Below are 45,074 nucleotides of genomic sequence, written 5' to 3'. Positions count from 1 at the left end.
CCTTTAGGGGCTTCGTTGGTAAAGTGCCCTTATAGGGCGAAATCAAAACCGCCCGTTCTACGGGCGGATACTTACTTATTTTTGCACGTGAAATCAACGATAGTGATAATCCTGAACAGACACGTGCGCAAAAGATCGAAGAGTATCGCGAAAAATTTGCCAATCCATATGTAGCAGCAAGCCAAGGGATGGTGGACGACGTCATCGATCCTCGAGAAACAAGAATTAAAATCATCCAAGCCTTAGAAATGCTACGAAACAAAAAAGAAACTCGCCCTAATAAGAAGCATGGGAATATTCCGTTATAATTCAACAATTTGATTTTTGGAGATAATATGATAGGCTAAAATTATTAACTTATTCATTAACCTATTCATCTTGGAGGTACATAGTATGATTAATCAGGACAGACTTGTTAATGAGTTTTTAGAGCTCGTACAAGTAGACTCAGAAACAAAATTCGAAACAGAAATTGCGAAGGTTCTAAAAGATAAATTCACTGCGTTAGGTGTACACGTTGTAGAGGATGATACCACTAGCCAAACAGGACATGGTGCAGGGAATTTAATATGTACTCTTGAAGCCACAAAAAATGATGTGGATCCGATTTACTTTACTTCTCATATGGATACAGTTGTCCCTGGTAAAGGAATTAAACCTTCTATCAAGGATGGTTATATTGTTTCTGACGGAACAACGATTTTAGGCGCAGATGATAAAGCAGGTCTTGCTGCTATGTTTGAAGCAATCCGTGTTCTAAAAGAAAATCAAATTCCGCACGGTACAATCGAATTTATTATTACTGTAGGTGAGGAATCTGGTCTTGTCGGCGCTAAAGCATTAGACCGCTCGATGATTACTGCCAAATACGGATATGCACTTGATAGTGACGGAAAAGTTGGAGATATTGTTGTTGCTGCACCTACACAAGCTAAGGTAAGAGCAACAATCATCGGAAAAACAGCTCATGCAGGTGTCGCACCTGAAAAAGGTGTTTCTGCAATTACAATGGCAGCAAAAGCCATTGCCAAAATGCCTCTAGGACGAATCGATGAAGAAACGACTGCTAATATTGGGCGTTTTGAAGGGGGCACACAAACAAATATTGTTTGTGACCATGTTGAAATTTTAGCTGAGGCACGTTCTTTAGTGACAGAAAAGATGGAAGCACAAGTTCAGAAAATGAAAGCAGCTTTTGAATCTGTTGCAGCCGATATGGGTGGTAGAGCTGAGGTTGAAATTACGGTTATGTATCCAGGATTCAAATTTGCAGATGGGGACCATGTTGTCGAGGTTGCAAAACGAGCTGTAGCAAAAATTGGTCGTCAAAGCGCGCTCCAAAAAAGCGGTGGAGGCAGTGATGCCAATGTTATCGCAGGACATGGCATCCCTACTGTTAATCTTGCTGTAGGATATGAAGAAATTCACACAACAAATGAAAAAATGCCAGTAGAAGAACTAGTCAAAACTGCAGAACTTATCGTTGCGATTGTTGAAGAAGTTGCAAAATAACGTACTAAAAAAGTGGAATTCTCTCTTGGTTGAGGAGTTTCACTTTTTTATTTCCTTTCGATAATAGGTAAAGTATGATAGATATAGAACATAGATTGTTGTTAACATATTCAGCCAGGGTACAACCCTCCGGCTGACTAAAGTCAAAGCCTCCGGCGGATGCCACGATTTTTTCAGAGGAAGCTTTTCGATCTGAAAGAGCAAAGACTAAGAACGTCACATCCTGTGGCAACGTCTTTATGACCCACTTCCTGTGGGCCCGATAAATCGGACGCAAATAGGCCAAGGCGCATTAGGTAGAGGTGAGTGTTTGATGGTAGATCAAAAAGTCGTTGTATTTTCATCAGGGAATGAGGAATTTGGCATTCCTGTTTTAAAAGTCATTTCGATAGAAAGAGCTCAAAAGTTAAACGCTATTCCGCAAATGCCAACATTTTTGCTAGGTATGTTAACGATTCGGGATCAACTCATTCCGATTGTTGATGCAGGAATTATTTTATTTAATATACCAACAACCCATACAGATAAAACGAAGATTATCGTTACCCAAACAGATTCATTATCAGTAGGATTGCTTGTTGACGATGCGATAGAAATAATGAATATCCCCAAAACTGAATTGAAACAAATAAGTTTAACCTACCAGCTTTCCCCGTACATAACAGGAGTTGCGTCCCTTGAGAATCGATTGATTACTTTACTCGATGCGGATAATCTGTTTGATAGTCTTGAAGGATTTGATATGATTGAGGATCACATTCAAAGTCACCAATAGAATAGGTGGCTTTTTCTATGATAAACTATATTTATGGATTATTAGTAGGAAGTGCAAATCATGAAAGAAATGTATCCGAAAAATGGGAAGGTTATTTTACATGTGGACATGAATAGCTTCTATGCATCAGTCGAGGTTGCCTATGATCCTTCTTTACAGGGGAAGCCTTTAGCGATTGCAGGGAATGTCGAAGAGCGTAAAGGCATTATTGTCACCTGTAGCTATGAGGCTCGTGCTTTTGGAGTGAAAACAACGATGCCACTATGGGAGGCAAAACGAAAATGTCCAAACCTTATCGTTCGTAAACCAAACTTTGAACGCTACCGTAGAGCTTCATTGGCCATGTTCGATATCCTGCGCACATACACGGATTTAGTTGAACCAGTTTCAATTGACGAAGGCTATATGGATATAACGGGCTGTTATGAAAAGGGTTCGCCGATTGAAATTGCGTCTTCCATTCAAGAAACTTTACAAAAAACGCTTCTACTTCCTTGTAGCATTGGAATTGCACCAAATAAATTTCTAGCGAAAATGGCATCCGATATGAAAAAACCATTAGGAATCACTGTATTGCGGAAGCGGGATGTTCCAATTATTCTCTGGCCCATGCCAGTTGGAGAAATGCATGGAGTTGGTTCGAAAACTGCAGAAAAATTAGCGTCAATCAATATTCATACAATTGGAGACCTTGCTAAGGGCAATGATATTCAATTAAAGCAGTTATTAGGAATTAATGGGGAGCGGATTAAGCAAAGAGCAAACGGAATTGATAACCGACTTGTTGACCCTGATGCAATCTCAGAGTTCAAAAGCATCGGTAATTCGACAACATTACCATATGATTCAACAGATGAGGAAGAGCTTCTCGGTGTTATCAAAAGACTATCGAATTCTGTTGGAGCACGTATTAGAAGGAAGGATATGCTATCCAATAATGTCCAGTTAATGATTCGATATTCTGATCGAAAAACGGTAACAAGAAGTAGGAAACTAGATAATCCAATTGATCAGGATGAAGAGATTTATAAAGCAGCCAAGCGCTTGTGGACAAAACATTGGAACGGGGAACCCATTCGATTATTAGGTGTCACAGCCCAGGAACTTGTTGAGAAACAAGTGGCATTTAAACAACTTGATCTTTTTTCTTATGAGAAGGAAGCGAAAAAAGAACCCTTACTGAAAGTGATTGATGAATTAAAAGGGAAATACGGGAATGAGATTTTATCAAAAGGGGTTAAACTGCCTAAAGATAAGAAACCACGAGATAATGAACATGGAACGAGTTTTGAGAAAGACTTCTTGAGTGATTAAATAGTAGAGACCCGACTCATAGAGTCGGGTCTCTTTTTTCATTTTAGTCTTCAACTGGCCACCAGTGGAATCCATCTTCTGCCAATAGTTCATCAGACGCCTTAGGACCATTAGAACCAGATGGATAATTTGGGAATTCAGTTGCAATTTGGTTTTCCCAAACCTTTGAAATTGAGTCGACGTAGCGCCATGAAAGGGCCACTTCATCCCAGTGAGCAAAGTTTGTTGTATCACCCATCATACAGTCATAAATTAGCTTTTCATAAGCTTCAGGTGTGTTTATACCATCAATGCAGTTATTGCAATAATCAAGCTTAACAGGTAATGTCATTGTGTTTTGACCTGGTCTTTTTGCATTTAAATAAAGTGTAATACCTTCATCAGGCTGGATATTAATGACAAGCAGGTTAGGATTTTGTTGCTCATTTTCCTCTTTATAATATAAATCCATCGGAATGTCTTTGAATTGAACTACAATTTTTGTTGATTTTTTCTTCATTCTCTTACCGGTACGGATATAGAAAGGAACGCCTGCCCATCTAAAATTGTCGATTAGAAGTTTACCGGCAACAAATGTAGCAGTATTTGATGCTGGGTCTACTTTTTCCTCTTCTCGGTAACCAGGAACCTGTTTGCCATTTAACGTACCAGCATCGTATTGCCCTCTAACGAAGTATTTTTTTACATCCTCTTCTTCTAATGGGCGAAGGGCACGCAATACTTTTATTTTTTCACTACGAATCTCATCGGTATTTAATTTAATTGGCGGTTCCATCGCTAATAATGCAACCATTTGAAGCATATGGTTTTGTACCATATCTCGGAGAGCGCCTGATTTTTCATAATAGCCGCCGCGATCTTCTACTCCAAGTACTTCACTTGATGTGACTTGGATATTTGATATGTATCGATTATTCCAAAGTGGTTCGAAAATTGCATTTGCAAAGCGGATGACTTCAATATTTTGGACCATTTCTTTTCCTAAATAATGGTCGATTCGGTAAATTTCATCCTCTGAGAAAGCATGACGAAGCTTCTCATTCAATTGCTTTGCAGATGGCAGGTTATGTCCAAAAGGTTTTTCAATTACAAGTCTTGTATAACCTTCTGTATCCGTTAATTCTTCAGCTTTAATGTTGACTGCGATTGTCCCAAAAAACTCTGGAGCCATTGCTAAATAAAAGATCCTATTACCTTCTGTTTTGTAAGTTGAATCTAGTTTTTCAGCTAGGTTCTTTAATTCCTTATAAGAAGCACGATCATTCACATTAAACGGAAGGTAGTAAAAGTGTTTTGAGAACTTCTCGATATCCTCACGATTTTCCTCAAATCTTCCCGATACAGAATTTCTTACGTTTTGTTGGAATTCTTCATTCTCTAATGGGCGTCTTGCTACCCCGATAACCGCGAAATTGTCAGAGAGTTTTCCTTTCGTATAAAGGTTATATATAGAAGGGTAAAGCTTTCGATTTGCCAAATCACCTGTTGCTCCAAAAATAACCACGATTGATTTTGGTGCTGTATTTGTCATATAAATCCCCCACTTCTTAAAGCTTTAGTGATATTTATTTAATGTATACTTTTTTGTTTAGTAAATCAACTAATTCGTATGAATTTTTCAAACTCCTTTTAAAAGTATGCCTTAACCAGGGCTGGATATTCGAAAACGATTGTAAGTAGTCGTTGAAGTGGCTTATCTAGAGAACGAATGGGAGAATATGATATAGTAGTTAATGGAATATAAACGAAGACTATCATAAAAATTTTAAAATTATTTGGAGGATTTCTGAGTGGAAGTCGTATTTTTAGGAACAGGTGCAGGGGTACCCGCAAAAGAGCGGAATGTCACTTCAATTGCTTTACAATTGCTGGATGAACGTAGGGCCACCTGGTTGTTTGATTGTGGGGAAGCAACACAGCATCAAATCCTACATACATCTATAAAACCAGGGAAAATAGAAAAAATTTTTATCACTCATTTGCATGGTGACCATATTTTTGGTTTGCCGGGGTTATTAGGAAGTCGCTCCTTTCAAGGAGGAGAGTCCTTATTAACTATTTATGGCCCTAAGGGAATAAACGAATTTATTGAAACTTCTATAAAGGTAAGTACCACACATATTCGATATCCACTTGAAATCGTTGAAATTGAAGAAGGCGTAGTCTTTGAGGACGAACAATTTTGTGTTACTGCAAAAACATTAGAGCATGGGATTCAATCTTATGGGTATCGAATTGTAGAAAAAGACCTCCCAGGAACATTGCTTGTGGATAAGCTATCAAAAGAAGGAATTAAACCTGGGCCTATTTATCAAAAAATTAAAGAAGGACAAACAGTTATCCTAGAGGATGGACGTCAGATTAATGGAGAGGAATATATTGGTCCACCTAAGAAGGGACGTATAGTGACTATTTTAGGTGATACCCGTTATGTTAAGGAAAGTATTGAACTTGCAAAGGGTGCAGATATACTTATTCATGAAGCAACATTTAGTTCAAATGAAGCTGATTTAGCTCATGATTATTTTCACTCTACCACAACTCAGGCGGCGGATGTTGCCAAACAAGCGGAGGTCAAACAATTAATACTTACACATATAAGCTCTAGATATCAAGGTGATGATTGTCAGAAGCTTCTTGAGGAAGCTCAGCAAGTGTTTGAGCCGACTTATATGGCAGCAGATTTCTTAAGATACGATGTAAAATCAAACCAAACAAAAAATAAGGACAACTAGATTGGAGGTATATAACCATGAATACCGTTATTGAAACAATTATGAATCACCGTTCGATTCGTAAATTTGAAGAAAAAGTATTATCAGATGAACAAATTCGTACGATTGTTGAATGTGCCCAAGCAGCTTCAACATCTAGTTTTATCCAAGCCTATTCCATAATTGGCGTGAAAGATCCAGATAAAAAGAAGAAGCTCGCGGAAATCGTTGGTAACCAGGCTTATGTTGCCGAGAATGGTCATTTCTTTGTGTTTTGTGGAGATCTACATCGTCACCAGGTTATAAGCCAAATGGAGGAAAAGGACTTATCGACTTCATTGGAGAGTACAGAGAAATTTATGGTCGCTACAATAGATGCTGCATTGGCTGCTCAAAATGCAGTACTTGCAGCAGAATCAATGGGATTGGGTGCTTGCTATATTGGTGGACTGCGTAACAATCTAGACGAGGTTTGCAAACTCCTACATATCCCTAAATTTGTGATACCTCTTTTCGGAATTGCGGTGGGCTATCCAGCCCAAATGCCTGATAAAAAACCACGTCTTCCTTTCGAGCATATTTATCATGAAGGTGAATATAACCAGGATGAAGACTTATTTAAACAAGAGCTGCGTACCTACAACCAAACTATCTCAGCCTATTATCAAGCACGTACAAATGGGAAACGCTCAGATACATGGACAGGGCAGATGGCAAACATGCTTGAAAATCCAAAGCGGATGTATATGAAGGATTTTGTTAAAGGACAAGGCCTAAATCAAAAGTAAACCTAGGATAGAAAGGAGTCGGAATCCATGGATATCAAAATCAATCAAAAATTGATAAAGGAAATGTGTGGAACCGTCTCCTTTAAAAGAGGGGACGCTTTTTATCGAACAAACAAGGTTCTATTAACTGAATATGGATCAAATAAATGCAAGGCCATTGTTAAAGGAGCAGAGGACTTTCACGTAACAATTGAAAAAAATAGACAAGGAAAAGTAGTGACTACATGCAGTTGTCCATCCCTTGCTAATTTCGACAAGGAATGTCAGCATATTGCTGCCGTTTTGATTGCGATAAATGAACAGCAAAATCAAGAACCATTAGCTTTCGGTGAAATTCAAACTTCTACTAACGAAAAATTGACTAATGATTTCATGACATTATTTACAAATCGGCCGTTACGATCTAGTGGCCATCAGCTTCACTTTGAAAAAAGAGAAGTACTCAACGTTAGATTCATATGTAAGCCCGTTAAGGTTTCGAATGAGCAAGTCTTAATTGGATTGGAAATAGGAATTGAACAGGTAGGGGTACATGATATTCGTATTTTTCTTGAGAATATCAAACAAGGAAAGACTAGTTTGATATCTGAACAATTTTCATATGATCCAAATCTCCATTGTTTTTTATATGAAGTAGATACTCTACTTCACCAATTGATTAAAGTTACTGAGGATGAAAAAGTTTATTTTGAAGTAAACTCGTTAGATGATCTGGAAACTCGTGAAATATTGTTAATTCCGCCATCTTCCTGGAAAGTTCTCGTACCTTTATTATCTAAGTGCCCGTCTGTTTATATGGAAAACAAAGATAATACATATGAAGGCCTTCAAATCGAAGAGGGACCACCACCACTGCATTTTTCATTTGAAGAAGGGCAAGAAAGTGACTATCAATTAACCATCCAAGGATTTAACAGAATGATTATTTTAAAATCCTATCATATAGTGTTAAGTGAAGGACGGCTCTATCAAATTTCTGAACAAGATTGTGAGCGCTTATTTGATTTAAAGAACATGCTCGTAAATCCAGGTGCTAATCATATTCCAATTCCAAAGGAACAAACTCAATTTTTTCTAAAAACAATCGTACCCAGCTTGAAAAAAATTGGTGTCGTTCATATGTCTCAAGCCATTTCCAAAGAATTTTTGAAAACTCCACTTGTTGCTAAGCTTTACTTGGATCGACTTCGAAACAAACTGCTGGCAGGGCTTGAGTTTCACTATGAAAATACCATCATCCAACCTCTTGAGAATCGTGATATCCCAACAGGACCTATGGTAATTAGGGATATAGAAAAAGAGGATGAGATTTTAAGAATTATGGATGATAGCGGTCTTTCGAAGACGGAGGGTGGGTATTACATGCATAATGAGGAACTTGAATATGAGTTTTTGTATCATATCGTTCCAAAGTTGCAACCTCACTGTCAGATTTTTGCTACGACAGCTATTCGAAATCGCATTTTACCTAAAACTGAACATCCGAAAATAAGGGTGAAAATAAAAAAAGAACGTACAAATTGGCTTGAGTTTAAATTTGAGATGAAGGGCATTGCAGACCAAGAAATTCGTGAAATTTTAGGTGCCCTTGAGGAAAAACGTAAATATTACCGCTTGAAAAATGGTTCATTGCTCTCACTTGAAACGAGGGAGATGGAGGAAATTCAGCGATTTTTAAAGGCTGTTCCAATTCAGGACGATGATTTTGAAGCAACTTTAAACATGCCAATGATGGAAGCCTTACCTCTTTTGGATTCGTTCGATGACGATGAAATCTATACAGCAGAGGAATCATTCCGCCATTTTCTTGATTCCATTCGAAATCCTAGTCATTTGAGTATAGAAGTCCCTCATCATTTAGATACCATTTTACGAGATTATCAAAAGCAAGGCTTTAAATGGTTGAAAACTCTCGCAAGTTATGGATTTGGTGGTGTACTTGCGGATGATATGGGACTGGGTAAAACAGTACAGAGTATTGCTTTTATTGTTTCTGAGCTTCAAAAGATTCGGGAAAATAAGAAGCCCGTTCTCATTGTCTGCCCATCATCGTTAACATACAATTGGCTCCATGAAATCTTGAAATTTGCTCCTGAACTTCAAGCAATTGTAATTGATGGCAAAAAGGATGAGCGAAGAGCTCTACAAAAAGAATGTGAGGACATGGATGTTCTTATCACATCCTATCCGTTATTGAGACGTGATATTAAATGGTATGAGTCTATTAACTTCCATACCGTTTTCTTCGATGAGGCTCAAGCCTTTAAAAATCCAGTTACCCAAACTGCAAGAGCTGTTAAAAAACTAAAAGCAGATCATCGTTTTGGATTAACTGGAACACCGGTTGAAAATTCAATTGAAGAGCTTTGGTCCATTTACTATGTTGTTTTTCCACAGCTTTTTAAGGGGTTAAAGGAATATAGTCATCTATCAAGGAAAGATATCGCAAGAAAGGTTCGCCCATTTTTACTTCGTCGTGTGAAAGAAGACGTCCTTGCAGAGCTACCGGAGAAAATTGAAATCCTTGAATCATCTGAACTTTTACCAGAACAAAAGAAGCTTTACGCTGCCTATTTAGCGAAGCTTCGTCATGATACATTAAAGCATCTTGATAAAGATACTATACGAAAGAATCGGATACGAATCCTTGCTGGAATCACCAGACTAAGACAGATTTGTTGTCATCCTGCTTTATTTGTGGATGGTTATAAGGGGAGTTCTGCAAAATTTGAGCAACTTTTACAAATTATCGAGGAATCCAAACTTTCTGGAAGGAGAGTTTTGATTTTCTCACAATTTACGAAAATGCTTGGACTGATTGGTAGGGAATTATCTAGTAGGGGGTATACTTATTTCTATCTTGATGGACAAACACCTACAGAGGAACGAGTGGAATTATGTCAACGTTTTAATGTTGGAGAACGAGAACTCTTTTTAATTTCTTTAAAAGCAGGAGGAACGGGTCTGAATCTGACAGGAGCGGATACCGTCATTTTATATGACCTTTGGTGGAATCCAGCTGTCGAGGAACAGGCTGCTGACCGTGCCCACCGAATCGGTCAGAAAAAGGTAGTCCAAGTAATTAAGCTTTTTGCACGCGGCACAATCGAAGAAAAGATGAATGAATTACAGGAGAAAAAGCGTGACCTTATTACGGATCTTATTGATTCTGAGGAAAAAACGGCATTGACAGAAGAAGATATCCGGGAACTTCTCATGATATAACAAATCGACAAGGCAAAGGCACTTGTCGATTTTTTTGTTAATTATTATTACCATCCGCGTTCGTATTGTTTTGGACTATCAATTGAAACACCAAGCTCTTTTGCAGCCGTTCTTGGCCAATAAGGGTCGCGTAATAATTCTCGAGCAATAAATATTAAATTAGCCCGATTATTTTTTAATATCTCTTCAGCTTGAACAGCTTTGGTGATCAAACCAACTGCGCCAGTAGGGATATTGGCTTCATTGCGAATTTTATCTGCATAACCAACCTGGTAGCCTGGATATGCATCAATTTTTGCTGGAACAACAGCACCAGAGCTGACATCGATTAGATCCACACCTTGGTCTTTCATGCGTTTTGCATATTGTACATAATCGGTAGGAGTCAAACCACCTTCCGCATAATCATTTGCTGATACACGAACAAATAGTGGACCATCCCATACCTCTTGAACAGCTTCGATTACCTCTTCTAGGAAGCGATAGCGATTTTCGGGACTCCCGCCATATTCATCTTCACGTTTATTTGAAAGTGGAGATAAAAATTCATTTATCAAATAGCCGTGTGCCCCATGGATCTCAATAATATCAAAGCCAGCTTCTTTTGCGCGTCTTGCTCCATCCTTGAATGCAGCGATTGTTTCTTTTATTTCATTTATCGATAATTCCTTTGGTGTTTTGTAGCTTTCATTAAATCTAATGGCAGAAGGAGCAACAATATCTCCTGTTACTGTTGCTTTTCGTCCGGCATGGGCAATTTGAATGGATGTTTTTGAGCCATATGCTTTAATCATTTCAACTAGCTTTTTTAATCCTGGCACATGATCGTCGCTCCAAATACCTAAATCCTGTGGCGAGATTCTTCCTTGCGGGGTTACTGCGGTTGCCTCTACCATGATGAGCCCTACCTGACCAACAGCACGGCTAACATAATGGGTATAATGCCAATCCTGAAGCATCCCATCCTCATTGTGACTGGAATACATACACATCGGTGACATAACAATTCTATTTTTTAAGGTAACATTTTTAATTGTATAGGGTGAGAATAATCCTGATTCCATGTGATTTAAGCCTCCTATGTATTTCGTAATACTAAATATTATATCATTTTAGTTATGCATATTAAAAAAATAAGCATCGACTTTATCTCGTCGATGCCTTTCTTTATTTAACAGGGGCTTCAGCTAATTTCTTTCCTGTTTCTTTACTTATGAGTGCCACTTTCGTTGGCATGTATTTTTGATTTTGCTTATTAAATATATATCTTGTTTCGAGATAAGCGATTATGTCATAGTGGGCAATTCCGGAAACAGCCTGGATGGCAACAATTTCTTGCGGCTTCATTTTGGTTAATTTATCGAAACGATATCCCGAAGCTGGATCTACCCATGTCTCCATTTCTTGAAGTCGATCACGCAGTTCTTTTTTATCAGGAAAATCACGGTAGCGCTCTTCTGATAATGGAATGATTGCTTCCAGGCTATTTTGCTTATCTATAAATTCAATCTGATAATCGCCAGTGTATTTCATTGAATAACGCTTTTTTGCTTCATCAAACCATCCTGAAGAATTAGGGTCAGTATAGATTTCCTCCACTTTTTCACCTGTATAGCTTAGGACAGTTAGACCAGTGATACCGCCACTTCCGATTGAACGAAAATAGAGGAGAATATCCTGTTTCCCGTTTTGAATGACATCTGCAAACTGCATTTCAGCCAGCTGATATAAATCCTGTTTATTATGATAGGTTCCTAATTGGTCCCCATTGATTTTTAAAGACCATTCGTTCGCAAGGTTATATTGATTTTTTCGTGCGTAAAGCTCAATGATGTCCTTCTTACCATCACCGTCTAAATCAACATACTCTTTTTGAATAATTGTAAAAGGGCCATATTCAACATCGTTTTGCCCGGCAAGAGTTACACTGTGAAAGCCACTAAGAAGGCCTAAAAAAAGTAAAAAACGTATCAGTTTCACAAAATCACCTCTTTGGTAGGATAACCAAAAATTGAGAGGGATATAGGTGAAATGCCTTATTTTGTGTAAAAGTTTTCAGTGTAATAGGGGTGAGACTCCGTATTAAAGGCGACTCCCACACCTAAATATTTATATTCCTTTTTTAAAATATTTTCTCGATGTCCCATTGAGTTCATTAAACCTTCATGGGCAAAAATACTGCTAAATTGTCCATAAGCGAGATTTTCACCAGCAATGGTAAATAAAATTTCATCCTCAATCATTCGATCAAACGGAGACTGTCCTTGTAAATTAGTATGGCTAAAATAATCATTTTTCGCCATATCTAAGCTATGCTTTCGAGCCGTTTCCTTCACATGATCATCCCAAGATAGAACGCCTAGTCCATGATTTACTCTAGATGCATTTGTTAGGTCAAATAATTGATATTCGAACCCTTCTTTCAACTGATCACTTGCATCTGTGTAAAAATCGGCTCTTTTTTGCTCTAGAGCTTTTGAAACAATTTGAATCGAGGTCACCGTGTTATTCTGATGTTTATCATAAAAAAGGGTGACATAGGTGTTATCTATGTGGAAGACATCATAGTCCCGGTCCTGTTGAAATTCATAGTACACAAATCCTTTTTGAATTCGCGTCATTGGTTCCCCCAGTAGATTAAGTGCTTCCTGTTTTTGTGTTCCATACTTGATTCCTTTTGTCGATGAGATGAGGTCCTGATTTGTGTATAAACCTACAACTTTATTCTCCGAGTCAAAAGCCACCAACATAAAATTTTGATAGTTTTCATGATACGTATACCAGTTCGTTCCATATTCATTTAAAGACACTCGTTTTGGATCCCCAAGTTTTGCTTCTACTTTCTGTTTGCTTTCCCCAAGCTCGATATTGTGAATTGAAAAGGCCTGTTTACTTGGTGTATCTAATTCTGGTTTCTTCACTTTATTTTTGTCGATAATCGAATTTTCTGGTGCCTTTTCTTCAAAGGTTTGCCATAATGTTTCGATATATTGTATGCCTTCGTTCAGTTTGTTCTTTATATTTGCAAGTTCTTCAGATTCAGATACTCTGTCGATTTCAGTTGTAATAGTATTTAAAACTGATTGATTATCAGTTTTTGCAGCTAGTTTATCTAATACTGTCCAACCGGCGTATAGGAAAAATAAAAAAGATATAAATAGAAGAATTCTCCTCATAAGTCAACCTCCATCCCTAAGATTCATTTTATCCAATTTTTTTCGAAACGATAAGGGATTTAAGATGAAAAAGGAAAAAGGGGACTATTGCCCCTTAAGTTGTAGTATTATTTTTTCCAATCCATGTAAAATAAAGCAAAATGGAAATTAACACAGATAGTGCAGAGGCGATGTAAATGGATTGGTATCCTAATAAATAGGCGATTTGACCAAAAGCAATCGCACCAATCCCCACTCCTAAATCAAAAGAAGAAAAAAAGGTTGCGTTTGCCATCCCTTTTCGATTGTCAGGAGCCGTTTGTACAGCCCATGCTTGTAAGGCAGGCTGCAATGCACCGAAACCTAAACCGTACATAAAAGCCGCTATGTAAAGGACAAGACTACTAGGTAACCAGGCTAATAGTAACATAGCTAATACAATTGAAAAAGCACCTGGTACAAACACGGCACGATGTCCCTTCTGATCATAAAGGCGGCCAGCAAAGGTTCGGGAAATCATTAGAGCAACTGCAAATAAAAGAAAATACCATTCAATCCCGGATATTCCCTTTTGTACAGTATATAAAGGTAAAAAGGCTGCAATTCCTCCAAATGAAACAGTTATAAAGAATAATAGAATCGAAGGAGGGAGCGCAGTTTCTTCATAGAAGTCCCATTTTTTAGGTTTTTCTTTTACTGGTTCAGTTTTTTTATAGTGGATTCTAGATGATAGGATGAGTGCGACTAAACCTAAAATGGCGCAAATGGAAAAGAGTTTTGTATAGGATATTGTACCAGCAAGTGTAAGGCCTAACGAAGGACCAAAAGCTAGTGCGATATTTCCGAATAGACCAAAATAGCCCATTCCTTCACCACGTCTTTTGGCAGGAATTAAGTCTGTTGCGATGGTTCCCGAAGCGGTTGTTGAAAAGCCCCAGCCAATCCCTTGAACCATTCGAAATAAAAATAATAAGAGTAAGCTTGAAATGATTCCATAGGTGCCAACAGATAGGACGAAAATGGCAAGACCAAGTAAGTATACGAAGCGTCGTCCTCTTATTTCTAGTTGATGGCCAGCAAAGGGTCTGATTAACAGTGCGGAAAAGGTAAAAATTCCAACGACTAATCCAATGAGCTGTTCATTACCTCCAAGATGTTCTACAAATAGTGGGATTGTCGGCAAAGTCATCTGAAAGCCGAGAAAAATAAAGAAGTTTGATATGCAGATTAGGGTAAAATCGCGGGTCCAAATTTTTTCTGTAGTCGTACTTAGTTGTGGTGGTGTCTCTTTTATAAGTGGTGCACTCATAGAATCTCCCCATCATGATTTATTTCGGTACTCTAAATAAAGTATATCAAAAATGTCAGTAAAATCCTACCAAAAGTAAATGACTTTTTCTTTGCTGGTAAGATCCTACTGACGTTGAAACATACATCTAGTTCTTTTCCGAAACAGATTGGAGCATAGCCTCACCAAGTTCTGCAGAGCGAGCGGTAGCACGCTTTATGCAAGAAACCATTGCTTGTTGGTAGTTAAATTGCTCCAATACTTTTATACCGGCTTCGGTTGTGCCGCCTGGACTTGTTACTTCTTTTCGTAAGAGGGCAGGTGGCTTTGGTGAACTTTTTAGCATTTCTGCTGCACCAATAATCGTTTGAAGGATTAATTCCTTAGCAATTGCTTTTTCAAGACCGATATCATCAGCTGCTTTTTCCATTGCTTCCACTAAATAATATACATATGCAGGACCACTTCCAGAAAGCCCCGTGACTGCATGAAGATCTTTTTCTGCGACCGTTGTAACAATCCCAATTGTTTCAAATAATTGTCGTGCAATGAGTAAATGGTCTTCGTTTGCGTACATTCCCACAGATAAGGCAGTAGCTGATTTTCCAATAGTTGCAGATGTATTTGGCATAGCGCGGACTACGGCAACTTCTTTGTTTAATAAGTCGGTGATGGTTGTAGTCGATACTCCCGCTAAGACAGAGATGATGAGTTGGTTCTCATTGACGTGATCCTTAATTGCTAAAACAGCTTCCGCAACGTCCTTAGGCTTTATCGCTAGGAGGATGACTCCAGCATTTTCAATTGTTTCTTGTTTGTTTTGACTTATGGTTACACCATATTCTTTGTTTAGATCTTCTAATCGTGCATAATTGGAGCGATTTATTACAGAAATTTGATTGGGTAAGAAGAGCTCCTTTTGTAGCATTCCAGAAATCATTGCCTCAGCCATTGATCCGGCTCCAACAAACACGATATTTTGTCTCATTTCCATAACTATCCCTCCGTAATTAATAACGTGCATTGAAAAATAAAAGCTATTTTTCTGCTTATAGATCTAGGGTGATTTCCGCTCCTGGTACTAGCTTGGCTCGCTATTCCCGCAGGACGTTGAATTGCTTCCTCGAAACTACATCGCACGAAGAAAATGCAAGCATTTTCGAGGATCTCGTACCATCCATCCACTGAAGTCACTGGATGTATAATAATATTCTGATCTAAGAGCAATAAAAAAGTTTACGAATAAAGCCAAATAAAAAGACCTACTCCATCCTTGTCAAAGGACGGAATAGGTCTGCTATCCGCGGTACCACCTTACTTAACATCTTGAAAAACTAATTTTTTCGATGTTCCACTCGAACCCGTATCGTGGGGGAGACGGTTAGGTTTTCCTAACAGCTCATAGGTAGGTTCAATCAAGAAGTGGGCTATGAGATCTTTCAGCCGGTGGATCTCATTCTCTTATTGCCATTACATGATTTACTAGTCCTAATCATTGCTTTACGAAATTTATATTAATGGTCATTATGAACTGATTTTATCTGGATGTCAATACCTTCTTTTTGTAAAACGAGCCTAATTTCGGTTACATAATAGAGAAGTTATTCGAATATAATGACAAAATCAGATGAAAAAGGTAAACTAAAACTGGATAAATGTAACGATTTTATTGATATAGCACAAAGGAGATTTCTTATCTATGAATAAACTTAAAACGACCAAGGATGTTTTTAAAATAACCCTGCCAACACCTTTTGCTGTCGGAGATGTAAATGTGTATGTTGTGAAGGGAGAAGCTTTAACATTAATAGATGCTGGTGCAAAAACGGAGGAAGCGTGGCAATCTTTTATTGAGCAGTTTGCTCAGTTAGGCTATACACCATCAGATATTGACCAAATTGTGATTACTCATCATCACCCGGACCATGTAGGGCTTCTCGATTATTTTAATAAAGATATCCCGATTATTGGTCACCCCAAAAGTCAGCCATGGATTAGTCAGGATAAGCAATTCTTTGTAGAGAATGAACCGTTTTATAAAGAGTTATTCCTTCAATTAGGTCTTGATCCCGCATTTATCAACTTAATCGATATGGATGAAGAACTTGCATATTCTTGTTGTAGATCTCTTACAAAAACGATAGAAGAAGGAGATCTCATCGAAGGTATGACAGGCTTTAAAGTGTTAGAAACGCCAGGACACGCACAAAGCCATATTGTTTTGTACCGCGAAGAGGATGGAATGCTTATTGCAGGAGATACTCTCTTAGCTAAAATCTCACCAAATCCCTTGCTTGAACCACCACAATTTGGTGAAACAGCTAGACCGAGACCATTAATCCAGTACAATAATTCTTTACGGAAACTTCTATCACTTGACATGTCTAAGGTTGTAACGGGGCATGGAGCTGATATTATGAATCCTCATGAGCTTATTCAAAAGAGATTTGTCTCACAAAAAGAACGTGCATATCACGTTCTACAAATGATTAAGGAAAAGCCAATGACTGCCTTTGAGGTGTGTACTAAGTTATTCCCAAAAGTATATTTAAAGCAACCTCTCTTTACGGTATCTGAAACAGTTGGACAGCTTGACTACCTTGAAGAAATTGGTGAAATTACGATAGAAGTCGTGAACGGACAACATATATATCACGCCAATTAACTTTATTCAATAGGATTCCTCAACATGTGGTTAGTTAAATACTTGTATTAGTATATTATATAAGTAGGTAGTTCTTAATCCTGATTGAATAAAGTTAAGCCTCCAGCGGGTGTCCCGATTTTTTAAATGAAATTATACAATCCGTAAGATCAAAGACTATGAACGCCACATCCTGTGGCAACGTCTTTATGACCCACTTCCTGTGGGCCTAAAAATGTGGCGCAAATACGCCGAGGCACATTTGATTAATTTTGAGGTGAAAAAGGCAGAATGAATTCTAGACTTAAAGGAAAGAAAATTGTGATTACTGGGGCTTCGAGCGGGATTGGCGAAAAAATTGCCTACCTTGTTGCAGAGCAAGGCGCATATCCAATCCTTTTAGCCCGGAGCTATGATCAGTTAGAAAAAATAGCTCAAAACATTAAAGAAAAATACCATATCGACTGCTTATTTTATAAGCTAGATGTTCGTGATACAGAAAATGTAAAAGATGTCTTTGAGGACATATTACGCAATGTAGATACGATTGATGTGCTTGTTAATAATGCTGGCTTTGGTGTGTTTGCCAATGTTGTGGATGCACAAATAGAGCAGATGAAAGCAATGTTTGAGGTTAATGTATTTGGACTCATTTCATGTACAAAGATGGTTTTACCCACAATGATCCAGCAAAGCTCAGGCCATATTATTAATATCGCATCACAGGCCGGGAAAATTGCGACACCAAAATCAAGTGTTTATTCGGCTACAAAACATGCGGTACTTGGGTTTACGAATAGCCTTCGGATGGAGCTTTCAAGTACAAATATCCATGTAACAGCTGTAAATCCAGGTCCGATTCGGACGCGTTTTTTTGACATTGCCGATGAGTCTGGTACATATGCGAAAAGTGTAAATCGGTTTATGCTTGATCCCGATTTCGTCGCTTCTAAAATTGTAAATGCCATGCTGACTCCCAAACGGGAAATTAATCTGCCAGGCTGGATGAATGCGGGAAGTGTATTTTATACCTTGTTTCCTCGACTCGTTGAAAAAGTAGGCGGCAAAGCGTTTTTTAAAAAATAAGTATCATTCATACTCCTTTTATTAGGGGTATTTTTTTGCTTTCACACTTAAAAGTTAATTGAATCTTATTCCTTGACGTATAATTTAGATAATGAGTAAATTACATTAAACACATTGAGTTACTATGTTTTAATATATGTCTTGGGGGAGAGGATTACATGTCACAAAATGAACAGACATTTAGCTGTGCGATTCCTGTTGAATCGAATAATGACACATCAATAAAACCAGTAGAAATAAACGCCGATGGTTCTTTCAATCGTCAAACGAATCGCTTTATTACACCTTTTGGAAATCAGCTTGGTGAATTACCCGTCGAGTCTGGCCGCTACCGCTTACTTTGGTCAGTAGCATGTCCATGGGCACATCGTTCTGTGATTGTGCGTAAAATTCTTGGATTAGAAAACGCGATTAGCTTAGGGAAAGTAAGTCCAATGAGACCAAGAATTGAGCGTGTAGATTGGGAATTTTCCTTAGATGACAATGGAGTTGATCCTGTTCTTAGTGTTCAGTATGTGAGTGAGGTCTATAAGAATGCGGACCCTGATTATACAGGTAGACCGACTGTACCAGTCATGGTTGATCTTGAAACCAAACAGGCTGTGAATAATGATTATTTTAAGCTTACCAACTATTTTGAAACGGTTTGGTCTCCTTTCCACAAGGAAAATGCTCCAGATTTATTTCCAAGTGCATTGCGTGAAGAAATCGATGCATTGAACGATGTCATTTTTCATGATGTAAATAATGGCGTGTACAAATGTGGATTCGCCCATTCTCAGGAGGCTTATGAGCAAGCCTATGATCAATTATTTGCTAGATTAGATGAGTTAGAGGAGCGTTTGTCCAAGCATCGTTTCTTATTTGGGGATTTTATCACGGATTCGGATGTCCGTTTATACACCACTTTGGTTCGCTTTGATGCTGCTTATTATTCAGCTTTTCGTACAAACCGTAATTTAATTCGTGAGTTTCCTAATCTATGGGGCTATGCCCGCGATTTGTTCCAGACACCTGGTTTCGGTGAAACAACCGATTTTGATGCAATTAAGCGTCATTACCACCTGTCCATCACCATTGACCCTACAAAAGGAGAAGTCAATATTCTTCCTAAAGGACCAGACGAATCGGTATGGTTTTCCGAACATAACCGTGAAGAATTGAGCAATAAAAAAGAAAAGTTTTTAATAAAAAGGTAGGTGAAATGCCAAACATGAAAATTCGTGATGCTAAACAGGATGAATTAGATTTCATTCGAGAGCAACGAGTTGCTGCTTATCTTGAGCATTCAAAGGCAATTCCAGCTCCTCATTGGCAAGCTCTTAAGCAGGCAATTTCGTCTGAGGCTGACCGCCTTCACGGTTCTGAGCTTATTGTATGTGAGCTTAATGAAAAAATTGTTGGGAGTGTAGTCTTGTTTCCTGCTAAAACAGACGCATATGAAGGTCAGCTGGAGAAGTTGGATTATCCTGAAATTCGAATGCTAGCGGTAAATCCTGAGGCTCGCGGAAAGGGTGTAGCTTCAGCTTTGATTAATGAATGTATAAATCGTTCCAAAGCAAAAAAACACCAGCATATCGGATTACATACCGGTGAATTCATGAAACATGCGATTCAGCTATATACAAAGCACGGCTTCGAGCGATTGCCACAATATGATTTCGAGCCTGCAAATGATGGGATTATCGTCAAAGCGTTTCGATTGACCCTATAAGATAAAAAACCAATTCGCTTTTCTAAGCGTGTTGGTTTTTTTATGTTCCTTCTGTATTCGATTTAAACACCGTTGGGATTCTTCTTGAAATTTCCATTGAAATCGAACGTATATTCTCCTATTATTAAGAATACAATACGAACATATATTCTTTTTGGAGATGATGTTAAATGGTGGATTACAGCCAGTTGCCCGTTCAAAAGATTTTGTGCGTGGATATAAAAAGCTTCTATGCAAGCTGTGCTGCCGTTTTATTAGGTCTTGATCCGCTCGAATGTTATTTAGCGGTTGTTGGAGATACGGAACGCCAGGGAAGTATTGTGCTTGCGGCTTCACCAAAGCTAAAGAAGGAATTTGGGATAAAAACAGGATCAAGACTTTTTGAAATCCCTAAGGATCCACGAATTAAAATTGTAAATCCAAAAATGGCCATGTATTTACGAATTTCAACGGAAATTACGAGACTTTTTAACCGGTATGTACCTAAAAATGCAATCCATGTGTATAGCGTAGATGAAAGTTTTATCAAGGTTGATGGGACTGAAAAATTATGGGGAGACGCAACAACGATTGCGCGTAAAATCAAGCAGGAAATCGAGGCCGAATATGGGCTTGCTTGTGCCATTGGTATTGGCCCCAACATGCTGATGTCGAAGCTCTGCCTAGATTTAGAGGCGAAGAAGAAGGGGATTGCAGAATGGACCTATGATGATATCCCAGAAAAGCTATGGACAGTCTCGCCGCTAAGAGAAATGTGGGGGATTGGGAGTAGAGTTGAGCGAACTTTGAATGGGATGGGGATTACGACGGTTGGGCAGCTTGCCCATTATCCGCTTGAACTACTTGAGAAAAAATTCGGAGTCATGGGAAATCAGCTCTATTACCATGCTTGGGGTGTGGATTTATCAGAAATTGGTGCACCAATTATACAGGGACAGATCAGTTTTGGGAAAAGCCAAATTCTCATGCGTGATTATCCAGATCCGGAAGAAGTCAAACATGTCATTCTTGAAATGTGCGAAGAGGTAGCGAGGCGTGCTCGAAGACATAAAAAAGCAGGAAGAACGATTAGCCTCGGTATTCATTATAGCCGTGATGAGTTTGGCGGAGGATTTTATCGTTCCAAAACCATTGATACTCCGACAAATATCACAATGGAGATGTACCGCGTATGTCTTGAGTTATTTGAGAAATTTTATGCACAGAAGACAGTCCGTAAAATTTCAATTGCACTTTCTAATATTGAAGATGACACACAAATGCAATTGGATTTGTTTTATCTCAACCGAGTTAAGCAGCATAAGCTTGGCTATGTGATGGATGGTATTCGTGGGAAATACGGTTCCGATGCAATCCTGCGTGCAGTATCCTACACAAATGCCGGAACATCAAGACACCGCAGTAAGCTTGTCGGTGGACATAAGGCGGAATAGAAACCAAAAGCGCAAGCACCGGAAAGAGGAACATCGACTAAAAACCGTCATGTCCTGTGGCAAACGTTGATGTCAGCACATCCTCGAAAATACTGAGTATTTTCTTCGTGCGATGATTATGCTACCGAAGCCTTCCTTGTCCTGTGCAAGTCCGACAAGCGCTCCGAACCCCGACGAGGAGGCTCAAAAATAAGCAAAGCTTATTTTTTGCGAGGGTTATGCTCACGTAGCATTCCTTAGGTTGCTGCCGCAGGAGGGCTTGAAGCGACCTCGAGGGGCTAGGTGCTGGAGCTAGACGTAAGAAAGAAGGTGATTAGCAATGATACGGGATCGTGGATCTATAAAATGGACAGCAATGATGCTGCCGGAGCATGTAAAAATACTTAGAGATTGGACGGAAGAAGACACGTATGAGCAAAAGCCAGAACTTGATGAACAGCAAATTGAAGAGATGAATGGCATTCTTTGTGAGGCAATGGAGGAGGGGAGAGAACTAGTGATTACGCATTATGAAGCGAAACACCACAAACTCCTTCTCGGTACTATCCATCATTATGATGCTCTACAAAATAAACTGCATGTCGTCGATAAATTTGGGGAAGTTCACTATATCCCAGCAAACATGTTAGTCGATTTGCGTTTTTCCGGTTAATTTTATAGGCTCTTTTCTATAAGATTGTTGCTTTTTGATATAAAATTGTAAACTTAGTTGATTGGAGCGTAAGGTGGCGACTCCAGCGGGAAAAGCGTGAGACTTGAGACCCCGCAGGAGCAGCAGCGACGAGGAGGCTCAAGCTACGCCCGCGGAAAGCGTCCACCTGAAGCGGAAGTCAACGTTATAAAAAACAACAAAGTTTGCGAAAACAGCCATTTTATAAAAAAGGCGTGATTTAAAAATCACGCTTTCTTCAGCAAAAGATAAATAAAATAAGGTGCTCCTATAAGAGCAGTCATCATTCCAGCAGCAATACCTTCTGGTTTCACAATATAGCGCACGATTGTATCAGCAAATAATAAAGCCACCCACCAATTTTGCAGCAGGGGAGTATGACGGTAAAGTAAACTTGATTGCTGGTCCATTTCAAGATACAACAAACGCTGTAAACAAAGCAAAAAAATTATTGAACCAAACGCGAATGAAGCAGCAATGGTTTCATCCCATAATGAAATGTTTAATCATAGGAATCGGGAACTAATAAGTAAATCATATGTTCTTCACTAGATTGAAGGAATTTATTGAGAAGGAGTAGAAGAATAATAGGATACAAGAATGGAGGGTGAGACAGGGGTATGTTTGAATACAAAATTGACGAGGAATTATCTTTAAAATTGACAGAGTTAAGTGATGCTGAGCGAATTTTTGAATTAACAGATCAGTCCAGAGCCTACCTACGAGAATGGCTGCCATGGCTTGAGATGACAACGAAGGTAGAGGACACAAAAGCATATATCGAATCATGTAGGAAAAGCTATGCAGAAAATAAAGGACTACATACCGTTATCGTTTATAAAAATGAAATCGTTGGGGTAGCAAGCTTCAACGAAATCGACTGGACCAATAAAATAGCCGCTATCGGCTACTGGCTTGGTCAGCAATACCAAGGAAATGGAATAATGACAAGGGTAGCAAAAGCATTGACAGGTTACGCACTGGACCACTTAAAACTAAATCGAGTTGAGATCCGTGCAGCGGTTGAAAATCATAAAAGTAGGTCGATTCCGGAAAGACTAGGCTTTGTGAATGAAGGCAAAATAAGACAAAGTGAGTGGCTTTATGACCACTATGTAGACCATGTTGTATATGGCATGATTGCAAAAGACTGGAATTCAGAAAAATAGATAGGAGCCTCTGAGGCTCCTTTTACATATCCTTCCCCATATGAAAAAATCGGTACGTCATTATAAGTCCAATGAAGAACAAACAAATAGCAAAATAAGCAGGAAGCAGATGGATAAAGGTTGTATATCCAATCGCAAAATGTATCCAAATCCCCGCGAAAAAGGCAGGAAGTCCACCAATGAGTAAGGTCCACCAAACCCATTTATTCCCTTGCTGAAATCCCCAAAGGGAAATCGTTAGGACTAACAATCCAACACTGAGGAGTGCACTCCCAAACCCCGCACGATCATGAGCAATTACTGATATCAATTTATCATTAAACAAATCAAGCATCTCGGGGGGCATACAAAGATATAAAATGTCAGTTGCTACAAACACCTGAGTTATTCCAATAATAGAGATCACGATACCGCCTAACACGAATGAAAAACCAAGAATGACAAAGGCAAATTGTCCTATTATACCATGTTTCCAAACGCGGTGATTACGGGTGTTAAGCGATGTTGGGGTCCCTTTAAGGGATCTTGTTTTCATAAAACCTATTAGATAAATGGGAAGTAAAATAAGCCAAAATATCAAATGTAACCAATCAAAATAGCCATATCCGATAAAAAGGAAAATGCCTAAAAACCCCAGAATGGCTGCTAAATCGATGGCCTGCTTCGCCCAAAGAATTTGGTTGCGTATTCCAAAACGTGCCAATGCCATATAGACGATACCACCAGAAACCATCGTCCCAGCGAGTGTCATCCGGTCATGTGCCATAAAATAAAGAATCCGATCATTAAACAAGAGGATCTCTTCCCTTGGCATCCCAAGAAACAGCTCGTCATAAGGGAGAATAATGGTTGTCAAACTGAAAATAACAGCGATTATTCCACCAATAAGAATAGACAATCCAAATAGCCAATACCAAATCCATGCTGGGTGAACGGGAGGCTTAGGCTGAAGATTGTGTGTAAGAGCTTCATTAATTCGCTTTGTCAGGCCAGGTCCAGAGAAGACATAGCCTTCTGAAAGCAGAACTAGATCTGCACCAGCTTCGAAGAGTGCAAGTGCATCGGCAGGTTCATCGATGCCGCCAACTGTAATGACAGGTAAGGAGAAACCAAGTTGCCTTAAAAAATAAATTGAATCTAGTAATTCACTTCTATATTTTTCATACGGTATTTTCGGTGATTCATCTACTACTATTCCAGAAAAATAGGTCTGAACATGATTGAAATCCAAGTCTCTCATTTTATCAGCTGGTACAGACAGATAAACAGGGCGATCTGTTGAAAAAATAAGTTCCGGTGAAGAAGTGACAAACGCAGCAACATAGGGCTCTAATCTCATTATTAAATAGTGTAGTTCTTCACCCGTTCCATCCAATCTTGCTAAAACGGGTTGTATTGGTTTCCACTTTTTTAGCTTTTGAACTGTTTTTTCAATTCCGATAGATTCATAATTAAATGGAAAATCAATTTGTTCTTTTTGCCAATCGACGATTGGTAGAGTAGGATCCGTTGTGGGCTCTTTCGTTACTGGACCAATTTCAATCAAGCCAAATCCAAGATTTGAAAAAGCTCTAGAACCAGTTAATAGCGGGTCGAGTTTTCCAGAAAGGCCAATCGGATTTGGATAGCTCACACCTTGTATATCTTTTTTTACTAGTTCAGAAGATTCCTCTCTGCCAAGAAAATGAATGAACCGATGTCCTCCTGGAATGGAGGCAACCAGATTCATACCTCTGTGGATAAATTCACGAGATTGATAGGGAGAAATTCGAGTTAAAATAGGTTTAAATAGTGTATGATACGACCAATCAGGCATGTTTCGTCCTCCATGATAGGCTTTTACCCGTATTGTATCATAATTAGAATAGTTAAAAACGAAAAAACCGAATGCATAGTGCACTCGGTCTAATAAGGATTATTCTTTTGGTGCGCGTACGACAGATTCGAAATTCCCCTTATGCGAACCGTCACAAAAAGGTTTATTTTTAGACAAACCGCATCTGCATAATGAGAAGGTTTGTTTTGTTGGGAACTTATTTCCTTCCTTATCCACTAAATCAACGTCACCTGTGATCCTTAATGAACCATTATCATTTACCTTAATCGTAACCTTTGACATCTCTTGAATACCTCCTTAATCTAATTGTATTACTATTGATAGTAGTTCAACATTTACCAAAACTCAAATTGTTGGTGAAGTGTCGAGTTATTGTAATGATATGTAGTTGGAAACAAGATATGTTAGAATAGTCATAAATTGAAAGAAAGAGGAGAACGAAATGAATATAACATTTTCAGAACGTGCCATTGAAAAACTAAACTCCCAAATAAATAATAAAGATAAAAGGTTAAAATTAAAATATGAAACAGAAGGCTGTGGCTGTGTGATGAGCGGAGTTACCGCATTATGGCTAGTAGACACTGGGGACGAAGATGATCTAGTTCTTGAAACAAATTATCAACCATTATTCGTCGAAAAATCTAAAATGGTATTCTTAGATGAGAATATGACTATTGATTTTATTGAAGCAGCAAATTGTTTTATGTTAAAAAGTCCAAATGAGATTCTGAATCCGCGTTTACGGTTAGTAGAAATGAGTGGTGTACATGAGTTCCAAGCTTAAAACGATACGAAATATTGCAGAAGAAAAAACATGGGTCTCTTTTTTACATGATAATCACCCGTATAGTCTCTTGCACTGGTCGATTGCAGGAGTGAATCATGATCAAAAGGATGTTTGGCTGCTTCAGGATGAAGTAACCTTTGAGGTTCAGGAATTTGATACGATTGAACTCGCCTTAACCTGGATTGGTGAGAACTTGAAAGAAATAACAGATATATTAGGTTAGGGGACTGAAAACATCAGTCCCTTACATAGTTGGCAAAAAAATCATCAATTACTTTTTCATAGGCCTCTTTGTTATCAGCAAAAGAGTATGCATGCTTTCCTCTTTCGGCAATTAACATTTGCTTGGGTCCTTCTTTCATTTTATAAAGCTCCATTGTCATTTCGGGTAAAATATAATCATCTTTAGCACTGTGGATAAATAATACCGGATTTTTAATATTTTGTATTACGGACACGGGGGAAACATCTTTGATGCTATATCCATCCCGTAGCTTTAAAAATATATTGGCAAAGGGAAGAACAAGTGGAGCTGGAATTTTATAATCAACTTTTAAAAGATACTTCAATTGTGCTTCAAAGTCGGAAAACGGGCAGTCCACAATATAGAAATCTGCTCCATCCTCAATCATCCCAGCGTAAAGGAGAGTTGTCACAGCCCCCATAGATTCCCCGTGAATACCAATGGTACTATTTTCCCCATATTTTTTTTTAACCCAAGTAACTACCGATTCTAGATCGAATTTTTCATAGTGACCATAGCTCGTTGTTTTTCCACCAGTTTCTCCATGGCGTCGATGATCGTATAAAAGGACATTCCAATCACGTTCCAAGAAAAGCTTCATGTATTTTATTGAATTTAATTTGTTTTGAGTTACACCGTGAGAGATAATAATAAATCTGTTTTTTTCCGTTCCTTTAACAAACCAGCCTTTAATCGGGTATCCGAATTTTGATTGGATGGTAATGTCCTCCTTTTGAATAGACTGGATTTCATCCAAAGTTAAACGGCCTTCCCTCGTCTCACGCTCAAGAATTTCGTCATCAGTTTTCTTCTTCATAAACATCACAATGTTTGTAAAAATCATTCCAATTGTGGCCATGTAGCCGATGAGAATACCGAGTAATATAACTATTTTTTTCATTCTTTTCATGAAAAAACGCTCCTTCAAAAAATCCGATTAAAATGTAAGCTCTCTTTATTATATACTTTTTCTAATGATTCTCCATAATTTTCCTAAGTCTTAAGTCTTACATCAAGATAAATCTCCGGATCATTATGCCATTTTCCTTATGACGATATGATTAATTTATACAAAAATACTAAATTTTACCTATTAGGAAAGAGGAGATGGACTTTGAAGCTATTGAAATTTATTGTACAAAGGAAAATTCTGATTTCATTAATGATTTTTCTAGTAACTGTAGTTGGCAGCTATTCACTATTAAAAGTAGACAAAGAGCTAATGCCTCCCGTAAAGCTAGATGGAGCCTTTGTTGAAATTTACGCAGGTGAAATGGCGGCAATTGAAGTGGAAAGAACCATAACAAACCCCATTGAACAAAAGATCTTAGCAATAGAAGGAGTGGAGGGTGTCCAGTCAACAACAAATATCGGTAGGACTACTCTAAATCTAAGCTTTGAAGCAGGGCGTGGCGAAGAAATCTATAAAGAGGTAGAATCAGCCATTGCATCTGCTAGGTCAGAGTATCCCAGAATTACCGATGTTACATCGGGTCAGTATGGCGGGAGTCAAAGCTATGAATTTTTTATGGATGTTTCGGGTGGAAACATGGAAGAAATGTCTGCATTTGCAAAAGACATTTTAGCGCCTAGATTAGAAGCCTTGCCTGAGGTGAGAGACGTTTTACTTACTGGGATAGAAGAGCAAGAGGTTGCAATTAAAATGGACCGTGGAAAATTACATGAGCATCATCTTGATGTAAACCAGATAATCACGGCAGTTCAACAGTCTAACAGTGAAGCAACTTTAGGAGAATTACAAAATGACAAGGATTCACCTTCCCTAAGATGGAGTTCTAAGGTGGAAAATATTAAGGATATTGAAAATATTTCGATTCCAATCCAAAATGGTTTTATTCAGCTAAAGGATGTTGCAAACATAACAATTCAATCACTCGAAAATAATTCGTATGTATGGAAAAACGGTTCTCAAGATTTCCTTCTTGTACAAATCGGACGCGTTTCCAATGTCACACAAATCGAGATGGCCAAAGCAATACGTGCGGAAGTAAAGAAAATTCAAAACGAAAATCTTGTTAAGGATTTTGAATTAAATGAAGTTGTGGCCCAAGCGGATTATGTCAGTGATTCAATAGATGGAGTGAAGGATAATATTTTAATTGGTGGAATCATTGCCATTGTCATTTTATTACTTTTCCTACGTAATATTAGGGCAACCTTTATTATCGGTTTAACGATCCCTTCTTCTGTGCTTTTAACCTTTACAGCGATGTGGCTGTTTGATTATAGCTTTAATATGCTTACACTACTTGGACTTGGACTAGGAATAGGGATGATGGTGGATTCCTCTATTGTAATCCTAGAAGCTATTTATAAGAAGAAGGAACTTGGCTTGGGTAGGTTCGAAGCGGTTATTGAGGGGACTAGGGAGGTAGCCTCGGCGGTAATTGCATCTATGCTGACAACCATCGTGGTTTTCCTGCCAATTGGTTTAATCGGTGGGGAGATGGGGGAGTTTGTCATTATGCTGTCAGCTGTAGTGGCAATAACCTTAATAAGTTCTGTAGTGATATCATTTACATTGATTCCGTCTCTATCTGAAACATTTTTAAAGCTTAGAAGACCAACAAAATTGAAAAAAGACTCAATTATGATGAGGGGCTATCGTAACGTTGTGTCTTGGGTGATTAGAAAGAAAAGAAATAGCTTTGCAGTAATCACACTGTTTCTCTTGATGCTAATCGGTTCCCTATTTCTTGTAACGAAAATACCGATGACAATTATGCCTGATATGTTGAACCGTTATTCAGAGCTTGCTGTAGACTTGGAACCAGGTTTATCTTTGGAAGAAAAACAAAGTGTAGTTAGTGAAATAAATCAAAGACTGCAGAAAGTGGAAGACGTAGAAACGAATTATGTAATGGATAATGGATCCATGCTATACACCATTATTAATATGACAAAGGGAAACCAAATAAAGGTTGAGCAAAAGGAAGTAAATGAAAATATTCTTGAGGCGTTACGAGATATGCAGGAAGATCATCCAATTTTGGGAGTTCAAAGTGCGATGGCAGGCGGTGGAGGGTTTCCTGTTCAAATAAATATTAAAGGTGATAGTTTTGAGCAACTTCAAACAATTTCAAACAAATTCATTGATGAGCTTCAGAAAGTAGATGGGGTTTCGGCAATTACAAATTCAATTGAAAGAACCTCTGAAGAGCAAATGATAGTGGTAAAAGAAAAAGAAATTGAGAAGGCAGGCTTATTTCCTTCACAAATTAAACAATTTATTGAAGAATCCTTTATTCAAATACCGGTCGGCACGTTGCAAAACCAGGATGAAACAATGCCTTTAACTCTTAGCTGGGAAAAAACACCTGCTACAAAAGCGGATTTACTGGATATGAAAATGTCTATTAATGGGGGGGAAGAACCACTTTCTTCATATATAAAGCTTACAAGTGTTCAAACACCAAATGAGATTATTCATTCAGATGGGGAAAGACTTGTTACGATTTCAGCAGATATTAAGAACCGTGATCTCGGGGCTGTGAATCGGGATATTCAAAAAATAATTGAAAGTTTTGAAACACCTACTGGGTATACGCTTACCGCTGGTGGTGATTTAGAGCAACAGCAAGAATTAATGACGGATATGATTTTTGTATTTGCGATTTCCATCTTTCTCATTTATTTGGTGATGGCCGTTCAATTTAACCACTTTGGGCACCCATTGCTTGTCATGTCCGTTATTCCGATTACAATCATTGGTGTGATTTTAGGATTGTTTATAACAAAAATGGAATTAAACCTTATCTCAGGAATGGGGATTATTATGCTAATTGGTATTGTTTTGAATAATGCCATATTGCTCATCGATAGAACAAATCAACTGCGAAAGGAAGGCAATACGATTCAAGAAGCTCTTATAGGAGCTGGCAATGATCGGATTCGACCGATTTTTATGACAACCTTGACAACAGTTGGTGGTATGCTTCCACTTGCCCTTGAATCCGGAGCCTCTGGGAATTATCAGGCTCCAATGGCAACCGTCATAATCTCAGGACTTTCATTTGCAACTCTAATTACATTGTTTTTAATTCCTGCTGTTTACCGATTGTTTTCATTTTCAAAGTCAACGGAATCTCGTAAAGAAAGAAGTGAAGTACGATCGAAAGCTAAGGTAAAGGCAGAAATAGTACCTAAAATCTAAAAAAAACCCTGGTCAGTGCATTTAAACTAGACCAGGGGATTTTGCTATTGCTCTGAATTTTGGCGGTTTCTGGGGTGAATGGCTTTTTCCATTTCCTCAGCAGCCATTGTATTGTTTGTCGTATCAGCATTCGGTTTACCTTTTTGAGAACGACCTTTTTCTCGTTTTGCCAATCATAAACACTCCATTCCTGAAATTTCATCAATAGGTTGTGGAGTTTTCAAACAAATTATTCCTGGTTAGCAGACTGTAACCTGTAATACTTGCTTTCGATAGGACGGGTCAGATAGGGTTTAATGACATCAACAGCCTCTACAAGTTTTGAAAGTTCAAGGCCTGTTTGTATCCCCATCTCTTCAAGCATATACACAACATCTTCAGTGGCAACATTGCCAGTCGCCCCGGGTGCAAACGGGCACCCACCTAATCCACCAGCTGATGTGTCAAAACGATTAACTCCTGCTTGGAGAGCAGCTATCACATTTGCAAGTGCCATCCCGCGCGTATCATGGAAGTGAGCAGTCATTAGTATATTTGATAGCTCTTTTTTTAGCTTTGAAAAAAGAGAAAAAACATCTTTTGGAGTTGCTTTTCCTATCGTGTCGGCAACACTTAATTCATCAACACCATATTGGACAAATGTAGAGCATAGCTTTAAAACAGCTTCTTCATCCACTTTTCCTTCATATGGACAATAAAAGGCGGTCGAGATACAGGCACGAACAAAATAACCTTTTGATTTTAATTCCTTAATAACAGGTTTTAGTTCCTCCATACTCTCAGTTGTTGTTTTATTAATATTTTTCTTATTAAAGCTTTCACTAACACCAACAAAAACAGCAACGGCTTTACACTTTGTATCGTAAAGTCTTTCAATACCTTTGCGATTTGGCGCGAGAACAATATTTCGAGTACTGTCTAAGCATGATGTAATAATTTCTTTTGCGTCCTTCATTTGTGGCACCCATTTTGGTGAGACAAATGAGGTAAGCTCCATTTCTTGTAGGCCTGCAAGTTTTAGTTTGTGAATAAAATCAATTTTTACTTCAGTTGGTATTAAGCTTTTTTCGTTTTGCAATCCATCTCTTGGTCCTACTTCAATAATCGTGACTTGCTCAGGTAATTGCATATACAACCCTCCAGCAAAACTTATTCTTACTCTTATTCTATTAGAGGCATTTCGTGGAAAGCAAGAATTATAGGAAATTAGACAAAATAAGAGGTATTTCGAAAAAAATCAAGAAATATATATGGTAATGAATACATAAAACGTAATAGTAAAGGGAGATGTTGATATGAATAATGAAGTTGTAATTGTAAGCGCTGTCAGAACGGCGATTGGTAGTTTTGGAGGGAGTTTGCAATCTGTTTCAGCCCCAGATCTGGGTGCTGTCGTGATTAAAGGAGCATTGGAAAAGGCAGGTGTTGATTTAAAGCTTGTAGATGAAGTCATTATGGGGAATGTTCTGCAAGCTGGAGTAGGACAAAATCCAGCAAGGCAGGCTGCGATAAAAGCAGGGTTACTACAGGAAACACCGGCAATGACAATTAACAAGGTATGTGGTTCTGGATTAAAAGCTGTGCACTTAGCGACACAGGCAATCATAGCGGGTGATGCGGATGTGATAGTGGCTGGCGGGATGGAGAATATGAGTCAGGCTCCTTATCTTTTAAAGGGAGCACGAAATGGCTTTAAAATGGGCGACCAAAAAATGATTGATAGCATGATTTCCGATGGGTTATGGTGCGCGTTTAATGATTATCATATGGGAATTACGGCAGAAAATTTATGTGATAAATATGAGATTACAAGAGAAGAACAGGATCGTTTCTCAGCAAGGAGCCAGGAAAGAGCAGTAGCGGCAATTGAGTCAGGGAAATTTAAAGAAGAGATTGTGCCTGTAGAAATTCCACAACGTAAAAAAGATAGCATTGTCTTTGATACAGATGAATACCCTAAAGCAGGTACTACTGTTGAAAAATTAGGGAATTTACGTCCCGCATTTAAAAAGGACGGTACTGTAACCGCTGGGAATGCATCAGGAATAAATGACGGAGCAGCCGCATTCGTTATCATGAGTAAGAAGAAAGCGATGGAACTCGGTATTAAAGGATTAGTCACCATTAAAGCAAACGGAAATGTCGGTGTTGACCCAAGTATAATGGGGATTGGACCAGTTGCTGCAGTGAAAAAAGTGATGGAAAAGTCTGGATTAAGCGTTAGTGATATGAATTTAATTGAGGCAAATGAAGCGTTTGCTGCCCAGTCAATTGCCGTTGACCGCGAACTTCATTTTAACCATGATATTTTAAATGTAAATGGGGGAGCAATTGCCCTTGGACATCCAATCGGTGCTAGTGGTGCGAGAATTCTCGTCACTCTTATTCATGAACTAAAGCGCCGTAATGAGCGCTATGGATTAGCGACCCTATGTATTGGCGGCGGTCAAGGTGTTGCAACAATTGTTGAAAATATTGAATAGTGGGGTGTACTAATGAAACCAATATATTCCTCGTTTCAGGAAGCTGTAGAGCAAATCAAGGACGGTTCCACGATAATGGTTGGTGGATTTGGCTTATGTGGGATTCCAGAAAATTTAATTTTAGCATTGGCCAAGTCTGAGGTTAAGGACTTAACCGTAATTTCAAATAACTGCGGTGTTGATGATTGGGGTCTTGGACTGCTTTTACAAAACAAACAGATTTCAAAAATGATAGGTTCATATGTTGGTGAAAACAAAGAATTCGAACGACAGGCATTATCAGGCGAACTTGCGGTTGAACTTGTCCCACAGGGAACACTGGCTGAAAAGATACGAGCTGGTGGGGCGGGGATTCCTGCATTTTATACACCTGCAGGAGTAGGAACACCTATTGCTGAGGGAAAAGAAACCCGAATATTTAATGGAAAAGAATATGTATTAGAAGAATCATTCATAGCAGACTTCAGCCTGGTCCGTGCCGAAAAGGCAGATAAAATGGGGAATTTGATCTATAACAAAACAGCTCGAAATTTTAACCCAATGATGGCCGCTGCCGGTAAGGTTACAATCGCTGAGGTCGAAGAGCTCTATGAGATAGGGGAACTTGACCCGAATAGGATTCACACACCAAGTATCTATGTCCAAGGGCTCATTGTTGGTGAACAAAAGAAGCGAATTGAACGATTAACATTATCTAAATAAGGGGGAGTAGGCTTTGACAAATACTCGAGAAAAGATTGCGAAGAGGGCTGAAAAAGAAATTGAAGATGGCTTTTATGTAAATCTTGGAATCGGCATGCCAACCCTTGTTGCAAACTATATTTCTTCAAATAAACAGGTTGTACTCCAATCAGAGAATGGGTTACTTGGGATTGGTCCATATCCAACAGAAAAAAATGTTGACCCTGATTTAATCAATGCCGGAAAAGAAACCGTCACCGCTATTCCTGGTGCAGCTTATTTTGACAGTGCAGAATCATTTGCGATGATTCGCGGGGGGCATATTAATATTGCTATTCTTGGCGGAATGGAGGTTTCAGAGACAGGGGACCTAGCAAACTGGATGATCCCAGGCAAAATGATTAAGGGAATGGGCGGAGCAATGGATCTCGTACACGGGGCTCAGAAAATCATTGTGATAATGGATCATGTAAATAAAAAAGGAGACGCGAAAATCCTCAAAGAATGTACACTTCCTTTAACCGGTAAAGGAGTTGTAAATCGGATTATTACAGATCGTGCCGTACTCGATGTAACAGAAAATGGGTTAAAATTAGTAGAGGTGGCTAAAGGTTTTTCGGTTGAAGATATAAAGGCTTCTACAGAGCCCGATCTTCTAGTTAGTGATAGCGTTATCCTAAACGCGTATTAGTATAGAAATATTGGCGAGTAGCCACCGAGCGGTAATTCACCTTTTTATGATATAATAGCTGTGAAATGGTTGACGGATGGAGGGAATAATATGGCTAAAAAGAAACAAAAGCCATCTGTTAAAAAGCAAAAAGATGAAAAGCTAAGTCTTGGAGATTTACTAAATGAGGATATTGTTTCGAAACTAAAAAATACTCAACAGCAGTTAAAGGAAGAAGAGCAAAAGAAACAAGAAGAGGCGATTGAAAGACAAAGAGAAGAACGTAGACAACGAGAAAAGAATAAATCATTTGAGGAACTATTGGAAGAAAGTAGCCTTAAATGGTCAGATTTTAAATAATAATACCCCCACAGGAACTGTGGGGGTATACATTTATCTATGTTGATCGTAAATTGATGCTTTTGTAAGGTCTCTAATTTTCTGAACCTGTTCAGCTGTAAGAGGTGTCGAATTTGCAGCTGCTACATTATTTTTGATTTGTTCAAGGGAGCTCGCACCTGCAACAACTGAAGCAACAGTTTCGTCAAACAAACAATATTGCAATGCAACTTGGGTTAAAGAACGATCAACTGCTAAGTCGGACTTTAAACTCGAAATTACAGTTTCAAGCTCTTCAAAAGCATAATCAAGATATCCATTTTGTTTCATACTTTGACTAGCATTTTCTAATGGACGATTGGTGAGTATCCCTTTAGCAACTGGACCACGTGCTACTACACTAATTTGATGATCATTTAGATAAGGAAGTATCTGCTCTTCTGGGCGACGGTCTAGAATACTATATTGCATCATTACACTTACAATGGATGATTTTGTAACAAATTCTCGTATTACATTCGGACGAATTGAGGAGATTCCATAATAACGTATGACACCTTCTTGTTTTAATTCTTCGAATGCTTCAATGGTCTCATCGATAGGATCTTCCAGTGTTCCTCCATGGAGCTGGTAGAGATCAATATAATCAGTTTGCAAGCGTCGCAAGCTATCCTTAACAGCAGATTTTATGTATTTTTTTGAAGGGTCCCAGGACCATCCCTTTTTCCCCTCCTCAAATCGATTTCCCACTTTAGTGGCTAGTATAATCTCTTGTCTTTTCTGCTTTATGGCTTTTCCAACAAATTCCTCATTAAGCCCTTGATCATATAAATCAGCTGTATCTAAATAGTTGATTCCCATATCTAATGCGGATTCAATCAGTTGTAGCGCTTTTTTTTCCTCTGTTCCAACAGACATACAGCCTAGCCCGATTTTACTCACATATAAATCGGAAGTGCCAATTCTTCTTTTTTCCATACTGTCCCCTCCAAGATTTAGTTTCCTTCTATCATCTAGTCATATCTTATCCTTTTCATTTCAGAACTACAAATGATATGAAGGGGACGTATCGTGGGCTTATTTTTTCTCTTTATTTCCTTTTCCTTGATTAATCCATTCTTGAACAGTTCGGTAGGAACGGCTATATTCCTTAAGTTTTGCACGAATTTCCCAAGACTTTCCTACTAAAGCTACACGATTTTCACCAATCACAATTTTCATAGCAACCCCCTATGAACTTTTAAAATAAGAAAAGAACTATGCTAAAATGTATGAAGTAGTATGATTTAGTAGAACAAGGAGCTGGCGAAATGGATCACTTAGTAGAAAAGACAATAAAGAGGGAAGTGCTTTTTGAAGGAAAGATTATTGATTTACATATAGAAGAGGTAGAGTTGCCTAATGGACATACGAGTAAAAGAGAGCTTATTAAACATCCAGGAGCCGTTGCAATTCTTGCAATAACGGATGAAAAGAAAATTGTGATGGTACAACAGTATCGAAAAGCACTTGATAAGGTGATTGTTGAGATTCCTGCTGGAAAACTTGAAAAAGGCGAAGCACCTGAAATTACTGCTAGAAGAGAATTAGAAGAAGAAACGGGTTATGATTGTGAAACATTGACACCTTTAATTTCATTTTATACATCACCGGGTTTTGCAGATGAATTGGTTCATCTTTTTATTGCGAAAGACTTAAAGAAAATTGAAAATCCAGCAAGCTTGGATGAAGATGAATTTGTCGACGTCCTTGAGGTATCATTGGAAGAAGCCCTTGAGCTTTTAAGTGAAAAGAAAATCTATGATGCTAAAACAGCTTATGCAGTGCAGTACCTACAATTACAACAAGCATTAGGAGAATAAGCTAAAGATGAACAATTATTATGTAGATCTCCATATCCATATTGGGAGAACGAATTCGGGTAGACCCGTAAAAATTACGGGTGCTAAATCACTTACAATTGGAAATATCCTTCATGAATCCACCGAAATCAAAGGAATGGATATGATAGGTGTAATTGATTGCCATGTTCCAGAAGTCATTGGGGAGCTCGAAACATTAATCGAAAGTGGAGAAGTGTATCCCTATGAGGAAGGCGGACTGCGCTTTAAGAATGTTACCCTCATTTTGGGAAGTGAGCTTGAAATCTATGATGAGAATTGTAAAGGACCTATCCATGTTCTCGCTTTTATGCCAACGATTGAAAAAATGAAAGAATTTTCGGTTTGGCTATCTGAACGAATGAAAAACATAACCTTAAGCTCGCAAAGAATATATGTAGGAGCTAGAGAACTGCAAAGTAAGGTTAAGGAGTTAACTGGAATTTTTATTCCTGCACATGTATTCACACCCTATAAAAGTATGTATGGTCGAGGAGTGAAACAATCGTTAACTGAAGTATTTGATGAGAATTTAATTGATGGAATCGAACTCGGATTGAGCTCGAATACAGATATGGCTGACCAAATAAAAGAATTGCATCAATTCACTTTTGTTTCTAATTCAGATGCTCATTCGTTACCGAAGATTGCTAGAGAATATCAGATTATGAAAATGAAGGAGCCTACTTTTGAAGAACTAAGGCTTGTGCTCCATCAACAAGATGGAAGGGAAGTTGTTGCGAATTATGGGTTAGATCCTTTATTAGGGAAATACCATAAAACAACATGTGATAAATGTTTAACCATAATTGAGGATGTAACAGCTGAGGTGTGTCCTAGCTGCGGTCATCAAGGGTTTGTCAAAGGGGTGTTTGATAGGCTTCGGGAGTTAAAAAACACGGATAAATCAAATCCAAATCGACCTCCATATGTACACCAGGTACCGCTCGAATTTATTCCGGGGTTAGGACCGAAAACCTTACAAAAACTTAGAGATTATTTTAAAACAGAGATGGCCATCCTTCATGAGGTTCCCGAAGAAGAACTTAGACGTGTCGTCAAAGCCCAGATCGTCGATATTATCATTCAAGCTAGAGAAGGAAAACTTCGTCTAAAATCAGGCGGAGGCGGAAAATATGGAAAAGTTGACTCCTAAAAGGGAGTCTATCGGTTATTTTGTAGAAACGTTGTTACTGCATAGTATTTAATACAGTCACAAAATGGTTATGTAATTAGCACCCTTATTAGCAACTTGACGATAGCTGTTGTCGTCGTGCGAATAAGGGTATTTTGTATTCTCAAGGAACGTAATAGTCGTCTGTTTTACATTTTTATGGATATTACGAATGACTTCATACTGCGAATCTATAGAAAAGCATACGCATTCCATTTTTACGAATGCATTTATCGCCATTCTAATTAAAATCAATACGCAAATGGATAGTTTTTACATTCTTTGTCTCTTTTGAAATCACTATTCCCGTTTTTTGGATTTTGCGAATGGCTTCATACTGTCAATTTATCTAAAAGCATACGCATTCCCTTTTTACGAATGCTTTTATCACTTTTCTATTTAAAAACGATACACAAGTGGATAAATTTTACATATTCAATCTCTTTTGAACTCACTATTCCCGTTTTTTGGATTTTGCGAATGGCTTCATACTGTCAATCTATCTAAAAGCATACGCATTCCCTTTTTACGAATGCATTTATCGCATTTTTACTTAAAAACAATACACAAGTGGATAATCTTTCACATATTTAATCACTTTTGAAATCACTATTCCCTTTTTATGGATATTGAGAATGACTTCATGCTGCCAATTAATATAAAAGCATACGCAATCCTTTTTTACGTATGATTTTCTCGCTTATTTACTTAAAAAACGATACAATAGTGGAAAATTTTAACATTTTGTTCTTTTTAAATCATTCTACCTTTCTTGAACTTGAAGACACTTTATTCTAGCAATCTATACTAAGCAAACACATTCCTTTTTACGTGCTGATTTTTTAATTATAAATTTTCGATTTACTAGAAATACTTTTGGCAAGTTGTCATAGAAGTCTATTTTTCCTCATAGAATCTAGTAGAAGATTGATAGGAGGAACGATAGATGAGAAAGCAACAGCCCTATAAAAAAATTGTAGCTAGCCATTTTCGGGAACATTCATCCATATATTTATTTATTTCTGTACTATTCCTAATGGGTGTCATATTTGGAGCAATTGTTGTAAATAGTTTAAATTTCAGTCAAAAAGAAGATCTCTTTTTCTACTTAAGCCGCTTTTTTGGAGAAGTATCTGAAGGAACTTATGCCAATTCAGGCGATATGTTCAAACAAAGCTTCCTTCATAATCTGAAATATGTGGGACTTATGTGGATACTGGGAATCTCCATCATCGGTCTACCAATTATTCTTATTCTCTTATTCTTAAAAGGGGTAGTCGTTGGTTTTACAGTTGGCTTTCTCGTCAATCAAATGGACTGGAGCGGATTTCTCTTATCATTTGTTGCCGTACTACCACAAAACTTATTAATCATCCCAACATTTATTATCGTAGGAACAATTGCCGTTTCATTCTCATTAAAAATGATTCGCCAGCAATTTATGAAACGAATGAACGAGCCTGTATTACAATTACTTACACGATATTCAATCCTAATGGTCGCCGTTAGTTTTGTCATTCTAATTGCATCGGCTGTTGAGGCATTTGCTTCACCAGTACTAATGAAAGAGGTAATAGATGTAATAAATAAGTAAGAATGAATATTAAATGAAAATAATTATTCTTTGTTATTTATAATTATTTTATTTGGACAGTGCCCCTTCTTCTGGTATAATAATGAAGTAACGGCGAGGGAGGGGCAGTTTTACATGGAAAATCGGATTGATCGAATAAAGAAACAGTTGCATTCGTCTAGCTATAAGCTTACACCACAGCGTGAGGCGACCGTTCGGGTACTGCTTGAACATGAAGAAGATCATTTAAGTGCCGAAGACGTTTACCTCCTTGTAAAAGAAAAGTCGCCAGAAATCGGCTTAGCAACTGTATATCGGACACTTGAATTACTTACAGAATTAAAAATCGTTGATAAAATAAATTTCGGAGATGGTGTATCTAGATACGACCTTCGCCAAGAAGGAGCAGCACATTTCCATCATCACCTCGTATGTATCGAATGTGGTGCTGTTGACGAAATTCAAGAGGATTTACTTGAGAACGTTGAAGAAATTGTTGAAAAGAACTGGAACTTTATCATTAAGGACCATCGATTAACTTTCCATGGAATTTGTCATCGTTGTCATGATAAAGAGACTAAAGAAGAAACTGATAATCTCGAATAAAGCACCCTTTTCCTTTAGAGGAGAGGGGTTTTTTTATTTTCATAATTTACTAGGATGTTAAAGAAATTAGAAAAAATGGGATAAGCACGTATAAAACCATGTAAAATTGGCATATCTTCTAATAGACAAATGTATTAACTTATTCAGCCGGATTTTATATTTGCCTGAAAAAAGTTAAGGCCTTCGGTGGATGCTTCGGATTTTCAAAGAAAGTTTATTGAGTAACTCGAAATCTGGGCGCAAATATGCCAAGGCGTATTTGATTGGAGGATTACTAGATGAGACAATGGTTTCGTGTTGTATATGATACGTTAAAGGTTTTTGTATTGTTTACTGGATGCACAATTCTTTTTTATTATGGTATTATATGGATTAATGAGGAATATCAAAATTATCACAAATATGATGAGCCAGAAGGTTCCTCAGTGAAGGCAACCTCAATGATTGAAGAAAAAGAGGAAGGCCTATTAGACAGATTACTGTTTTTTTACCGAAATGGGGAGTAGAGACCAGTGGAAGATCAACTAAAGGATTATTTGCATTATTTAGTTGTCGAAAGAAGACTTGCAACAAATACAGTAAAGTCCTATGAACGAGATTTAAAAAAGTACTATCAGTATGTAACCAAGGTTGAAAATATTACTGCCTTTAATGATGTAAATCGTCTTCATGTTATTCATTTTTTGAAGCATTTAAAAGAACAAGGGAATTCTTCAAGAACGTTGGCTAGAAATATTGCGTCGATACGGTCATTTCATAAATTTTTATTTCGTGATAAAATAACTGACCATGATCCTACTGAACAGATTGAAACGCCGCAAGCAGAACGCAAATTACCAAAGGTATTAAATATTTCTGAAGTAGAGGCATTGTTAGATGCACCTAAATTGGACAACCCACTTGGTATTCGTGATAAGGCAATGCTTGAGCTCTTATATGCGACAGGTCTTCGTGTTAGTGAACTCATAAACTTAAATCTAGCCGATATCCATTTATCAATGGGTTTCATCAGATGTCTTGGAAAAGGGAATAAGGAGCGAATTGTCCCGCTTGGAAGTGTTGCAACAAAGGCATTACAAGCTTATTTAGATAATGGTCGTGCTCAACTAGTGAAACGGAAAAAAACGGACGCTTTTTTTGTGAATCATCATGGTAATCGCTTGACAAGACAAGGATTCTGGAAAAATTTAAAGAAAATTACTAAAGAAGCTCAAATTGAAAAAGAACTTACACCACATACCCTTCGTCACTCATTTGCGACGCATCTTTTGGAAAATGGTGCAGACCTACGAGCTGTGCAAGAGATGCTCGGACATGCAGATATTTCAACCACGCAAATATATACTCATGTTACAAAAACGCGGCTTAAGGATGTTTATAAAACATATCATCCTCGTGCATAGTAGATTGCTAGACAAATTGTCTAGCTTTTTTTGTTACGGATTGTTGCGGCAAGAGAGTACCAGGAGCGTAAATCACTCTATATTTAAAAACAATAATTTTTATAGAATAGGGACATTTGTTAAAATAATGTTATCAATTTGACTATTACACTCATAATCTACTTGAAAATACATACTCTCACACGTATACTTTGAGATGTCAGACTTCTGACATGTGTGCATGTATGAAATAATGAGTAACTTGAAGCTAGAAGGGAAAAATACAACATAGAATATATTTGGGAGGGATTTACATGTCTAATTATACATATAAGCGAATATTTCTAATTGTCATGGATTCTGTTGGAATTGGAGAAGCGCCGGATGCAAAAAAATTTGGTGATGAAGGTTCAGATACATTTGGACATATTGCGGAAAAAATGAATGGTTTACATATGCCTAACATGGCAAAGCTTGGCCTAAGTAATATTAGAGAAATTAAGGGAATACCTGTACAAGACGAGCCACTTGCATATTATACAAAAATGCAAGAAGCATCAAATGGAAAAGATACAATGACAGGACATTGGGAAATCATGGGTTTACATATCGAAACACCATTTAAGGTCTTCCCTGAGGGGTTTCCAAAAGAGCTATTAGATGAAATTGAAAAACGTACAGGGCGCGGAATTTTAGGGAATAAACCAGCATCGGGTACCGAAATTCTTGATGAACTCGGTGAAGAGCATATGAAGACTGGGAAATTAATTATCTATACTTCTGCAGATTCAGTTTTACAAATTGCAGCACATGAGGAGATAGTACCGATAGATGAACTTTATAAAATTTGTGAAATTGCACGTGAATTAACACTAGATGAAAAATATATGGTAGGACGCATCATCGCTCGTCCATTTGTTGGGGAACCTGGTCAATTCACGAGAACATCAAACCGTCATGATTATGCCTTAAAGCCGTTTGAACGAACTGTAATGAATGAATTAAGTGATAGTGGGTTTGATGTGATTGCAATCGGAAAAATATCAGATATTTATGATGGTGAAGGAGTCACTCAATCACTACGAACAAAGTCAAATATGGATGGAATGGATAAATTAGTTGAAACACTTGATATGAATTTTACAGGCCTGAGCTTTGTCAATTTGGTTGATTTTGATGCATTGTTTGGACATCGTAGGGATCCTATAGGCTATGGAAAAGCCTTGGAGGAGTATGATGCCCGTTTACCGGAAGTATTTGAAAAACTTACTGATGACGATTTATTAATTATCACAGCAGACCATGGAAACGATCCGGTTCATACTGGAACAGATCATACACGAGAATATGTGCCTTTACTGGTCTACAACAAAAAAATGGATGGTGGAAAGGAATTACCATTACGTTCAACGTTTGCGGATGTTGGTGCAACAGTAGCGGATAATTTTAATGTAACACCACCTAAACATGGAAAAAGCTTTCTACAAGAAATTAATGGAGGAAAATAAGAATGGATATGAACGTTATTGATAAATCTGTACAATTTTTAAAAGAGAAAAGCCCTAATACACCTGAAATTGGGTTGATACTAGGCTCAGGACTTGGTGTTTTGGCGGATGAAATTGAAAATCCAATTAAAGTGGCATATGACCAAATTCCAGAGTTTCCAGTGTCTACTGTTGAGGGGCATGCCGGTCAACTCGTATTTGGTACATTACAAGGAAAATCAGTTGTAGCCATGCAGGGACGATTTCATTTTTACGAAGGTTATAGTCTAGATAAAGTCACATTTCCTGTTCGCGTTATGAAAGAGTTAGGTGTCACAACTCTAGTTGTTACAAATGCCGCAGGAGGAGTGAATGAATCGTTTCAACCAGGCGACTTAATGATTATTTCGGATCATTTGAATTTTGGTCAAAATCCATTAATTGGGCCAAATGATACAAGGTTTGGAGCAAGATTTCCAGATATGTCTGAAGCATATACAAAGGAACTCAGGACAATTGCAAAAGAAGTGGCAAATGAATTGAATATATCAATCAAAGAAGGCGTTTATGTTGGTATGACTGGTCCATCTTATGAAACGCCTGCAGAAATTAAAATGCTTCGCACACTTGGAGGCGATGCCGTTGGGATGTCAACAGTTCCTGAGGTAATTGTTGCACGTCATGCCAATTTAAAAGTACTAGGAATTTCCTGTATTTCAAATATGGCAGCAGGCATTTTAGATCAACCGCTAACCCATGATGAAGTAATTGAAACAACAGAAAAAGTAAAAACTGACTTTTTATCACTAGTAAAACAGATTGTAAAAAAAATCTAGATCAGCTAATAAAAATAGAGAATAGAAAAAGGTGAAAACAATGAGAATGGTAGATCTAATCGAAAAAAAACGTGATGGTAAGGAATTGACATCAGAAGAAATATCATTTGTTGTTTCCGGATATACAAATGGTGAAATCCCTGATTATCAAATGAGTGCTTTTACGATGGCTGTTTTTTTTAAGGAAATGACAAAGCAGGAACAAGCAGATTTTACCATGGCAATGGTTCAGTCTGGTGATACAATTGACCTCTCAGGAATTGAAGGGATCAAAGTTGACAAGCATAGCACGGGTGGTGTAGGTGATACGACCACATTGGTGCTTGCGCCACTCGTTGCGTCAGTAGGGGTTCCAGTTGCAAAAATGTCAGGAAGAGGTTTAGGACATACTGGTGGAACGATAGATAAATTAGAATCAGTTTCAGGCTTTCATGTAGAAATTAATAATGAAGAATTTATTCGTCTTGTCAACCAAAATAAGGTAGCTGTCATCGGTCAAAGTGGGAATTTAACACCTGCAGATAAAAAGTTATATGCGCTAAGGGATGTTACAGCTACTGTAAACAGCATTCCATTGATTGCAAGCTCAATTATGAGTAAGAAAATTGCAGCTGGAGCAGATGCAATTGTTTTAGATGTAAAAACAGGTGCAGGTGCATTTATGAAGGATTTGGACGATGCAAAGGAATTAGCAAAAACAATGGTTGATATCGGGAATAATGTAGGCCGCAATACGATGGCAATTATTTCAGATATGAGCCAACCGCTTGGGTTTGCAATTGGTAATGCACTTGAGGTTAAAGAGGCGATCGACACGCTAAAAGGGGAAGGTCCTGATGATTTACAAGAGCTTTGCCTCGTTTTAGGAAGCCAGATGGTGGTACTAGCAAAAAAAGCGAACACTCTTGAAGAAGCTAGAAACTTGCTTGAGGAATCCATTAAAAATGGGAAAGCACTAGAATCCTTTAAAACTTTTTTATCTTCACAAGGTGGAGATCCATCTGTCGTAGATTCACCGGATAAACTTCCAAAAGCAAAATACCAATTTGAATTTGAAGCTGAATCAGAAGGATATGTTTCAGAGATTATTGCTGATTCTATCGGAACAGCGGCGATGCTTTTAGGTGCTGGAAGAGCAACGAAGGAATCATCTATCGATTTAGCTGTTGGGCTTGTACTTCGAAAGAAAATTGGCGACAAAGTATCAAAAGGCGAAAGCTTAGTAACCATTCATAGTAATTTTGAAAATATTGATGAGATTAAAAAGAAACTTTCAGAGAGTATCTTGATCTCACAAAATCCAGTAACAGCACCAACATTAATCATTGATAAAATTTCATAAATTTACATTGATGAGGCTGGGACATTAACTAGCTTCGAATAATGAAAAAGGTGAGTTTGAGCACGCTCAAACTCACCTTTTTCTATTTT

General features: G+C 38.0%; 42 protein-coding genes and 2 pseudogenes. 30 read left to right on the top strand and 14 right to left on the bottom strand.

All coding sequences use genetic code 11. From position 1 onward, the window contains the following. Positions 1 to 71: 71 nt before the first annotated feature. From ACR65M_RS15335 to ACR65M_RS15320, 4 genes and pseudogenes are all read left to right on the top strand, one after another. Positions 72 to 308, top strand: a pseudogene (locus ACR65M_RS15335) (carboxyl transferase domain-containing protein); the annotation flags it as partial. Positions 309 to 393: 85 nt separating this feature from the next. After that, on the top strand, positions 394 to 1,512 hold the full coding sequence (locus tag ACR65M_RS15330) for a tripeptidase T (RefSeq protein ID WP_341330941.1): 1,119 nt from the start codon (positions 394 to 396) through the stop codon (positions 1,510 to 1,512). Between the two features lie 313 nt (positions 1,513 to 1,825). Then, the gene (locus tag ACR65M_RS15325; protein ID WP_440273734.1) at positions 1,826 to 2,287 is read left to right on the top strand and encodes a chemotaxis protein CheW; all 462 of its coding nucleotides are present in this window, start codon (positions 1,826 to 1,828) and stop codon (positions 2,285 to 2,287) included. Between the two features lie 60 nt (positions 2,288 to 2,347). Continuing rightward, a complete protein-coding gene (locus tag ACR65M_RS15320) occupies positions 2,348 to 3,601 on the top strand; it encodes a DNA polymerase IV (RefSeq protein ID WP_440273733.1) in 1,254 nt (417 codons plus the stop codon). A gap of 43 nt (positions 3,602 to 3,644) precedes the next feature. Here the strand turns inward: ACR65M_RS15320 and zwf are convergent, their stop codons facing one another. Continuing rightward, a complete protein-coding gene (gene zwf, locus ACR65M_RS15315; RefSeq protein ID WP_341330944.1) occupies positions 3,645 to 5,132 on the bottom strand; it encodes a glucose-6-phosphate dehydrogenase in 1,488 nt (495 codons plus the stop codon). Between the two features lie 259 nt (positions 5,133 to 5,391). On the opposite strand from zwf, the gene rnz reads away from it, so the two are divergent. The 3 genes from rnz to ACR65M_RS15300 are packed head-to-tail and all read left to right on the top strand — an operon-like array spanning position 5,392 to position 10,328. Then, a complete protein-coding gene (gene rnz, locus ACR65M_RS15310; RefSeq protein ID WP_440273732.1) occupies positions 5,392 to 6,336 on the top strand; it encodes a ribonuclease Z in 945 nt (314 codons plus the stop codon). Between the two features lie 17 nt (positions 6,337 to 6,353). Continuing rightward, positions 6,354 to 7,103, top strand: coding sequence for an oxygen-insensitive NADPH nitroreductase (nfsA, locus tag ACR65M_RS15305; RefSeq protein ID WP_440273731.1), 750 nt, complete (start codon positions 6,354 to 6,356; stop codon positions 7,101 to 7,103). A gap of 27 nt (positions 7,104 to 7,130) precedes the next feature. Further along, positions 7,131 to 10,328: an SNF2 helicase associated domain-containing protein gene (locus ACR65M_RS15300; RefSeq protein ID WP_440273730.1), complete on the top strand. Its 3,198-nt coding sequence runs from the start codon at positions 7,131 to 7,133 to the stop codon at positions 10,326 to 10,328. A 47-nt stretch (positions 10,329 to 10,375) separates the two neighbouring features. Here ACR65M_RS15300 and namA read toward each other — a convergent pair whose 3' ends face one another. The 5 genes from namA to proI all read right to left on the bottom strand — a co-directional run bounded on the left by namA (position 10,376) and on the right by proI (position 15,765). Beyond that, positions 10,376 to 11,392: an NADPH dehydrogenase NamA gene (gene namA / locus ACR65M_RS15295; RefSeq protein ID WP_440273729.1), complete on the bottom strand. Its 1,017-nt coding sequence runs from the start codon at positions 11,390 to 11,392 to the stop codon at positions 10,376 to 10,378. Positions 11,393 to 11,495: 103 nt separating this feature from the next. Then, positions 11,496 to 12,308 carry a YybI family spore inner coat protein gene (locus ACR65M_RS15290; protein ID WP_341330949.1) on the bottom strand — a complete coding sequence of 271 codons (813 nt, stop codon included), beginning with the start codon at positions 12,306 to 12,308 and terminating at the stop codon, positions 11,496 to 11,498. A 56-nt stretch (positions 12,309 to 12,364) separates the two neighbouring features. Continuing rightward, positions 12,365 to 13,504 (bottom strand): CAP domain-containing protein, encoded by a 1,140-nt coding sequence (locus ACR65M_RS15285; protein WP_440273728.1) that lies wholly within the window; start codon positions 13,502 to 13,504, stop codon positions 12,365 to 12,367. Between the two features lie 94 nt (positions 13,505 to 13,598). After that, positions 13,599 to 14,792: an MFS transporter gene (locus tag ACR65M_RS15280; RefSeq protein WP_440273727.1), complete on the bottom strand. Its 1,194-nt coding sequence runs from the start codon at positions 14,790 to 14,792 to the stop codon at positions 13,599 to 13,601. 127 nt (positions 14,793 to 14,919) lie between these two features. Then, on the bottom strand, positions 14,920 to 15,765 hold the full coding sequence (gene proI, locus ACR65M_RS15275; protein ID WP_440273726.1) for a pyrroline-5-carboxylate reductase ProI: 846 nt from the start codon (positions 15,763 to 15,765) through the stop codon (positions 14,920 to 14,922). 705 nt (positions 15,766 to 16,470) lie between these two features. On the opposite strand from proI, the gene ACR65M_RS15270 reads away from it, so the two are divergent. From ACR65M_RS15270 to ACR65M_RS15245, 6 genes are all read left to right on the top strand, one after another. Further along, a complete protein-coding gene (locus tag ACR65M_RS15270; protein WP_440273725.1) occupies positions 16,471 to 17,436 on the top strand; it encodes an MBL fold metallo-hydrolase in 966 nt (321 codons plus the stop codon). 270 nt (positions 17,437 to 17,706) lie between these two features. Continuing rightward, the gene (locus ACR65M_RS15265) at positions 17,707 to 18,501 is read left to right on the top strand and encodes an SDR family NAD(P)-dependent oxidoreductase (RefSeq protein ID WP_341330954.1); all 795 of its coding nucleotides are present in this window, start codon (positions 17,707 to 17,709) and stop codon (positions 18,499 to 18,501) included. Positions 18,502 to 18,659: 158 nt separating this feature from the next. Continuing rightward, positions 18,660 to 19,700 (top strand): glutathione S-transferase family protein, encoded by a 1,041-nt coding sequence (locus ACR65M_RS15260; RefSeq protein WP_440273724.1) that lies wholly within the window; start codon positions 18,660 to 18,662, stop codon positions 19,698 to 19,700. Positions 19,701 to 19,714: 14 nt separating this feature from the next. Beyond that, positions 19,715 to 20,215 carry a GNAT family N-acetyltransferase gene (locus ACR65M_RS15255; RefSeq protein ID WP_341330956.1) on the top strand — a complete coding sequence of 167 codons (501 nt, stop codon included), beginning with the start codon at positions 19,715 to 19,717 and terminating at the stop codon, positions 20,213 to 20,215. 170 nt (positions 20,216 to 20,385) lie between these two features. Beyond that, entirely contained in the window at positions 20,386 to 21,648 is a 1,263-nt protein-coding gene (locus ACR65M_RS15250; protein WP_440273723.1) for a Y-family DNA polymerase, read from the top strand. A gap of 319 nt (positions 21,649 to 21,967) precedes the next feature. Next, complete coding sequence (locus tag ACR65M_RS15245; RefSeq protein WP_121447967.1) at positions 21,968 to 22,300, top strand: YolD-like family protein; 333 nt, start codon at positions 21,968 to 21,970, stop codon at positions 22,298 to 22,300. Between the two features lie 245 nt (positions 22,301 to 22,545). Here ACR65M_RS15245 and ACR65M_RS15240 read toward each other — a convergent pair. Next, positions 22,546 to 22,682: pseudogene (locus tag ACR65M_RS15240) on the bottom strand (iron chelate uptake ABC transporter family permease subunit); the annotation flags it as partial. Positions 22,683 to 22,938: 256 nt separating this feature from the next. On the opposite strand from ACR65M_RS15240, the gene ACR65M_RS15235 reads away from it, so the two are divergent. Then, on the top strand, positions 22,939 to 23,487 hold the full coding sequence (locus ACR65M_RS15235) for a GNAT family N-acetyltransferase (RefSeq protein ID WP_341330958.1): 549 nt from the start codon (positions 22,939 to 22,941) through the stop codon (positions 23,485 to 23,487). Between the two features lie 22 nt (positions 23,488 to 23,509). Here the strand turns inward: ACR65M_RS15235 and ACR65M_RS15230 are convergent, their stop codons facing one another. Together ACR65M_RS15230 and ACR65M_RS15225 are read right to left on the bottom strand one after the other, a co-directional pair. Continuing rightward, positions 23,510 to 25,303 (bottom strand): dihydroorotate dehydrogenase, encoded by a 1,794-nt coding sequence (locus tag ACR65M_RS15230; protein WP_440273722.1) that lies wholly within the window; start codon positions 25,301 to 25,303, stop codon positions 23,510 to 23,512. A 99-nt stretch (positions 25,304 to 25,402) separates the two neighbouring features. After that, complete coding sequence (locus tag ACR65M_RS15225) at positions 25,403 to 25,606, bottom strand: CDGSH iron-sulfur domain-containing protein (protein WP_099360616.1); 204 nt, start codon at positions 25,604 to 25,606, stop codon at positions 25,403 to 25,405. A gap of 160 nt (positions 25,607 to 25,766) precedes the next feature. Here ACR65M_RS15225 and ACR65M_RS15220 point away from each other — a divergent pair, with 160 nt between their 5' ends. Next, the gene (locus ACR65M_RS15220; RefSeq protein ID WP_341330960.1) at positions 25,767 to 26,111 is read left to right on the top strand and encodes an iron-sulfur cluster biosynthesis family protein; all 345 of its coding nucleotides are present in this window, start codon (positions 25,767 to 25,769) and stop codon (positions 26,109 to 26,111) included. Continuing rightward, a complete protein-coding gene (locus ACR65M_RS15215) occupies positions 26,095 to 26,337 on the top strand; it encodes a DUF2552 family protein (protein ID WP_341330961.1) in 243 nt (80 codons plus the stop codon). Before ACR65M_RS15220 ends, ACR65M_RS15215 begins: the two co-directional genes overlap by 17 nt. A 13-nt stretch (positions 26,338 to 26,350) precedes the next feature. On the opposite strand, the gene ACR65M_RS15210 is transcribed toward ACR65M_RS15215, so the two are convergent. Next, positions 26,351 to 27,259: an alpha/beta hydrolase gene (locus tag ACR65M_RS15210; protein ID WP_440273735.1), complete on the bottom strand. Its 909-nt coding sequence runs from the start codon at positions 27,257 to 27,259 to the stop codon at positions 26,351 to 26,353. Positions 27,260 to 27,472: 213 nt separating this feature from the next. Between ACR65M_RS15210 and ACR65M_RS15205 the strand changes: the two genes are divergently transcribed. Continuing rightward, positions 27,473 to 30,532, top strand: a complete 3,060-nt coding sequence (locus tag ACR65M_RS15205) for an efflux RND transporter permease subunit (RefSeq protein WP_440273721.1) — start codon at positions 27,473 to 27,475, stop codon at positions 30,530 to 30,532. Between the two features lie 44 nt (positions 30,533 to 30,576). Here the strand turns inward: ACR65M_RS15205 and ACR65M_RS15200 are convergent, their stop codons facing one another. Both ACR65M_RS15200 and ACR65M_RS15195 read right to left on the bottom strand, forming a co-directional pair. Then, on the bottom strand, positions 30,577 to 30,705 hold the full coding sequence (locus tag ACR65M_RS15200) for a hypothetical protein (RefSeq protein ID WP_440273720.1): 129 nt from the start codon (positions 30,703 to 30,705) through the stop codon (positions 30,577 to 30,579). A gap of 56 nt (positions 30,706 to 30,761) precedes the next feature. Continuing rightward, positions 30,762 to 31,661, bottom strand: a complete 900-nt coding sequence (locus ACR65M_RS15195) for a hydroxymethylglutaryl-CoA lyase (protein WP_341330964.1) — start codon at positions 31,659 to 31,661, stop codon at positions 30,762 to 30,764. Positions 31,662 to 31,827: 166 nt separating this feature from the next. Here ACR65M_RS15195 and ACR65M_RS15190 point away from each other — a divergent pair, with 166 nt between their 5' ends. The 4 genes from ACR65M_RS15190 to ACR65M_RS15175 all read left to right on the top strand — a co-directional run bounded on the left by ACR65M_RS15190 (position 31,828) and on the right by ACR65M_RS15175 (position 34,726). Next, entirely contained in the window at positions 31,828 to 33,015 is a 1,188-nt protein-coding gene (locus tag ACR65M_RS15190) for an acetyl-CoA C-acetyltransferase (RefSeq protein WP_440273719.1), read from the top strand. Positions 33,016 to 33,027: 12 nt separating this feature from the next. Next, complete coding sequence (locus ACR65M_RS15185) at positions 33,028 to 33,717, top strand: CoA transferase subunit A (protein ID WP_440273718.1); 690 nt, start codon at positions 33,028 to 33,030, stop codon at positions 33,715 to 33,717. Positions 33,718 to 33,730: 13 nt separating this feature from the next. Then, a complete protein-coding gene (locus tag ACR65M_RS15180; protein ID WP_440273717.1) occupies positions 33,731 to 34,387 on the top strand; it encodes a CoA transferase subunit B in 657 nt (218 codons plus the stop codon). A 90-nt stretch (positions 34,388 to 34,477) separates the two neighbouring features. After that, positions 34,478 to 34,726, top strand: a complete 249-nt coding sequence (locus tag ACR65M_RS15175) for a YqkE family protein (RefSeq protein ID WP_440273716.1) — start codon at positions 34,478 to 34,480, stop codon at positions 34,724 to 34,726. A gap of 33 nt (positions 34,727 to 34,759) precedes the next feature. Here the strand turns inward: ACR65M_RS15175 and ACR65M_RS15170 are convergent, their stop codons facing one another. Together ACR65M_RS15170 and mciZ are read right to left on the bottom strand one after the other, a co-directional pair. Then, the gene (locus ACR65M_RS15170) at positions 34,760 to 35,683 is read right to left on the bottom strand and encodes an aldo/keto reductase (RefSeq protein WP_440273715.1); all 924 of its coding nucleotides are present in this window, start codon (positions 35,681 to 35,683) and stop codon (positions 34,760 to 34,762) included. 99 nt (positions 35,684 to 35,782) lie between these two features. After that, a complete protein-coding gene (gene mciZ, locus ACR65M_RS15165) occupies positions 35,783 to 35,926 on the bottom strand; it encodes a Z-ring formation inhibitor MciZ (RefSeq protein WP_440273714.1) in 144 nt (47 codons plus the stop codon). Between the two features lie 89 nt (positions 35,927 to 36,015). On the opposite strand from mciZ, the gene ACR65M_RS15160 reads away from it, so the two are divergent. The 9 genes from ACR65M_RS15160 (at position 36,016) to ACR65M_RS15120 (ending at position 44,985) form a co-directional block, all read left to right on the top strand. Then, entirely contained in the window at positions 36,016 to 36,567 is a 552-nt protein-coding gene (locus ACR65M_RS15160; RefSeq protein ID WP_341330971.1) for an NUDIX hydrolase, read from the top strand. Between the two features lie 7 nt (positions 36,568 to 36,574). Beyond that, positions 36,575 to 37,741: an endonuclease Q family protein gene (locus ACR65M_RS15155; protein ID WP_440273713.1), complete on the top strand. Its 1,167-nt coding sequence runs from the start codon at positions 36,575 to 36,577 to the stop codon at positions 37,739 to 37,741. 964 nt (positions 37,742 to 38,705) lie between these two features. Beyond that, a complete protein-coding gene (gene spoIIM / locus ACR65M_RS15150) occupies positions 38,706 to 39,353 on the top strand; it encodes a stage II sporulation protein M (RefSeq protein ID WP_341330973.1) in 648 nt (215 codons plus the stop codon). A gap of 114 nt (positions 39,354 to 39,467) precedes the next feature. Next, a complete protein-coding gene (gene fur / locus ACR65M_RS15145; protein WP_099360602.1) occupies positions 39,468 to 39,938 on the top strand; it encodes a ferric iron uptake transcriptional regulator in 471 nt (156 codons plus the stop codon). Positions 39,939 to 40,216: 278 nt separating this feature from the next. Further along, entirely contained in the window at positions 40,217 to 40,444 is a 228-nt protein-coding gene (locus ACR65M_RS15140) for a YqzK family protein (protein WP_309101073.1), read from the top strand. Positions 40,445 to 40,450: 6 nt separating this feature from the next. Continuing rightward, positions 40,451 to 41,341, top strand: a complete 891-nt coding sequence (xerD, locus tag ACR65M_RS15135) for a site-specific tyrosine recombinase XerD (RefSeq protein ID WP_341330974.1) — start codon at positions 40,451 to 40,453, stop codon at positions 41,339 to 41,341. A gap of 293 nt (positions 41,342 to 41,634) precedes the next feature. Beyond that, complete coding sequence (gene deoB / locus ACR65M_RS15130) at positions 41,635 to 42,828, top strand: phosphopentomutase (RefSeq protein ID WP_341330975.1); 1,194 nt, start codon at positions 41,635 to 41,637, stop codon at positions 42,826 to 42,828. A 2-nt stretch (positions 42,829 to 42,830) separates the two neighbouring features. After that, complete coding sequence (locus ACR65M_RS15125; protein ID WP_440273712.1) at positions 42,831 to 43,643, top strand: purine-nucleoside phosphorylase; 813 nt, start codon at positions 42,831 to 42,833, stop codon at positions 43,641 to 43,643. A gap of 40 nt (positions 43,644 to 43,683) precedes the next feature. Beyond that, entirely contained in the window at positions 43,684 to 44,985 is a 1,302-nt protein-coding gene (locus ACR65M_RS15120) for a pyrimidine-nucleoside phosphorylase (RefSeq protein WP_341330977.1), read from the top strand. Positions 44,986 to 45,074 lie beyond the last annotated feature (89 nt).

Source organism: Ferdinandcohnia sp. SAFN-114, assembly GCF_059415045.1.
The sequence above is the reverse complement of the archived record's forward strand: the minus strand, read 5'-3'. Positions and strand labels throughout refer to the sequence as shown.

Coding starts and splice junctions, on each gene's coding strand:
- ACR65M_RS15215 (WP_341330961.1), top strand. CDS start 26,095: ATGAGTTCCAAGCTTAAAACGATACGAAATATTGCAGAAGAAAAAACA.
- ACR65M_RS15190 (WP_440273719.1), top strand. CDS start 31,828: ATGAATAATGAAGTTGTAATTGTAAGCGCTGTCAGAACGGCGATTGGT.
- ACR65M_RS15250 (WP_440273723.1), top strand. CDS start 20,386: ATGGTGGATTACAGCCAGTTGCCCGTTCAAAAGATTTTGTGCGTGGAT.
- ACR65M_RS15330 (WP_341330941.1), top strand. CDS start 394: ATGATTAATCAGGACAGACTTGTTAATGAGTTTTTAGAGCTCGTACAA.
- proI (WP_440273726.1), bottom strand. CDS start 15,765: ATGGAAATGAGACAAAATATCGTGTTTGTTGGAGCCGGATCAATGGCT.
- spoIIM (WP_341330973.1), top strand. CDS start 38,706: ATGAGAAAGCAACAGCCCTATAAAAAAATTGTAGCTAGCCATTTTCGG.
- ACR65M_RS15195 (WP_341330964.1), bottom strand. CDS start 31,661: ATGCAATTACCTGAGCAAGTCACGATTATTGAAGTAGGACCAAGAGAT.
- ACR65M_RS15160 (WP_341330971.1), top strand. CDS start 36,016: ATGGATCACTTAGTAGAAAAGACAATAAAGAGGGAAGTGCTTTTTGAA.
- ACR65M_RS15125 (WP_440273712.1), top strand. CDS start 42,831: ATGGATATGAACGTTATTGATAAATCTGTACAATTTTTAAAAGAGAAA.
- ACR65M_RS15235 (WP_341330958.1), top strand. CDS start 22,939: ATGTTTGAATACAAAATTGACGAGGAATTATCTTTAAAATTGACAGAG.
- ACR65M_RS15210 (WP_440273735.1), bottom strand. CDS start 27,259: ATGAAAAAAATAGTTATATTACTCGGTATTCTCATCGGCTACATGGCC.
- ACR65M_RS15170 (WP_440273715.1), bottom strand. CDS start 35,683: ATGGAAAAAAGAAGAATTGGCACTTCCGATTTATATGTGAGTAAAATC.
- ACR65M_RS15230 (WP_440273722.1), bottom strand. CDS start 25,303: ATGCCTGATTGGTCGTATCATACACTATTTAAACCTATTTTAACTCGA.
- ACR65M_RS15185 (WP_440273718.1), top strand. CDS start 33,028: ATGAAACCAATATATTCCTCGTTTCAGGAAGCTGTAGAGCAAATCAAG.
- ACR65M_RS15320 (WP_440273733.1), top strand. CDS start 2,348: ATGAAAGAAATGTATCCGAAAAATGGGAAGGTTATTTTACATGTGGAC.
- ACR65M_RS15155 (WP_440273713.1), top strand. CDS start 36,575: ATGAACAATTATTATGTAGATCTCCATATCCATATTGGGAGAACGAAT.
- ACR65M_RS15140 (WP_309101073.1), top strand. CDS start 40,217: ATGAGACAATGGTTTCGTGTTGTATATGATACGTTAAAGGTTTTTGTA.
- ACR65M_RS15260 (WP_440273724.1), top strand. CDS start 18,660: ATGTCACAAAATGAACAGACATTTAGCTGTGCGATTCCTGTTGAATCG.
- fur (WP_099360602.1), top strand. CDS start 39,468: ATGGAAAATCGGATTGATCGAATAAAGAAACAGTTGCATTCGTCTAGC.
- ACR65M_RS15225 (WP_099360616.1), bottom strand. CDS start 25,606: ATGTCAAAGGTTACGATTAAGGTAAATGATAATGGTTCATTAAGGATC.
- ACR65M_RS15265 (WP_341330954.1), top strand. CDS start 17,707: ATGAATTCTAGACTTAAAGGAAAGAAAATTGTGATTACTGGGGCTTCG.
- ACR65M_RS15280 (WP_440273727.1), bottom strand. CDS start 14,792: ATGAGTGCACCACTTATAAAAGAGACACCACCACAACTAAGTACGACT.
- ACR65M_RS15285 (WP_440273728.1), bottom strand. CDS start 13,504: ATGAGGAGAATTCTTCTATTTATATCTTTTTTATTTTTCCTATACGCC.
- namA (WP_440273729.1), bottom strand. CDS start 11,392: ATGGAATCAGGATTATTCTCACCCTATACAATTAAAAATGTTACCTTA.
- ACR65M_RS15270 (WP_440273725.1), top strand. CDS start 16,471: ATGAATAAACTTAAAACGACCAAGGATGTTTTTAAAATAACCCTGCCA.
- zwf (WP_341330944.1), bottom strand. CDS start 5,132: ATGACAAATACAGCACCAAAATCAATCGTGGTTATTTTTGGAGCAACA.
- ACR65M_RS15325 (WP_440273734.1), top strand. CDS start 1,826: ATGGTAGATCAAAAAGTCGTTGTATTTTCATCAGGGAATGAGGAATTT.
- ACR65M_RS15175 (WP_440273716.1), top strand. CDS start 34,478: ATGGCTAAAAAGAAACAAAAGCCATCTGTTAAAAAGCAAAAAGATGAA.
- ACR65M_RS15300 (WP_440273730.1), top strand. CDS start 7,131: ATGGATATCAAAATCAATCAAAAATTGATAAAGGAAATGTGTGGAACC.
- ACR65M_RS15255 (WP_341330956.1), top strand. CDS start 19,715: ATGAAAATTCGTGATGCTAAACAGGATGAATTAGATTTCATTCGAGAG.
- nfsA (WP_440273731.1), top strand. CDS start 6,354: ATGAATACCGTTATTGAAACAATTATGAATCACCGTTCGATTCGTAAA.
- mciZ (WP_440273714.1), bottom strand. CDS start 35,926: ATGAAAATTGTGATTGGTGAAAATCGTGTAGCTTTAGTAGGAAAGTCT.
- deoB (WP_341330975.1), top strand. CDS start 41,635: ATGTCTAATTATACATATAAGCGAATATTTCTAATTGTCATGGATTCT.
- ACR65M_RS15245 (WP_121447967.1), top strand. CDS start 21,968: ATGATACGGGATCGTGGATCTATAAAATGGACAGCAATGATGCTGCCG.
- ACR65M_RS15220 (WP_341330960.1), top strand. CDS start 25,767: ATGAATATAACATTTTCAGAACGTGCCATTGAAAAACTAAACTCCCAA.
- ACR65M_RS15120 (WP_341330977.1), top strand. CDS start 43,684: ATGAGAATGGTAGATCTAATCGAAAAAAAACGTGATGGTAAGGAATTG.